Source organism: Salinarchaeum sp. IM2453 (assembly GCF_019693215.1).
Lineage (GTDB): Archaea > Halobacteriota > Halobacteria > Halobacteriales > Salinarchaeaceae > IM2453.
In genome coordinates, this window is the sequence record NZ_CP081183.1 from 1,268,775 (window position 1) to 1,326,445 (window position 57,671).

Consider the following 57,671-nt stretch of genomic DNA (forward strand, 5'->3'; position numbering starts at 1 on the left):
CGCTTCAATTATTCTCCGGTGTTACAAAACATCTACCTGACGAATCTCGTATTCGCGGTGACCTACATATTCTCTTGATTGGAGACCCCGGGACTGGAAAGTCACAGTTACTCCAGTATATTCGGAACATTGCTCCGAGATCAGTATACACCTCTGGTAAAGGTAGCTCATCTGCTGGCCTTACCGCTGCTGCAGTTCGCGACGACTTTGGTGAGGGCCAGCAGTGGACGCTTGAGGCCGGTGCCCTTGTTCTCGCCGATCAGGGTGTTGCGGCAGTCGATGAGCTTGATAAGATGCGCTGTGTGACTGGAGATTCCTTAGTCCGACTCGGCGATAATAGTTTGTCTCGGATTCGAGATTTATCGCTTGACGCGGCACAACACGGCCAAATTGAGGCGCTCCCGAATGGGCGTACCATCAGAGACGTTGACCTTACTGTCTGGACGTTGACTGACAATGGGTCTCTTGTAAAACGCCCTGTTACGGCCATCCACGAGTATGATGCACCTCAAGAACTTACTCAAGTGACTTTAGAATCTGGAGAAACTGTTGTTACAACAGATGATCACCCATTCTTTGTGATTGACTCCGGGAAACGTACTACTTGTCCTGCCTCAGAACTACAATCAGGTGAGTGGGCATTAGTCCCACAGAATATTCCAACCCACGTCACCGATGGTGGTGTAGCTACTTGTAGCCCTGCCTCACAATCCGATGAATTTGATACATCGGTCTCACATGGGAAACTCCTTGGCTACCTTCTGGCGGGTGGCAATGTATCATATAATGGCCAATTAGACGAGTATACACTCACATTCTCTGGTAGCAAGACGGAACTTTCTGATGCCTTCAGGCAAGCCAGTCAGGATGTATTTGGTATCTCTCAGATTGAAAGTTCACAGGCAAATGAATTAATCGTTCGCGTTCCTGCGTCACAATATGTTGATACTGTGTTTGACACGGTATTGACGCTGAACGCTAATTCAATTGAGTTGCTCCCACCGGACATTACCAGCCTGTCTCGCGACACACAAGCAGCATTTGTTCGTGCGCTTGCTGATGTCAACGGCTATGTCAATACGTCCACTCCGTCTGTTAATATTTCTTCTGAGAGCCGCGATCTTCTGCAGGGTATTAAATCGGTGCTACTTGATTTTGATATAACGAGCCAACTTCGCTCTTCATTCAACAATTCTGATTCGTATACACTCTATATTCCTTCTACAGAAATCCATCAATACCGACAGCAGATTGGATTTAGCTGCCCACAGAAGCAGTCTGCCCTTGATGTAGCTTGTAACGAGACTGATTCTCACACCAATACTGAGCTAATTCCTGACATCGGTGACCTACTCTCTGAGTATCGACAGTCACTGCGCCTACGAAGTAATGAATGTGGTGTCCCAGAATCAGTCTATCAAGAAGCTGAATGCGATGACATAGCAATCTCTCTCTATGACGCCAGACAAATACTAAATGCATTCAAACAGCGGACACAAGAAGCAGCCGCTGACCTTACCAGCATACAGAATGAGTGCACTTGGGATCAAATCAATGCATACATTGAAAAATACGATATCGCGTGGTCTGACGTCATTGACGAGAGCCAGATCTCAACTGACCAATTGTCAACGCTGTGGGATACAGATGAAATGTTCCGCCAGACAGTACGAAATCAGGTAGCTGATATTATCTCTTCTGTTGCTGAGACCGATCTTTCTGCATTCTATTCGCTGGTCCATGGGGATGTTACTTGGCGTCGTGTTCGTACCGTTGAAGCTGTTACTCAATCTGGTGCCACCAACCGATCTGGTACTCTTCGACGTGAGCTTGCAGATCTCGTTGATTATGACGGTGACAACGTGGTTGATTACTGTTATCGTCTACTTACGCGTGAGATCAAGATCGAATCGTGGAGAGACTTTCGTGCTGAACTTGATAGATATAATATTTCTGTCTGGGAAATCGCAGACGACCTTGAGGTCACAGAACCAGTCCTCCAACAGTGGGTATCGGAGAATGCACAATCTAAGCGATTTGAACGTGCTCGTGAATCTATAACATCACATATCCGCTCTACACAGCAACAAATCAAGGATCTCATCGGCCAGATACGGCAATCAGAACGATCAAAGGTCTATGATCTCACTGTTGAACAGACACACAACTTCGTTGCGAATGGGATGGTTGTGCATAATTCAGAAGACCGATCTGCAATGCACGAAGCCCTCGAACAGCAATCGATCAGTGTCTCAAAAGCGGGTATTAATGCCACGTTGAAGAGTCGATGTTCTTTGCTCGGGGCTGCTAATCCGAAGTATGGTCGATTCGATCAGTATGAACCAATTGGGGAGCAGATTGATCTTGAACCAGCGCTTGTCTCCCGATTTGATCTGATATTTACTGTGACTGATCAGCCAGATCCAGACGAAGACAGAGAACTCGCAGAACACATCCTCGATGCTAACTATGCTGGTCAGCTTAACACTCAACGACAGGAGCTACCAGCACCTGATATATCAAAGGCTGATGTGGAAAATGTCCAAGAGACTGTTGAGCCAGAAATTGATGCTGAATTACTACGGAAATACGTTGCGTATGCACAGCAAAGCTGTTATCCTAGATTAACCGACGACGCCAAAAAAGAGATTGAAGACTTCTATGTTGACCTGCGATCAAAGGGTGCAAGTGAAGATGCTCCTGTCCCAGTTACCGCCAGAAAACTCGAGGCACTCGTTCGACTCACGGAGGCAAGTGCTCGTGTCCGACTGTCTGATAAGGCAACAAAAGAAGACGCTCAGAAAGTAATTAATATTGTTCGAACATCATTGCAGGATATCAGCGTTGATCCCGAGACTGGAGAATTTGACGCTGATGTCGTTGAAACTGGCCATTCAAAGAGCCAGCGAGACCGGAAGAAGAACATCACCGACATCATTGAAGACATGCAGGAGGAATACGAGAACGGCGCACCGGTTGAGGCAATCCTTGACCGAGCTGAAGAAGTCGGGCTGGAACGGTCAAAGGCAGAGAGCGAGATTGAGAAGCTCAAACGTAACGGCAGCCTCTACGAGCCTCAAAATGGGCATATCCGTGTTCCTTAGTTTTGCCCGACTTTTGAGGAGACATCGCTTTTGTCAGCCCCCGAATAATAGACAGATACACAAGCATTGTATCTGATATTGACAGCTAAACTGCTCTCAAATCATTTTAGAAGACGGAAACTAAATCATCAATAAGCTCATAACAAATGGACCGGATCTCTACACTTCGTAACATCGAAGACGCTCTTACCGAATTTGAAAACGGTAATATCTCCTTTGAGGAGTTAACTCAGCGAGTTTCAACAATATTACAGACATTTGCGACTGATTTTGAAGATGAACTACAAGCCGTATATCAGGTTGACTCTGTAATTGTGGTTGCTGAGTCCCCGAGCGCAGCAAGAGATCAGGCTGCTGAAATAGCTGACATTAACCCAGAGAGTGCATCTGTTCACCGCTTGTCTGATAACTAATGACAATACATACGCCGTACGTTATTTTTCGTAGCGTTTATTGGCGAAATAATATCTAACTATACACATTGTGCTATTGGTCGTCACCTACTCACAGGAGGCGCGACAGACACTTCGAAATATCTGTAACGCACATGAAGACGCCATCGTTCGCCGTTTTGGACGTGCGGCACTGCTTGAAAGTACACAACGGGGCGCACTTCTTGGCTTACGACTAACTGAAAAACACGGAGCAGATGTTCAAATTGAACGAACTGAGCCTTTCAACAAATACAGGGATACTCCAGAACGCGTACGTAAGGCAGCAACTGCCTACGAAAACCAGGCACATGCAAATACTCCGTATCATCAGTTTGTAGCGGGAACTGAATATCCGTCCCTCGATGAACTTCAAGATAAAGAGATATAGATGGTCTCTATTATCATAGAAGACACAACGTTTTATGGGCCAACAATTGATCTCACGGCCTATAATATAACGCCAAATGACGTTCTTACAGCTTTGCATACCAATTCTCCCGAGATTAGTATATCGACCACTCCCCCCGGACCTGTTCATAACCGACTGGGTTGTGTACACGAGGAGAAGTCGTATCAAATTCGCAGTGCTTTAGCGGCTGTTGCTCGTCAACGTGGATATACAACTGCGTATGATTCACAACTTGAGCGCGTTCAAGAACGATTATCCTCTATAGATCTCCCAGAAGTGACATTTGACCATGAACACCAGCGACTAGCTCAGAAGGATAACATCGAACAACTTCAAGAGGAAATATCTGCCCTCCGTGGCCGGATTCAGGAACTTCGACAGCAAAACAAGGATCCTGAAGGAAAAATCCAGCAATTACAACAGCAAGCCGGGGAATTATCCGCCAAGCAGACCGAATATACTGCAGCAAAACAGGCATTAGAGCAAAAACAAAAACAACTCCGCGATATGCGTGATAAGCGCGAAAAAAGACTCAAGCTGCAGGATAAACAGCAAAATCTTCGTAGGAAATCTCGAAGGATCCTTACAAGAAAAATACGGCCTCAGTTCATCCGTTCACTTGACTCTATCCCGGGAGAATATGAGCTGTCTGATACCCCCGGTACCGTCGAAACTGGTGAAACAACGGCTGCATTAGCAATCTATCGGCTTTCCCGATCTTCTGCGCCTGTCGTTCTGGCCAGCTCCCGGTTTCCTAATTTGACTGCCGCAACTGCTGCTCTTGATGCCCCGGTTATCCGATGCTCTCCCTAATATTCAAGGGCGAATACGGAGCTATTCCCGCCATGGTTTCACTTAATTGGCGTACAACAGTTCAGGACGATGCTACCTTCATTACAGCCATCTTAGATAACCGGCGACAGATCTCTGGTGTTGAAGCACACCTTGCCACGATCTCTGTTGATTTTAGTGGCAAACTCCACCGCCCACAATCTGGTTCAATTCAACAGTGGGATCACGAACAGGACACGTTTCAAGTCCGTATCCCAGTGAACGAACGTACTGGCGTTGGCATTGTTGGAACTGGAGCGGATCCGTCTCCAACGCTCTCTGTAACTTCCGTTGCTCCGGAATCTGATGATTTTGATGATACTTCACCCACCAGATCAGAGCTTATTCACCGGCTTGCCGATCCTCGTCCGACTAGAGATGCTGTTGACGATTCATCTCTTCTAGCTGTAGAATGCCAGTTTAATCATGCCGATGGTGATCCTAGCGCCTGTGACGTACAGAAAGTTCCCAGAGAACTCCAACAATGGGCTACTGATATTGAATCTCGTGCCGGGGATGGCCCTCAAGCGCAGCAAGTAGCTGATGAAATACAAGTCAATGCGGTTCGACAGCGTTCTAAAACGCTTCTTGAACAAATCGAAGCAAGCAATCCTTGATTCTTCAACAATACAATGATTCTCGCAATTGTCAGTGGTAAGGGAGGTGTCGGCAAATCAACTATCGCCTACAACCTTGGAGCTCTTGTTAATGGTGTCGTCGTTGATGCCGATATTGGTGCACCTGATCTACCGTATGGAACTGGACCGACGATACATGATGTGTTGGGTGATAGAACCTCTGTTTCTGATGCCGTTATCAGACGGTCGTCTGTAAGACTATTACCTTGTGGCCGATCGTTACACGGAGCTCGGGCCTGTGACATTACACAACTTCCAGATGTTCTTGATCAATTGGAAGCAGCGCATGAAACAGTGATTGTTGATTGTCCAGCAGGTATCTCTGCTGTTACTGGACTCGTATTACAGGCTGCTGATCGATGTCTGATTGTTACAACTGGAACTGACCGAGCCCTTAGCCAAACTCTTCGAATCCGAGAGCTCGTGCGATCACTCAACGTTGGTATTGACCGTGTAGCTGTAAACAACATCTCTGGCGATAGCACGCCTGGCGATGCTCGCCGACAAACCGGTGTCCCTGTGACAACTATCGACCACAGTGAGAAACTCAAGACTGCACAACAATCCGAGACGCCTATAACAGATTCAGCTCCTGGGTGTTCTGCGGCAAACCAGCTTAAACAACTCAAAACAGAACTTTCAATTTGATACTTCGATCCAATCGCTATTTGAGATCATAATATGTCTTCCGCAGTGTTACGGGTGAGACATCAGCAACATCTGCAACTTCCTCCTGTGTGATTGTATGTCCCTCCTTTTTTGCAGTCGTATATATGCACCCGGCGGCAACTCCTGTTGGGTCCCGTCCAATTGAAATTTGCTCTTCTTCTGCCTCTTTCGCAAGCTGTAGTGCCTTTGCCTCAATGGCATCTGAAACCGATAGTTCGGATATGAATCGCGGAATATATTCCTGTGGTGCAATTGGCCCAACTGGAAGTCCCAGCTCGCTGTTGAGCGCACTGTATGCAGCCTCCAGTTCATTTTGACTTGCACGAGCATGTTCGACAATTTCATCAATTGTTCGAGAGATGGATCGAACACGGCAGGATGCATACACACATGCCGCAGCAAATCCTTCCAGTGAGCGACCGCGCAGCAAATCCTCTGACTGTGCTGAATCAAAGAGCGTACAGGCTGACTCTCGAATATCTCGAGGTAAATCAAGTGTGCTGATGATTCGCCGGATCTCGGTAAATCCGTACACCTGGTTACGCTCGGCCTTTGAACTAATTTGTGCTCGATTGTGTTCTCTGCGCATCCGTGCAAACTGACGGCGTTTTCGACCGGTCATTCGAACATTACGGTCACTACCAATCTCTGTAGAAAGCCCTCTGTCGTGTCGGGACCGAGTTAGTGGCGCACCTGTTCGTTCACGGTTTACTTCGTCATCTTCAAATGATCGCCATTCTGGCCCACGGTCAATCCGGTCTTCAGAAACGACAAGACCGCACTTTGAGCAAATAGTTTCATTTCCTTCCTGTGCTAATGAGCCGTTACATTCTGGACATCCAGTTTGTTTCTGTGTTGTCGCCATCACATTTGGAACTTGGTGCTGGATGAGTATTTAAAGGCCGGTCAAACCCCGGGTTTTCCCGGCCATTTTGCAATTGTTACCTACCGATAAACGGTAGGTGGATATCGCAAACCCGTTAACACTTTATCTGATTAGCTGGTTATCTCGATTGACTCTCTTCAATCTCTATGTCAAAACTATCTCGACTTTATGCAGTGCTTCTTGTTGCAGGTGGCGGATTCCTCGGTGCTAGCACCCGGTACGCTGTTGATCTGTTATTTGGATCCACGCTGATGTCTACACTTTTTACAAATGTCCTTGGAAGCTTTGCGCTTGGATTGCTATTGTATGAGTCTCTTAACATCGGTCACACACCAGAATACGTCCGCCTTGCTGCTGCCACTGGTTTTCTGTCCTCGTTTACAACATTTAGTACGTTTATTACCGACTTAGTCGTCGTTTCTCCGCTTTCAGCACTTGGTTATCTTATCGCGAGCTATGTACTTGGATTTACTGCAGTAATCGTTAGCAAGACAATTATCGACCAGCTTTTAGTTCAAACATGAACTTCGAAAACACACTTCTTGTCGGTGCTGGTGGAGCTGTTGGGGCATTGGCCCGATATAGCGTGGGAGAAATCATTCAACGAGAGAGATTTCCACTCTCAATTTTGGTTGTGAATCTCCTCGGGAGTTTTATTGCTGGTCTTCTTCTTTTTGTCAGCCCGCGTGACTCTATTCTGTTGTTCGTTTCTGTTGGATTCTGTGGAGCATTCACGACATTTTCATCATTTTCGTTCCAGACTGTTTACCTCTGGTCTAATGATAACAAGCAAGGGGCGATTATTCACGCTGGCAGCAACCTGATTCTGTGTCTTATCGCCCTTGCCTTGGCGTGGCTGATTGTTGGCGTACTCGTATAAATATGGAAAATTACAGCTCGTTTGTCTTATTCACTCTGCACTCGAATTGTGTGTATAGTTGTCAGTTGTTCTACGACTCACAGCAAACTCGAGGAATACCAGATAAACTGTATGGTCTGTCTCGCAAGTTTGGCTGGTATCAATCCGTAGGACACTGATTTACTCGAATCGTCCGGTGACAAGTGTCGTCACCGGAAGAGACCTCTAGCCCCGTCCCTGGTTTTCGTCGTTGCTTGTCGTTTGCTAGAACATACTTACAACTAACCGTACTACACTAGCATAACCGCACTAACATGATCTAGTTACTTCCGTGAGAGATTAACCCTTCTCAGGGGTGGAATTTGCCCCGGGGACATCTCTATCCGGTGACGACACTTGTCCCCGGGCCAGACTGATTGTCTGTCGGAGATGATTCACCGGGAATCTCTGCATCATCCGGGATAATGATCCGTCGCTCTTTGTAGGTCAACCCATCCGTTCGACGCGTCTTTTTCTTCACCTGAATTCGATTTCGGGTCAGCATGTGCATCACGTCAATAATCCGTGACACTAACTTCTTCGCGTATTCCTGCGATACATCTGATCGCTCCCGGATGATCCACATCTTGAGATCAGATGCAGACACATACTCACGAACGTTTTTACACCCACGTTTCCACGGACTATGTCGCTCTCCACGGGAAGCCCACAGTTCCGCTGCCAGTTCTTCAGCGTCCGAGTTTGTCGTGCGATTAAACGTATCCTCGTCCATTCGATTTAATTTCTGAATTGGTAGTAGATCCTCGTATGGAAGGGCATCAGGGCCATTCGCTTCGATATCATCTGGAAGGTCTTTGGCTTTATAGAAGACTTCACCGTCTCGCTTGATTGTTTTTAATTGGTCAGGTCCATCTGGCAGCAGATCCGGCATAACGTGGTCTTTCCGGAGTTTACTGCCCTTCTGGAGTTCTTTACTGTGCAGTTCACAGAGCATGTCTCGGTATTGGTCGATCCAATCTGTGACCCAACCTTCTTGCTTGGATTCAAGATCAATGATTGTCGAATTGAGCTCATCAACTTCTTCATTCGTTTCCTCAAGTTCATCGCGTAACTCGTCGTTTTCTTCGCGTAATTCCTCGTTGGCCTCTTTGAGTTCTGCAATCTCGTCTTTCAGCGAGTCAATTTGAGCGTCTTTGGCTTCAAGTTGATCAGATAGCTTGATCACTTGCGATTCAAGGGAATCAACTCGTGAAACAAGATCACTCATCACAACCACCTCGAATTCCCGAAAAATTTGGCTGCTGTGCTGGGTTGATGGCGATGGTATATGCTAGCGATACACCTGTTCGTGCGAGACTTTGATAGTCTCGTAGTGTATTTCTCTGCATGGCTTCCGTACTTGCCTACGGGAGCCGCCGCAGGTCGGTGCGACGACACCGGCCTGCAACTTCTCACTGATTCTGATCTACTATCAGAAGCAAGTGTCTCCCGATAGCTTAATTTCTATTTTCCGACAGTATAAAACTACCTGAAGCCGCCGGGAAGGTCACATATTATACTGACTGCGTAAGTGTCATTACGGAAGATTCGAGACAAAAGCCTCGCTTCAGGGCGATAAGGGGGTCAAAGGTCAACACTAAACGACGTGTCACTATCTGTACTTGCAACTGCTTCGACAAGCACCTCTACGGCAGCATCCAGATCTTCCGTATCGATAACTTCGACTGGGGTGTGCATGTATCGGTTTGGGATCCCCAAGTTTAGTGAGGGAATACCTCCAGCCTGTGTGAAAAATGCATCTGCATCTGTTCCCGTTCGAATCCCGGCAGCCGAAAGCTGAATGTCAATTTCAGTTTCGTCTGCGGCAGTGCGTACGGTATCAACGACTTTTGGATGGTTTGCACTTCCCCGTCCGACAACCGGTCCTTCTCCTAATGCAACATCACTTGCTTTGTCACCCGGTGCGGATGGATAGTCAGTCGCGTGGGTAACATCAACTGCGACTGCAGCATCCGGTGCGAGTTCTTCGCCAATCATCTGTGCACCTTTCAGGCCTACCTCTTCTTGTACTGTTGAAACAGCGTATACTGTTGCGTCAACATCACGCTCTGCAGCGCGGCGAAGTGTCTCTGCAGCAACCCATGTCCCAACTCTGTTGTCAAGACCTCTTGCTGCGATTCGTGTTGATTGCAATTTGTTGACTGTTGTTGCTATTGTTACAGGGTCCCCGACTTCGACAAGCTCTTTTGCTTCTTCTTCATCTGCAGCGCCAATATCGACTTGCTGCTCTGCGATTGAGTCGTAGGTTTCGTCGTCCTTGTCTCGGAGATGAATCGCTGTCTGACCAATTACGCCGTGTATTGAGTTGTCCCCGTTATGTATCTTGACGTGTTGACCACGTGAGACCGTTTTATCTGACCCTCCAATTCGACCGAGATGGATGTATCCCTCATCATCGATCTTCCGAACAATATATCCAATCTCGTCTGTATGCCCGCCAATTGCAATTGCTGGTCCTTCACCGTTTAGCACACCTACTGCATTTCCATACTCGTCTGTCCGAACTTCATCGGCAAACGTCTCAACATAGTCAATCCACCGCCGCTGTGCTTGAGTTTCATATCCAGATGGACTCGGTGTTTCAAGCAGGTCATACAGGAACTCTTGTTGTGAATCCTCCATACCTTCATATTATTCCACGCAGGTAAAGAGACCACCGCTTGGACGAGGTGCCGAACTATATATGTGTGTATGTGAGGAAAATTTGTGTGGTTATCTTTTCTTGAATCACAGTGACAGTGAGGCGAAACTCTATGACTTCAGCCGTGGGAGGTGGTTAATTGTGCGTCAACTGTCTGTTTCCTTATCCATCCGTCCGTGCCTCTGATCAATTTCGTCCAACAAATCGAGATTCTTGCGGATGGATGCCCGGATTGCCTCACTTCGATTGACATACTTTGCATCATTTCCAACGTGGTTGTCTAAATCCTCAAGCAATTCCTCTGGAATCTCAACGCTAATTTTTGGCATATCTGTTACTTATTTTTCGGCCTACTTTATTCAACCTGCTATGTAATGTCTCAGTTTATGTTCTGATTGTTCGTAATATGCTTACTATTTCTCGAAGCAATTGATGAGCCAAACAATAGCTTTGATTATCTCTGTGTGTATGATAGTCATTCATGGAGTATACAACTCTTGGCTCAACTGGGATGAGTGTCAGCCGTATTTGTCTTGGGTGTATGAGCTTTGGCGATCAATCTTGGCGTGACTGGGTCCTTGAGGAAGAAGAGAGCCACGAAATCATCAACCGAGCAATTGACCTTGGCATTAACTTCTTTGACACAGCCAATATGTACTCGCTAGGTGAAAGCGAGCGTATCTTAGGCAAGGCACTTGAGGGATACCGTGATCGAGCTGTCATTGCCAGTAAGTGCTACTTTGAAATGGATGAATCAAATCCTAATTCTCAGGGTCTCTCCCGAAAGGCAATTGAGCAGGAACTAGCTGCCAGCAAGGAACGCCTTGGGGTTGATACGATTGACCTATATCAAACCCACCGATGGGATTACAACACACCAATTGAAGAAACACTGAAGACTCTTGATGATGCGGTTCAACGTGGTGATATTCGATATCCTGGAGCATCCTCAATGTGGGCTTATCAGTTTGCCCAGTCTCTCTCCAAAGCAGACTCAGTTGATGTTCAGCCGTTTGTCTCCATGCAGAATCACTATAACCTCGTCTATCGTGAGGAAGAACGTGAAATGCTGCCACTGTGTGAGGAGGAAGGCATTGGTGTGCTACCGTGGAGCCCACTTGCCCGAGGATATTTGACACGTCCGTATGAACAAATCGACGCTACATCTCGTGGGGAAGCAGAAGAATATCTTTACGAACATCCTTACAGAGAGGGAGGTGGTGACACTATCAACGAGCGTGTCGAAGAGCTTGCTGCTGAGAAAGGCGTCTCAATGGCACAGATTGCACTCTCATGGCTGTTGCACCAAGATGTAGTTGACGCTCCAATTATTGGCGTCACAAGTGTTGAGCATCTTGAACAGGCAGTAGAAGCACTTGATATCGATCTTACAAGCAGCGAACAAGAATACTTAGAAGAACCGTATGAGCCCGTCCCGGTCTCTGGCCATGAGTAGTTATTCTTCGATAATACAGTTTTGCGCTTAGCTGGATTATAGTATTCTATAACTCTCTCAGGTTGGTGCCTCCCCTGCTAACTACTGCTATAGTTTTTTGTTCCACTGATCGGTTCGGAACTTCTCCTCAGCTAGCTCCTCTGCCCTATCAACAGTCTCTTTGTCGACCGCAGCCGTATCTCCACCATACTTTTCCTTGAATTTGGCTATCATTTCATCGATTACTGTTGCTCGGTCATGATCAATGTAATCTTGCATAATAACAACACGCTTTTCTGCTGATTTAACGGCTTTATCTGATACTTTCTTTTCTCCAATTCGCAATGCACGGAGCATTTCTTCGATATTTAGACTGTAACTCAATGTAGCGTGATGTAATACTGCGTTCTTTTTACGGAGTTGTGCTGCACCTCCGATTTTTCCATCTGCATGTGAAACATCATTTAGTGGTTCATGATGTGCATCTAATCCAACATTGTCCAGTGCATCAATTACCCACTGATTTAGCATCCGATAGTTCTCTCGGACATCCTCCGGTACTTCTTCCCGAGGTAAATACATTGAGAACGTGATGACGGCCCCCGGCTCAACAAACATTGCACCACCACCAGTTACCCTCCGTATCACTGGAATATCATTTTGCTCAACGTAGTCTGTGGCTACTTCGTCTTTGTATGCCTGAAACCGTCCTAGGGGGACTGCTGGCGTTTTTCGATACCAGAACCGAAGTGTCGGTTCCCCATCACCTTGATCCATATTGTCAAGTAATGTTTGGTCGAGAGCGTGGTGTACTGCTTCCGGCCGCCTCTCTCTGGTGTTGATAATATTCCAAGTCATGCTGTTGCCTCTTCGATCGCATCAGCCAGGTCAGCTGCATCGAATCCAATCAAATCGGCATCTACGCTGTTTATTTGCCTAATCAGTATATCCCTTTCAACATCTGTCCGATATCCACTGAGTACTGATTCAAGTTGCTCTCTAGCTTCTGGTGGCTCCAAAAAGAAGTCTCCAGTGATCCTCACGTCTTTGATTTCTTCATCATATTTCACTGCAACTTCCAATAGTTTGCCTTCTGGTGGTTTTACTGAGGCCGTTGATTCCATATCACTCTATATATGCTTGAGAGATCCTTTTGCTTTCTGGTTATTTATTCCCATCAAGTATACTATAAATAACTATCCGATCAGCGGTTGCATACTCTGTTCATTTGTCAGTCCCCGTAATCAGGCAACTGGTGTGCACACTTTGGACAGTATTTTGGACTGTCAAATGAACTTAGATCTGTAGAACAATTCGGACAATTCATGATTTCTGCGTCTGTCATCACTTCATCTTCCTCGATCTCCTCGTTCTCTTTGCTCTCACTAAGGTCCTGATCCGTTCCAATCGCTTCTAGATGCCGCTTAATCGTCCGATACACTTTAGCTGGATCTGTTGCTGTGCGAACGCTGTGATGACCAAGTGCAGCCAGTAATACTCGTGTATCTCGACTTGACTTGGAGTGACCAGTGTCTAATGCATGTAGGTCCTTCGACTCTGATGCGACATACAGTGTTCCATTCACTACTATCGGAGATGTTAGAACTTTTCCTGTGACACGATATCTCCAGTCTGTGTTCCCCGTCCCAGTATCAATTGCATATATCTGACTATCTGAGCTCCCAACATACAGTGTGTCTCCAGCTACCGTTGGGGAGCTTCGAATCTGTCCTGACGCTTTGTGTGTCCACTTTTCTGCACCTGAGTTCACATCATACGCACTTAGCTTATTGTACCCCGACGCGAAGACTGTCCTATCAACAACAGTTGGGGAACTGTGGCTTGGTCCCGCTAGCTTCGCTGACCATTCTTCGCTTCCTGTCTTCGCATTTACTGCGTACAAATTACTGTCCCAACTCCCGACGAACAACAATCCATTACTCACTGTCGGTGAAGATGTAACACTCCTCCCTGTCTCAAATTTCCACTGTTTTCGCCCTTCGTCAATATTGATCGCATATAATCCGCCATCGTTACTCCCAACATACAACATATTATCCACAATTACTGGTGAAGATTTCACATCACGGCCCGTTTTTACTGCCCATTGTTCTCCACCGCTATCGATGTCTAATGCTCGCAAATAACCATCAGAGTCGCCAATATAGACCGTTTCATCAAGAACTGAAGGTGAACTTCGAATTTGATCACTGACCGAATTGCTCCAGAGTTCTTCTCCATCCTTAACATCAATGGCATACACTGTCCCATTCTCACTCCCAATGTATGCTACCTGATTAAGTACTGCTGGAGATGTTTCTACACCTCCAGCAATCTGTGTTCGCCACTTTTGCTCGCCTGTCTCCGCATCAATAGCATAGAGCCCGGATCCACTACCGATATAAACCGTCCCATCAACGACCGTTGGAGAAGATTCTCCCCAGTTATGTGCACCAAACTTCCATGTTGCCGACCCGGAGGATTTGCCTTCACTCATATCCTTCTTTTAGTGGTGTCTTTCCTTAACTCTTGTAGCCTTGGATTGCGTCTGTCATACAAGTGTAAAATATACAATATTTATCACTAGTAGAATCGCCACAACGCAGTCAAAACAACTCACACCAGTTGTCGATAATAGTGCTAATCTCTGGAGCTGTGCTATTGTTGCTGCGCTGTCTACCGGTCTATTACGTGAATCGGTCGGCCCAATGCCTTTTCACAGGCTTCCATTACTGACTCTGCAAGAGTTGGATGGGTATGGATCGTCTCTGCTACCTCGTCCAGTGTCGCTTCCATCTCAACGGCGAGCGTGAGCTCAGCGATTAATTCTGAAGCTTCTGGCCCAACGACCTGGCCGCCGATCACACGTTCGTTTTCGTCGGCTACTACACGGACAAATCCGTCTGTTTCATCCTGCGCCATTGCCCGACCTGAAGCCCGGAATGGGAATTTCCCGACAATCGGATCGATACCAGCTTCCTTTGCTTCATCTTCAGTCATCCCGGTAACAGCAATTTCAGGGTCCGTGAAGCATGCTGCTGGAACTGTTTTATGATCTAGCTCTGAATCCATCCCTGCAATCACTTCTGCTGCGACAACTCCCTGATGGGAGGCACGATGCGCTAGCATTGGCTCTCCAAGCACATCCCCAATCGCATAAATTCCATCAACCTCTGTCCGCAGCTGGTCATCTACATTGATGCGTCCCCAGTCATCTGTTTCGACCCCCGCTGCTTCGAGATTTGCAGTATCTGTGCGGGGTGACCGGCCAATGGCAACCATAATTTCTTCGCCGGTGTATTCACGGAATTCGTTATCGTCTTCGTCTTCAACTGGCATTGCAGCGACGGTCACGGTTCCATCGTCATTTTCCCACCATTCTCGCGCTTCCATACCGAAGTGGAAGTCAATACCAATCTTTTCTCCCCGCCGCATTACCGGCTTCACAAGATCATCTTCATAGCCTCGCAACGCTGTTGGTGGACGACCGATCAGTGTTACATCACATCCAACCTTTGCAAGCACGTCTGCGGTTTCCAGGCTGATGTATCCTCCACCGATAATAATCATCGAATCTGGCAGTTCGGTTTTGTTGAGCACATCACGAGAATCAAGAATTGGATCAGCATCAAATGAGAAGCCCGGGATCTCAGTAGGAACTGATCCTGTCGCAATGATTGCATCATCAAACTCAATTCGTTCTGTTACGTTTCCGTCTTCGTCAAAAATTTCTACTGAACTGTCGTCGATAAATTCTGCCCGTCCGTTTACTTCCCGGACACCGTTTGCCTTGAATAATTTCCCAATACCGCCTGTAAGACGTCGAACAACGCGATCTTTCCATCGCGAAAGTTTCGCATAATCAAACTCTGGATCTGCGTGGATTCCCATATGCTCAGCATTGCCAACTCGATGGGCCATTGTTGTTGCTTTAATTAGTGCCTTTGATGGGATACATCCTCTATTTAGACACGTTCCTCCGACGTCTTCCATCTCTACAACTGTAGTATCAAGACCTAGCTGTCCCGCCCGAATAGCCGCAACATAACCGCCTGGGCCAGCACCGATGACGAGCACCTCTGTTGAGTTCGTCTCAACCATGCACTGTTGGTTGTAATCCTACTACTTAAAATCGGATGAATCGGAATTTTTTAATTTTCACGGGCAACATCGTATCCCGCATCTTGAATTGCTGAAATTATCTGCTCTGCGTGTGATTCACCACTTGCAACTACACGGAAGATCAGATATGCCTCTCCAACGCCGAGATCTTCCACAGCTCGCTCGTGACGAACTGTCCTGATATTTGCATCTTGCTCGGCCATAATTTCCGAGATTTCTGCCATTTTTCCTGGTCTGTCATCAATGTGAATCTTGAGCTGTAGCAACTGATACATATCAGCCATTGCATGCTGTAGTACTGTCTCTAACATTGACATATCGATATTGCCTCCACATAACAGCGGCACAACTGTCTCATCTGTTACGTTGAGGTCATCGGATAACATCCCAGCAACGGAAGCAGCTCCCGCTCCTTCGACCAACTGCTTGGCACGTTGCAGTAGTACCAAAATCGCTTCAGCAATCTCATCATCGCCTACGGTAACTACTTTATCAACATTTTCTTCTATCAAACTGAGTGTTAGTTCTGAGATTCCACCTGTTGCAATCCCATCAGCAATTGTGTCTGGGTTTTCATGATCAACTGGAATCCCTTTGTCAAGGCTTTGGGGGACAGTTGCTGCATCTTCTGCTTGTACTCCAACAACTCGTATATCTGGAGCGACCGCTTTCAGTGCAGTTGAAATTCCCCCGATCAGTCCACCACCTCCAATAGGAACGATTACAGTATCAACCTCTGGCACCTGCTCATAGATCTCAAGACCAAGTGTCCCCTGTCCAGCAACAATATCTTCATCATCGTATGCATGCACAAATACCGAGTCTTCGTCAGCCATTTCTTGTGCGTGATCCATCGCCGCCTGGAAATTTCGTCCGTGTAAAATGACTTCTGCTCCGTATTCACTTGTCGCATCCACCTTCGCTTGTGGCGCGTCGTTTGGCATTACGATTGTCGAGTCGAGTCCTGATTTTGTTGCGGCAAGTGCCACACCCTGTGCATGATTGCCAGCACTGGCCGCAACTGCATGAGTTGGCCCTCCTTCTTCGACTACCCGCTGCATTTTGTTGTATGCACCTCGTGTCTTGAACGAGCCAGTCCGCTGCAAATGTTCCATTTTTAGTCGAACTGTCCCATCACACATCGAACTTAAAGAACGACTGATCTCAATTGGTGTCCGAGTAACAACTGACTCGTCATCAATCCGAGACCGAGCAGCTCGTATGTCTTCTATTGTCACGTCAGCCATAACAACCGGATTTGAGATAATAATGTAAAATAGTTTCCCCGAATGGCAAACACATGATATATTTTACAGCAACAAATTCCGCTAAGGCAAGCAGAAGCCCTCATAGAATTTTGCATGAGTTAGTATAGAAATGAATCCCTCCGCTAATTATCAAATGAACAAAAGAATTATTATTCTCAAGAATGTAATCAATCTTATGAGTATTGTTAGTAAAGTACTCGCTGCCTTCTCTTTGAAGTCGGTCAATACTTCATCTTCAGAGTCTGGCGGCTACTGGTGTCACGACTGTGACTGTCGTATCCCAGCAAGTGATGTGCCTGACGATGAGAGCCCATTTTGTCCTTCTTGTGGAGAACAAATGAAGTTCGAACGTTCCTCTCTTCCTAGCTGTGCGTGCTGAATTACAGCGGTCGCAGACAAAATTCTCAGGTTAACTATGGAAAGAGATCAAACTCTGTCTGTGACCGGTATATAAGAGCATCTCTATATTCGTGATTAGCGGACAATTACACTTGTTAATGCCACCAAAATAATGACGACTAGTACGTATCGGGTCAGGGTAAACTCAAGCATATCAATAAAGTCCATCCCCCAAAGTGCAATATACCCAATGATGGCTGATCCAATCACGTTGATAATGAAGTGAACCCGTGGATCACCTTTTGACTCCATCTCATTCTTAACTTTGGCATGTATCCGTATAAGTACTTAGTTAACTACCGACCAATACCACGCTATTTAGGTTACAAGGCTTCTTAAATTCAACAATGGATGATCCGTCTGAATCTGAATTCCCTGAGTGGGGACGAGACTATCTTAACCGATTAGCTGGGAGAATTGTTCACAGCTATGATCTTGAGAAAAACAAACACATTCGTGGATTCGATTTTACATTGTATGCATCATTCGAAGCTCAGCGGCACAAGCAGCTATTTCACCCCGCTATTTCATATGCAGAACACAACCTATACGAATATCTGTTCGTTAACGAATATGACACTGTCACAATCGAAACTGTTGATCAGCTAATTGATCTTGGACACGAACTAGCTGATGATTGGATTGATGCAGATGATGATCACTATGCGACAGAATTCTCTTTTGGGCTCATCGTACCCTCAATCCCTGATGATATACGACAATACGTTTCTCGTATAGACGAACGGACGATGCTTCGGTATGGATTTGATGGTCACTATGATATTCACATCATTGTTGTTGCCCCAGAAGAACAATCTATTGTTGCGACTGACCGTGCTGAAATTCAGGCAGCATTTATTGAATGGGATACTCAGTCACGGTCAACTGGGATATTTTCATCGCTTCTTGATCAACTTCGATAGCGTCCCGCTTTGCACACCCAGAAATAAGTAAAATACTCAAACGTCGTTAGTCGTCGTCTGCTCCGCCATCCGTGACTGTCGTTCCTGACTCTTGTCTAATATCCTTAATGTGGTTGTAACCGATCCACACAAGGCTTAGTGCCAATGTAATCAGTGTTAGCGCCACACCGATCTGGACAACAGCTGCAAGTTGTTCTACTATTTCCGTTTCAGCGTCAGCTGTAATTCCAAGTAGTCGTCCTCCAAGGATTGTGTATCCTGCTGTCCAGATCAAGCTCGCTATAGTAATGAACAACATAATGACCATTGGAATTGTCATCGAGTACGTTTGTTTTGTTTTGTCCCAGTTTGTAATCCAAACTGTGACAGCCAAGAACGCAAGCGCAGCGAGTAACTGATTTGCACTTCCGAACAGTGTCCAGAGGTCCTCCCAGCGTCCCGTTCCAAGGAGGAAGAATGCGAGTACAACAATAATTGGCGTATTGATGAACCGGTTGACACTATATTCTTGAACGGTTGTCTCAGGTGTTTCTACAATCTCTTCGACCATATACCGGCTAAGCCGGGTTGCTGTATCCAAACTTGTTAGAAGGAATGCAACGAGCACGAGTGCCATAATTGCTTGCGCTTCAGTAAACCCAATCCCTAAGGCTGTTAGGATGGCACCTCCGCCCTCAGCAAAGTTCGGCAGCGCATTTGCAATGCCTCCGCCCGGATCCGCTGGAATTGCAACGATAACCACCGCACTAATCGCGACGATGGAGAGCATCCCCTCCAGTAGCATCGTTCCGTATCCAATCAATCTTGCGTCACTTTCCTTGTTTAGCTGCTTTGCGGTTGTTCCGGACGAAACAAGAGAGTGGAATCCACTGATAGCTCCACACGATATTGTCACAAAGAGCAGCGGGAAGAGAGGCATCAGCGGCAGTTCATCGTATGGGCTGTCTCCACCAAAGAACCCATACCATGCATCGGCTTCAAATGAGTACGTGATGCCTTCCCCGGTGTCCATCCCTGTAATGAACGTACCAACAATGACGGCTAGTACTGCACCCCCAACCCCTGCATACAGAAGGAATGATGAGAGGTAATCTCGCGGCTGTAGAAGTGTCCACACGGGAAGCACGCTTGCGATGGCCGAATACACCAGTAATACGAGGACCCATGCCCCTATATTAGGATCCCCCAGTAGTTCTGGAACAAATCCGGGTGCCTCAGCAAACAGTGTGTATACTCCATTTGAAATTCCCTCTGTTTCTACCATCGCGATTGGGTATTCAATCCCAAGCCAGACCGAAGCGAATACACCTCCAACAAAAATGACTGTCCCGACTGAGAATGGGAGATTCAACTGATATAACCAAACACCAAACACCAGTGCTAACCCGATGTATAGAATGCTGGCAGTCGCTGTTTCTGGATACGCATTGAATACGACTGCGGTTACCAGTGCAAACGCAGCTACAACTAGAATTAGCGTTAAGAATGCGAACCAGAGAAGCATGTGTTTTCCACGCGTGCCGACGTACTCACCAATCACATAGCCAATCGACTTACCCTTATGCCGTACGCTGCTTGTTAGTGACGTAATATCATGAACAGCACCAATCAATGGGTTACCAATGATAATCCAAAGTAATGCCGGTAACCAACCCCAAATAAGCGTTGCAGTAATTGGTCCAATTATGGGTGCCCCTCCAGCAATGCTCGAAAAGTGATGCCCAAGTAAGACTGGTTTCTTTGCCGGTACGTACTCTTGCCCATCCTGATACTTGTGTGCTGGTGTTTCTCGACTATCATCCAACTCAAGATATCGTCCCATATAACGCCCGTAGACCAAGTATGCGGACGTGAAAACCACTACACCAATCAACACTAGCCATATAATATGGTCCATACGTTACGACAAAGGATATTCTTATGATCTTAATAAAGTTAACTTTATGTTCATCTTTATTAATTCGATTATTAGTTAAAAATATATTATACTATTATAAATAGTAGCTGAAATATTCTATCATACTACTGTTTATCCTAAATATATCATATCTTTAGTTTTCTTTCGTTCCAACTGTCGTAACTGGAACCGGGCTTTTTCTGACAACTTTTTCTGCTACACTTCCAAGCAGAATACGATCTGTCCCCGATCGTCCGTGTGTTCCAATTACAATCCCGTCAATATCATTTTCCTTAGCGTACGCGATAATTTCTTCATGTGGTTGTCCAACCCTCGTGTCTGTAATTAATTCAACGTTGTATTTCTCTGCTTTTGTACCGAGCTGGTCCAGTGCCTTCTCCGCAGTTTTTCGTTGTTCATCTACAACATCGTGATGAGCGCTTGCTGGCTCCATCCCCGCTGAAAAGCCTCCCAATCGGACTGGTTTGATCACATATAGTCCATGGATTGTTGCACCATGGTTTTTGGCTAGTTCAAGCCCAAACTCAGCGGCCTCATAGGAAGGGTCGCTCCCATCAATTGGAATGAGAATCTGGTTGAACATTTCAGAGTGTATATTCACGGAGCAAGAATTTATATTTCAGCCTCTATCCTCAAATGCTTTGTATCCGAAGTAGTTTTGTATAGTAATCACATTATCATGTAATACTATGGTCACATCCTGTTTACCTTCGAGGTGTTTGGCATGATACAAAACGTTTTAATCGGGCTCAAGGACCGACTGATATACATTGTAATTCTTGCCTTAGCGTCTGGTATTATCGCCGGCCAGTTTACTGGCGATCAGATTAATACTTATCTCGAACTTGCTGTTGTCCCTGCTCTGTTCGTGATGATTTATCCGATGATGATCAACCTTAATATTCAGAAGGTTCTTCACGTCAAACGGCATCTTCGGCCTGTTACTCTGACCCTGTTGGTTAATTTTGTATTTGCTCCGGTCATCGCTGTCAGTCTTGCGTGGCTGTTTTTCAACGGCTCTCCGACATACGCGGTCGGTTTATACCTCATTGCTCTAATTCCAACTTCTGGTATGACCGCCGCATGGACTGGCCTTGCTGGTGGTGACCTAGAAGCTGCTCTCGTTGCCATGGCCGTTAACCTGTTAGCTGCTGTTGTTATTCTTCCTCTATACCTATCTGTTCTTGCAGGGAACTCTGTCACGTTTGCTCCCATGGCATTATACGAGCAGTTGCTTATTGTTGTTGTCCTCCCAATGATTGCTGGAATGCTTACTCGACGATATCTTATTCGACGGTACGATGCTGATGGATTTAACCGTCTTAAGCCGATGTTTGGAGGAATCAGCACTATTGGCGTTATGCTAATTGTCTTTATTGCAATGACAATGCGGTCAAGCGATATTCTCGCCGATCCAGTTACCTCTGCCATTACTGTTGTCCCCCTCGTCATATTTTACGCGCTTGTGTTTCTGACAGGACTTGGGGTCGGACGTCTTCTTCTTAGTACTGAACAGTCAGTAACGCTTATTTATGCAACCAGTATGCGAAATCTTTCAGTTGCCCTCGCCATTGTAATTGCATCCGATACAATTGGAGCAGAAGCTGTACTGCCTATTGCTATTGCGTATGTCCTACAACCTCCGCTTGGTGCTGTCTATATGCACTACAGGCAGGACATTGCTAATAACAATCAAACCGTAACTGCCCTCCTTCGAGAACGTATTCTAACATAATATCTTAATATCTTTTACAGCGGTAGTGAGGGGAATTCCCTCCGGCTTTAGCCGTGTCGTGGGATGAAGCAACATGATGTGCCACGAACCACTCAACACAGAGGATCTATAATTCTAATATTTATTCTATCTGATCGGTTATAAAATAGCGGCATGCGACATACTGCTGCGGGAAACGCGCTTGCGCTCAAGATGGAGCCGAGTACGTCTTAAATTTTCTAGTTGGGCGATGGCCCCTGACGGCCGCTCACGGTCCTGGACGATCGTGAGCGTTATTCTCGGTTTGGAAGACACCACCGAGTGGATCTTCAACCTACCACACCCTCAGCGTGAGGGCTGAAGGTGATCGGATGTCCAGTAAGTTCACAGCCAAGGGAACCAACTGGCTGGATTTCCACGAAATAATCCAACGACTTCAGTCGCGTGGAGGAGATCAAAATCGGTAACTTAGTCGCCTCTAGCGGTAGCTCGTGCGTCTTCTATATCTCGTCCTTCTCTTAACAACGCCTCAACAAATAATTCTCCTGCTTTATATGAAGAGCGAACCATAGGACCAGATGCACAGTAGAGGAATCCAAGTTCTTCTTCTGCAACCTGTCGCCACGTTTCGAATACATGTGGGTGGACGTACTCTTCGACCGGCAAATTCGGTGCACTTGGGCGCAAGTACTGTCCAAAGGTAACAATATCTACATTTGCTTCACGTAAATCGGTCAGTGCCTGGTAGACTTCGTGATCATACTCTCCCAACCCAAGCATAATTGACGTTTTGGTATGGATATCAGAAACTTGATCGACATATTCGAGTACATTGATTGATTGCCAGTAGCCCGCTCGCGGATCACGAACCCACTCTTGTAATCGCTCAACTGTTTCGACGTTGTGTGCAATTACGTCTGGATTGGCGTCAATTATCTTATCGAGTAATCGTTTTTCGCCCTGAAAATCAGGAATAAGTACTTCTACCAGTGTGTCTGGCTCTCTTCGTTTGATTGCTCGAATTGTATCTGCAAAGTGGCCTGCCCCCTGATCATCCAGGTCGTCTCGATCAACTGATGTTAATACCACATAGTCAAGTCCGATTTCTGCAACTGCACTGCCAACCTTCTCTGGTTCTTTTGGGTCAAGTGGCTCTAAATCACCGGTCTGAACGTCGCAAAAGCCACAACTTCGGGAACAATTATCGCCCATGATCATGAACGTCGCTGTCCCTCCATCTTCTGTTGTTCCGTCCTCAGACCAGCACTCGCCAAGGTTTGGACAGTTTGCTTCTTCACAAACAGTGTGTAAGTCGTGTTCTTTGAGTGTCTGCTTGATCTCAACGTATTCCTGCCCACTAGGAGCCTGTGTACGTAGCCATTCTGGCTTCCGCGAGCGACTCATAACATAGTAGTGTATATCCATTCGGAAAAAACATTCCGGTCGATACACCTCTTAGTATCGTGAGCTTACCCCGCTCTACTCGCTCCCGTTGATCGCTCCTTGAGGACGGAAACGTAGCCTGTAAGAGTTAAACTGCCTGATACATAGAATCCGACGTGGAACTCAGATCCGTGAAGCCTCTCGTGACAGTCTGATTGTGAACCTTCCCGTCGTACTCCGCTCGGAACACGGCTTTGCTCCGGAGCTTGAACTTAGACTGTAAAAGCCAAACACACAATGCTTACCTCTTTACAACAGCAGTATACTAGTATGGAAGATCCAGACGATCATCGTTTTTCAGAAGGGCAAGGATTTGAAGACCCGTATGAGGGTTTTGACATTGACCCGCCTGAGATGGCTGTTGATCCTGATAAAGTCGATCCAGTTGACTCCCGCGTTATCTCTGATACTCTTGATCGCGAACATATTCCGAGTGACCAAGTCGACGCAGAATCACTTGTCGATGTTGGCCTTGAGTATATTCGTATCAATCGGTACGAACAAGCTACAGACGCACTTGAACGTGCCGCTCAATTTGCTGATGACGCTAATGTTGAGCAAGAAGCATGGATCAACAAGGGAGTTGCCCACGGTGAACTAGAGGAATGGGATCAGGCTATCGGTGCGTACCAAGAAGCTCTTGATATTGATGATGAGTCTGAACATGCAGCGACCGCGGAAACAAATCTTGCCCACGCACTATGGGAGTCTGGGCGTACTGCTCAGGCACTTGACCATGCGGAACGAGCTGTCGAAATTGATCCACGCTTTGCTCGCGGTTGGTATAACCGTGGATTCTTCCGCTTAGAACGTGGGATTGCGGAAGATGCGCTCGATTGTTTTGATAATGCTATCCGCTTGGGTATGCGAACACCTGAGTTGCTTGAAGAAAAGGCAACGGCACTTGAGGAACTTGGGCGGTATGATGAAGCCGAAGAAATGGTCGATGAGGCCGAAGAACTACGAGCAGAAATTGAGGAAGAAATTGTAGGGGAATGATTGTTCAGGAACGAGAAACTCCGGAAGGACTCTTAGTGTCGGTGTGTGACCAGGATATCCTTGGCGAGACATTTGTTGACGGAGATGTTTCGATTACTGTCACAGAAGAGTTCTATGGCGGTGAAAAAAAGAGCGAAGAAGCAGTCATTAACAGCCTACAGCGGGCAACTGTTGCGAATATCGTCGGTACCAAATCAGTGAATCTAGCCATTGAGAATGATATCATCGAAGAGACAAATGTTCTTGAGATTGATGAGACCCTTCACGCACAATTACTCCGAATGCGCTGATCTTCTTTCCACGGCTATCCCTGTGGAATTTCATCTCACAGCCGCTGTAAGATAGTGATTGACGCGGACATCTCTTCTGAACAGTGGTATTTTACTCTGATTGCCAGAAATATACTGACAGATACATCGGTGACCGAAGAAGTGTTTGTTCTCCAGCCCCATCTATACAATAATGGGAGTTCAAGACGCTGCGCCGCTTGATGTCGACAGTATTCGAGAAGACTTTCCGATCATCAACCGGCGAGTTGACGGCGATAAACAGGTCATTTATCTCGATAACGCTGCGACAAGTTACACCCCTGATCCGGTAGTTGACGCGATCGGTGAATATTATCGATCATACAATGCAAACGTCCACCGAGGTATTCATCATCTCAGTCAAGAGGCTTCAATTGCGTATGAAGAAGCACATGATCGTGTAGCTGAATTTATCGGGGCAGACGGTCGCAAAGAGATCATATTCACAAAGAACACCACTGAAGCCGAAAATCTCATTGCGTATTCGTGGGGACTTGAGAATCTCGGTCCAGAAGATACTGTTGTACTGACTGAGATGGAACACCATGCGTCGCTGGTCACTTGGCAACAGATCGCTAAACGAACTGGAGCGAATGTTCGGTATATTCGGATCACCGACACCGGCGAACTGGATATGGAACATGCAAAAGATCTGATTGGTCCAGAGACAGCAATAGTATCAGCGACTCATGTTTCCAACACTCTTGGCTCAGTCAATCCTGTTTCTGAACTCGCTACTTTAGCGCATGAGCATGATGCCTATGCGTTCATCGATGGAGCACAGGCGGTCCCGAACCGTCCAGTCGATGTCCAAGAAATTGGAACTGATTTCTATGCCTTTTCTGGACACAAAATGCTTGGACCAACTGGTATCGGCGTACTGTATGGAAAACAGGAACTACTGGAATCTCTCCAGCCATACCTTTACGGAGGAGGTATGATTGAGAAGGTTACATTTGAGGACAGTCGTTGGGGAGAATTACCGTGGAAATTTGAAGCCGGAACTCCTCCAATTGCTCAGGGTGTCGGGCTTACTGCGGCCATAGACTATCTTGAAGATATCGGAATGGAGAATGTTAGAAAACACGAAGAGTATCTCGCTAGATATGCATACGAGCAGCTTAGTACCGTTGACGGCGTTGAAATATATGGCCCACCAGCAGAAGATGATCGCCGAGCTGGATTAGTTTCGTTTAATCACGAAGCTGTCCACGCTCATGACTTAGCTGCAATTATGAATGACTACGCTGTTGCAATTCGCGCCGGTGACCACTGCACACAACCTCTACACGATAAACTTGGAGCTCCAGCGTCTGCCCGAGCTTCATTCTATATTTACAATACAACAGCCGAAGTAGATCAACTCCTCTCTGCTATTGACAGCGCAGAAGAACTCTTTGCGTAGCTCACATCTCCGGATTAGGTGGTGAAGTACCTCGGGGTCAAGCCCCGAGGCTTCCGTGTTTGGGTCTGCACCGCACTGCACCGGCAACGGAATTTAATTCCGCCCGACCTTCTCTGTGAGGAGTCGGCTGGAATTCACACCCGAACACTCGTTGTGTCCGTGGGAGTCGGCGGCTCCACCACCGCCCGACAACTCCCGTCTCACGCCCAATGGACGGTGTTGAGAGGAGTCGCAGTTCCAAACTACTCCAACGACCAGCAACGGAAATGAGGTCTTCATTTCCATACGTTGAGCAGTTTGTTTCTGGTCGTTGTCAGTGTATTATAGCTTGAAAATCTTAAATTTGTATAATATTTCGACGGCATTCACCCTCGGGGTCAAGTGGTTCGAGACGCAAAGCGTCTCGTCATCATGGAAATCTCCGATTTCCAAACGACCCCGAGGCACTCTGCCTGTTCTTCTGTAGAGGCGGATACTCCGAGACTTGCCCTGGGAAGAAGTCGATACTTGGGCATAACAGTAGTTGGCAATATGACCAAGGTTTATCTTCGAATTCGCACTAATCGGAACTGGAACGACAACTTGCACGTTCCAGCTTTGAATAAAATAAATCACCTTGCCAACAACTGATAACCCAGTAAAGAAACTAATTCAACTATTTACATAAAATCGAGGCGAATGCCACGGAGCTTGACCCCGAGGCAGTTCATAAGATGGTTAGCCTCCTGGAAAGATACTGTATGATATTTTGTCCTTCGGTTTTTGTGCTTAGGCCATATAGCCTTCTTCTCGAAGGGTTTCAGCCTCTGCTTTTTCATACCTCCACGTGATATCTGCCTTCTCGTCCTGCCAGTCCCAAGGCTCGACGAGCACGATATCATCTTCTCGAATCCAGATTCGCTTTTGCATTTTTCCTGGAATTCGAGCTGTTCGTTCCTTTCCGTCCGCGCATCGGACTTTAACTCGGTTTGCGCCAAGCATTGTTACTACCTCTGCAAACACCTCATCATCATCTGGCATCCGAAGGTCAGACACATCTGTAGCTTCCTGATTATCGCTCATGGTTGTATGTTGGTTCGGGAATGGTATAAACTCGCCGACAAGCAAAGGCAAATCGTCGGCCTTTTTCATTGTCACCTCCAGACACTAGTATATGCTTGACAAGCTAGGCGCAACCGGTATCGTCGGTATTCTCGTGGTCTTTGCTGGTGTGGGCGTTATTGCGTGGGAGAATTGGATCATCGCTGTCGGATTAGCGCTCGTCATTATCGGAACTGCATTGCTCGTCAAATCCCTGGTAAGTGCCGTCGTTAGTGCAATGGGCATGGGCGGGATGTTTTAGCAAATACTGATTATTCCCGTTCGTCGGCTCGGTACTCGCTTATAAGCTGATCTACCATCTCTGCCTTTTGTTCACGCTCGCGCTCTTTTGCTCGTTCTTTCCACTTCTCAATTACAGACTCAACTTCTGACTCCCGGGCAACCGCTAACTGATCGACCTCCTGTATCGTCACATCATCTGCTGGTCCAACTGGAATCTCTCGCTCAAAGAGAATTTGGTCTGCAATGTCTGATAGTTCACCACCATCTCGTAAAACTACTCGTGGCTCAATGTCAACAAGCATCTCTGCTGTTGATCTTCCTGCACCAGATGCATCTCGAAGGTATATAATGTCATCTTTCGCTAGCCCATATTCACGATCTGCATCACGAATTGCTGACTTTGTAAACTTATCAATTGGTTTGACCGGTACAAGTCCTTTTTTCTCCTCAGCAACGTCGCTGAAATTTGAATGATCAAGTCGCCATAGTGCTTTGAGCCGCTCAAGCTTCTCCTCAAGCTCTTCGTTTCGTTCTCGTTCGTGCTCAAGGTCGCGTTCCAATGCATCTGCACGGCGGCGAATTCGCGTTACTTCTCGTCGAGACCGAGCTTTCTGTCGTTCCTTCCGCTTGGATTCGCTTAGTTTTGATTCTAACTGGTCGATCTTATCGTCTTTTTCTTCAATTGTGTCCTCTAATTCGTCGATATACGACTTGAGCCGATCGACCTGCTGCTCAAGATCTCGAATTCGCTTTTCTTCTTCTGATAACTCTCTCGGATCGTGCGTTGTTGACTCTGATTGCTCCTTTTCTTCTTCCTCTAAGTCTGCTAACACTGCCTCGACTGATGTCTCTTCACTGAGCACTCGTCCCGTGATCTCACCTCGGTCATATTCGGGTGGTACTTTTCGCGCAATGCGGTCAAATTGGTTTTCATGATTATCGTACGCGAATAATGCAGCAGCCACAGCATCCCGCTCATGATCGTTTTCATACGCGTGATCTGGCACTCGATGTTTTTTAGTATCAACTGGCAGGTCTTTTTCTGGGTTCCAGCCAGCTGCGTCGAAGCTTCTCCGATATTGTTCAACCGTTTCTGGCATCGGAGTTACATCTGCGGCAACCAGTATTGGTCGCCCTCGTTCTACAATCCATTCTATAATTGCGGCTGTATCCGCTGTTCGCGTCGAATAAACATCTAATATCTCTCCATCCAAATCAATTATTCCAACTGCTGTTGTTGTTCCCGGATCAATGCCAACCAGCACATAGTCCCGACGTTGCGCAATTGGTTTAAATTCAATTCCGTCACGACGTTCTTGCTCAATTTCTATTCGAGTGTCCCCTGACCTTTCCTGTGATACTGGAATTTCTTCTGGTGCTGCCTTCACCTTGAACTTTGCCTGTGAATAGCCGCCGTATTTCTCTGTGACTGATTGCTCATAGTCTAATCCAGCTCCGTCAAGCTTCTTTTTAACCTCCTTTGATTTCCGCTTAACAGCACCATGTATCCGCCGAGTATATCTGTCTTCACTCCAACCTCCAGAGCCAGTTGATCGGCCTCGTGAAACTTTGACTTGTGTAGTATCTTTGAATGCAGACACAACATACCCGACATTCTTAGCAGCAAGTCTAGCAGCCGCTTCAGCTTCTCTCATCGGCTCTTTTTCATATGGAACATCATGTCTAGATGCAACTCGAGAGAGTGGTTCTGGTTGCTCATCTCCAGTGACCTGAACCAATCGCGTTTGATCTGGTATTTCCCGAAGAAACCTAACTAAGTCATCTGAGTCTGTTGCTAACTCGTAGATATTATCTGTCGCAACAATCGCAGGGGCTTCAGCGTTGATCTTTCGACGTAACTTTCGATATGTAACAACACTCCGCTCTATCGATTCTTCAGAGAGGACTACAAGTGCGAATGATGGGGCATCCCCCCGAATATCTCCACTTTGTACGTCGACACCAAAAACAACTGAATCAAGTGCCCGTGTTCGCGAACTCACTGTCTATTAATTAGCTTTGCGTGGGTAAAAATCCATGGCGAATTTCGTCATATTGCCTATCCTCACTTGTGACTAGGTTTTATGCCTATCTGTCGCTATTAGGATACGGTATCTCAATTGTTGTCCCATCATCTGGAACAACTACTTCGCCATCAAATGGCTCCTGTGCTTGTTTCTTATGATCATGTACTCTTTCGCCATACCGCGAGGAGATGTGTACAAGAGCAAGTTGCTTGACCGATGCGTCGGCCGCTATTCGACCGGCTTCACGGGCTGTCGAATGTCCGGTCGCTGCAGCACGATCTGCATGCTCATCTTGAAATGTACCGTCATGTACTAGTAACTCGGCTCCAGTAGCAACTTCTTTCGTCATTTTTGCTGGTCGAGTGTCCCCAGTATATACAAGTTTTCGCCCTGGGCGAGGTGACCCTACGACTTGCTCTGGTTTGATGATTCGTCCATCTTCAAGCTCAACTGGATTTCCATTGTGTAGCTCTGAGAACTTAGGACCAACTGGGACTCCCAACTCTTCGGCTCGTTCCCGATTAAACTTCCCTTTTCGGTCGTACTCAGTTAATATATACCCGACTGCTTCAGATCGGTGATCGACGTCGAATGTTCTAATTTCATATTCTTCTGTCTCGTATACTACTTCATCTGGCCGAACTCCTATTATTTCCACTTGGAATCCAATGTTCTTGACAGTTCGTTCAAGAAAACTCTCCAGATACGACCTCTTTCCAGCAGGTACGCATATGGTCAGCGACGCCTCCCGGTCATTAAAGTCGAGCGTCTCAAGCAATCCGGGAAGTCCATAAATATGGTCCCCATGAACATGTGTAATAAACACGTGTGAGATATCAAATCCTGTTCCAAACCGCATCATCTGCTGCTGGGTACCCTCTCCACAATCGAAGAGAAGACGGTCTCCCTCTCTGTTGATCAGTATCCCACTTGGATTTCGATCAACCGTCGGAACCGCACCACTAGTGCCTAAAAAAGTCACGCGCAACGTCATATCTATCTGTGTCGTACTCACCTATCTGCGCTTATAACGTCTGCGAGGTTCTATTCGTTTGATTGAACTATGTCTCAGGGAGTTAGTCGCTTCAGCACCCGAAAGGATACGCTATCATTCTCAACCCAAGCGTAGACCATGTCTTTTCGAACTCCGTGAGCCATTCGTACATCCAACGACAAATCACGAGGCAGTATCGCATAATCGGTTGGCACGACTCGAATTAGTCGCTCAGAATGTCCCAAGTCATTAACCGATTCTACTTGACTGTATGTCCGAAAATCAGCTCCAAATTTAAACCCAGTTTTTGGCGCTACTCCCTGTTCTCTCAGGCTTGCGTATATCTGTAGTCGTCGGTCAAATCGTTCACCTTCTACTGACCGCCCTCGATCGACAATTTGCTCATATCCCCCGGGAAGTGATAGGATTCCTTGTGCCACAAGCTGTGCTGCCTCAATTATCGACAATTGCAATCCAGCGGTTGTTTCACCACGATCTATCAATGGCTGCCCGTAAAATGCAGGATCATATAGTGACTTCGGATACTCCCAGCAAATAACTCTGTCAGACAAAAGCTGTCCAGTAGCTGTCCCATCGAAATCTGTTGTTACTGTTCCCGTAATCTCTGGAATATCTGTTTTGAAATACGTTATTTCGCCTTCCTCGTCCGCAACTGCCAGTTCATACTCCCCTAACTCGGCAATGTCTATCGTTTCTCGTTCTCCAAGAACCCGAAGTTGATACGCAACAGCATCTCTGTCTTCTGGGCCTTTTCCTCGCTTGTACACAACAAAGTCTGCTTTTGAATGGAATTCTTCAACCCACTTGTCACGGGCCGGCGAGAGGTAAAATCCTCTGGAGCGGAGATCTATGTACACCGCTAAACGAGCAGCAAACTTTGCGTTTTCGACCATTTTGATAAATGATGCTAAGTCGTGTGCGGTCCCTTCGTCGTGAATCGCTGAGATATCTCCTCGGAGTAGCAAATGTGCTGCCTCTACCGGCGTTAACTCAATAGCGTTCCCTTCAACCGGATGTCCGTATCCTCGAGCGTCATAGAACTGCTGTCTAGCATTCCCTGTTGCGATCACTGTGCCATCTTGGAGGTAGACATCCATTATTTCGAATGTCTCTATCAATCCAGAAAAGCATCGCGGTCTTCGGACCTTTTCTTCTCCTCCGTATGACACGGTTGGAGCGGAAGACCATCCCCTTCAGGGGAGGGTCTGAGCGGGAGACAGAGAGACACAATCCACCGTCCGACACTCTGGCCGTGATTCCCACGTTACGATTCTTCTGTCGGCCACCAGACGACAGCCCGACTACCAACTTTCCACCGTTCAACACGTCCTTGTTCTTCCAGTTCCTGTAACCGCCGGAGTACAGACTGTTTCGATACCTCCAGCATTTCAGCCAACAGTTTCCCAGTCGCTATTGGTTTATCAACATCGGCAAACGCTGTCAACACGTCCTCACACGTTACCTCCCTCGGTCGTCCGATCCCGTCTTTTGCCATACGCTATCGTATCCATTCCTCGAACAAAAACAACAGTATCCCACAGGAGTTATACTTTTGAAACACGAGTAACTAAACACGACGATGGCGGCCATAACCAAAGCAGAGCGAACACGAACGAACACCTTTGCACTCGCTCCGAAAGCGGAGTGGAAGAAGGTGTGCCTCATCGAGTTGCTGGACTCGGGTCAGAACGGGCCTGAGAGGGGATACCACAAGGTGTCTCACCTTGAGTGGGACGACCACTGCTGGCGACAGCGTGGTCATGCAATCAAAGAGGAGCCCACGAACCGGAGTACCACGCGTGAGCGTGAGAACCTTGCCTCAGATTCGGCCCCGGCCTGAATCACCCACCGAGGAATTCAACGGTCTTTAGCCGTGGAAGGGTGTCAAATATTTTCTATGGGCTTATGTACTTGGATTCAGTAATACTACGCATAGTTCTTACCCGACGTAAATCTCTACCCATGAATGCACGCACCTCTCTCATTCTATGCCTGTTTATTGTGCTTTTTGCTGGATTGCTGTTCTTCCCTCCGTCTGTAACAGCTAATGAGTTATCATCATTTTCTGTACAGGCAGCAGAAGAAGAGATAGATGATGCCGACTCTATTCATGTCAACATTGATTTACACGAGGATGGGTCTGCTACATGGACAATCGCATACCGATATGAGCTGGATGATGATGTAGACCAAGACGCGTTTGACAACTTGTCAGCCGACATCGAAGAAAATCCTAATGACTATTTGAATCCATTCCAAGACAGAATAAATAATACCGTTGCTCTTGCCAGCGAAGAAACCAATCGCGATATGAGCGCAACACAATTTGCGATTTCGACTAGCGTCGAAGATGATGTGCTTCGCGATATTGGTGTCGTTGAGTATACATACCAATGGAACGGGTTTGCAGCAGCGGATAATGGTGAAATTAGAGCAGGCGATGCAATTACCGGATTCATCTTAGATGACGAGATGCGAATGCTAGTACAGTGGCCGGAGCAATATAGTCTTGAATTAATTAATCCCGACGCTGATGAAGAACTTGAGAATGGCATTGTCTGGTACGGAGATGAGACTGAGTTCATTGCCGAAGAAAATCAACCACAAGTTGTTCTTAGCGAAGATAGCCTTCTGTCCACTGCTCTACTCATTCCGATTCTGATTGTCATCTTGGCAATCGTCGGTTGGATATTATACCGCCGAGAAGAGTTATCTGAAGCTAGTTCCTCTACAGAGTCTACCCCTGTATCCACTACTGAGTCCACGGAACAAGATGATGAACCTGACTGGTCGCTCCTCAGCAACGAGGAAAAAGTAATACAGCTTTTAGAGCAACACGACGGCAGAATGAAACAACAAAAAATAATTGAAGAATTTGACTGGACAGATGCAAAGACAAGTAAGGTTGTTGGGAATCTCCGAGACCAAGGAGAAATTGAAACTGTCCGAGTCGGCCGAGAAAACGTGCTCACACTTCCTGATACTGATGTTCTGTCAGGTGGTTCGTCATCGGATTCCTCACCTGAATAATCTCCTCGGGAACAAACTCTCAATGTCTCTGTCTTTGCTTAATTTCATTCTCTAAGGGCTATGATCTACAGAGAAAACAGGCAGAGTGCCTCGGAGATTGACCCCGAGGTCGTTGACGGAGAAAGTAGACGGAGATACTTCAATACAATCTTGTAGGACTTGGAACGAAGGCCTCTAGCTAAAGCTCCGGGAAGAAGCCGAAAAGTATGGAGTGTATACCATGATTTTAGTCCGCTGAATCAAAGAACGGAATTTATATTTTGAAAGAGTCCACACGTAATATGAACTTCTTTGATCGGCTTGAACGTCGTATTGAAGCGACTAACAGCATTGTTTGTATTGGTTTAGACCCTGATCAATCTCGCCTCCCTAATTCAGTGCTTGATCATGATCTCCCTCGGTGGGCTTTTAACCGACAAGTCATTGACGCGACGCATGAGTATGCAGCAGCATATAAGCCGAATGCGGCATTTTACGAAGATTCTGACGGGTGGAAAGCACTTAAAGAGACTATCGCATATGCTCAAGGAAAAAATGTTCCTGTGATTGTTGACGCTAAGCGTGCTGATATCGGAAACACTGCTCGCCAATACGCGAATCTGCTTGAAGACGCAGACGCAATCACAGTCAATCCGTATATGGGAAGAGATTCCCTTCAGCCATTCCTCTCAAATCGCAACTCTGGCGTTTTTATTCTCTGTCGAACGTCAAACTCTGGGGGTGCAGATATCCAAGAACAAGAGCTAACCGATGGTCGCCGGGTATTCGAACTTACTGCGGATCTCGCTGCATCGTGGAATAATAATGACAACGTTGGACTCGTTGTTGGCGCAACCGCTCCAGATGAATTGGAAATGATTCGAGAACGTGTGCCTGATCTTCCATTTCTTGTTCCGGGAGTTGGGGCACAAGGCGGCGACATGAAAGCGGCCGCTACCTATGGCCCTGCACATGAAGTTGGACTGGTTAATTCGACTCGTGGAATAATTTTTGCGTGGGAGGAATATGGAGAACAAGCGTTTCCTGATGCTGTAGCCAGTGCTGCCCGGTCATTAAAACAGAATCTTAATCAATATCGGTAAAACGAATCTCTTGTCCTGAGATACTTTCTGATTTTCCCCCATAACAGCCTGTCTTTTCCTTTCTTATGTTGTCGTATCAGGAGTAGTTACAACTAATAATAACATATACCATGGTAACTTGTTTACAACGTATTGTTTTGAAAAACAAAGAAAACTTTTTGTTTATAGAAAACTTCAACACAGATATGACCGATAAGAATGACCTTGGTGACCTCTTTGTTGATGTCACTGGAACGGAAGAGACGGTAACTGAGCGAGAAGAAGAACCATCCCGAGACCCAGTTGAAGCAGATGATCTTAAGATGGCAGAAGATGTTGCTTCTGTCGCAGAAGAAAATGGTCTTGATGATGCAGTTGCCGGATCCGAAGCCGATCAGTCTGCACAGGCGCCAAACTAAAATCGATGTATATCCGACTGGTTTTCGCCCTGTCCTAAGTCACGTGCGCACTCCATACAGTAACCTGTTTTTTGATCATAGTGGTCTCTGCAAACAATACTCCCACAGCGCTGGCACCGATCTGTCGCTGTTGCGGACTGACAGATTTCACAGAGACCCGTGATACTCACAATCTATGATGACCGTGCCAGCGTGTTGAAAGTAACGGCAAATTGGGGTCTTATCGACGGCAAAAGTAGGCACAAATCGGGACCGTTATGCATGTGGGAGAATAACTGTCGTACTGATGAGCCCGAATAGGGCCGTACTCGAAGATGCAATTGATCGTGGGGAAGAAGAAGGTGGCAATGTCGAGTTTAAAGAGCGACTAACGCGGGATACCCACCTCCAAGATGGGCGACGCGCCAGTCTTGCTGCACAGCTACGCCACCGTGTCCTTTCTGGTGATGGACAGGCGACATATGTTCTCGGTGTAACTGATGATGGAGGAATTGCAGGCGTGTCCCCGGAGACGTTCTCAGAAACAATGGATGTTCTCTCTCTTTTGGCAGACGAAGCTGATGTTTATATTGACGATGTTCAAACATGGGGTGTAGAAGACGGCATTGTAGGTGTAGCTCAGCTAAAAGAGGGATCTGTGTTTGACGGCGATGACAAACATATCGTCGTTGGCACCGCTGGCCATGTTGATCATGGTAAATCGACATTAGTTGGCTCACTTGTTACAGGCCAACCGGACGATGGAGAAGGTGGAACTCGCTCGTACCTTGATGTTCGGCCGCACGAAGTTGAACGGGGGCTATCTGCAGATTTATCCTACGGCGTATATGGATTTGATGACGATGGTCCAATTCGTATGAACGATCCAACTCGAAAAAGCGATCGGGCACAGGTCGTTGAGGCTGCAGACCGACTTGTGTCGTTTGTTGATACAGTCGGACATGAACCATGGCTTCGAACGACAATCCGAGGTCTTGTCGGTCAAAAGCTTGATTACGGCCTCCTAACGGTTGCTGCCGATGATGGGCCAACTCGAACAACGCGTGAACACCTTGGCGTACTGCTTGCTACTGAACTACCAACCATCGTTGCTATCACGAAAACTGACCTTGTCGATGAATCTCGGTTAGCAGAGGTAGAACGCTCTATCGAACGGCTACTTCGAGACGCGGATCGCACTCCGCTGTTAATTAGGCGACATGGCATCCAAGCAGCTATCAATGAAATTGACTCGTCTGTTGTCCCAATTGTCCGAACAAGTGCAGTTACAATGGATGGAATTGATACCCTCGATTCACTCTTCCGCCAACTCCCAAAAACTACCGATGAAACAGGCGAGTTTCGGATGTATATTGATCGTACATATTCTGTCACCGGCGTTGGCGCAGTTGCCTCAGGAACTATCAAACGGGGTGAAGTTGAGGCAGGCGATAAATTACTTGTCGGTCCCTTTTCGGACGGATCGTTTAAAGAGGTCGAAGTTCGATCAATCGAGATGCACTACCACCGCGTTGATCGCGCTAAAGCAGGTCGGATTGTAGGGATTGCTCTCAAAGGAATTAGAGAGGAAGAAATCGAACGTGGCATGGTTCTTCTTCCTCGCGATGCTGATCCGCAACCTGTTCGTGAATTCGAAGCTGATGTTATGGTACTAAACCATCCGACTAAGATTGACTCTGGATACGAACCCGTCGTACATCTTGAAACGATTAGTGAAGCTAGTGCGATTTATCCCGATGATGGACATCTTCTCCCGGGAGATACTGGTACTGCAACTCTCCGATTTAAATTTAGACCATATGTGGTTGAGGAGGGCCAAAGATTTGTGTTCAGGGAAGGGCAGTCAAAAGGTGTTGGGACAGTTACATCCCTCCACTCTAGCTAGAAATATTCCATCAGTAACAGGTACGTTTTCGCTTTATTCAATTTCAAATGGAATCTCTGTAGACACTTCCTCGTCCGCAATGTTATCTTGCAACTCAACTTGTACTGTATACTCCCCTGCTTCCCCGTCAAATTTACCAAGGTCTACATCTGATAGCACGTCAACTAACTCTCCCGACGGATTACTACTAAACTCTTCAACCGAGGACTCTTCACTGTCTATCTCTTCGTCTGATAAGACAGTATTTCCATCGTTGTCTTCAATTGTAATCTCAAAGTCTACGTCTTTATCCTCATCTTCGTCTATTTCGAAGAAAGTGTACGCAAACTGTACTTCTACTTCGTCCCCAGATCCGAACGTCGGTACGTCATCGTCTCCGTGTTCGCGGAACTCGGGCAAGACTATTTCTTCAGCAACCCTTGTATCTAGAATCTGTAACTCTTCATCGAAATTATTCTCGACAATATTGAATTGGGCTTCTTCGTTAATGATGTCTGGTTCTCCTTCAAAGTCCACATCGTGATCAATCCCTAAAAATGACGTATATTCTCCCTCTGAAAACCCAGGACGTGGTCGGATTGGCTCCCAAAGTTCTAGATCAGGCAGTCCTGTAATACTGTCCAGTGTGCCCCCATCGTCAGGCGTAGTAAATGGTCGTCTAATCATTTGCCATTCTTCTTCGAATTCCTCTTCATCTTCATTTTCACCTTCTCTCACTGCGTCTATTATCATGAATACAGGAACTCCACCAGAGTGTCCGCTAATCTGAACATAAGCATACATCTGGCTCTCTGCGTCAACTGTATAATCAGGTGTTCCGTCTGGCAATTCCCCATCTTCTTTCACAAATCCAAACTCTTCGATCTCTACATCATCCAAGAAACCACAACCTGCTAGTGATGCACTTCCAGCAACCGCACCGGCACCAATGAGCACTGATCTCCGTTTTACCATGTTCTCGGCTAATCTGTGTACCGTTATGGGCCTTTCTAAACCATTCTATAAGTTTAATCTGCTATTTTGACCCTTATACGGCTGTATTTCGGCTATTTCTAATTCATGTATAATCAGCATAAACCGAGTGATTTAATACCTATTCTGGCGGTGGTCCACACCTGCCTTCAGAATATCTGATCTTATCTGATAACTACAGTATTCTTTTTATAGGTTGAAATCTTTGGCTTGGTAGCTGTGTCTCTTAGTATAACCCACGCAAACTATGCTGCAGTCCCCTGACAAGTACCTATCTACCAACATAAAAACCAAAGAAGTAGTGGGTTCGGGCGGATTTGAACCGCCGGCCTCCTCCATGTCAAGGAGGTGTCATAACCGACCTAGACCACGAACCCAGCCTCCTGCGTACATGGTAAGATACTCTGTGACTATAATTGAAAGTTTCGAATTCAACTTTTCTGAGCGACCTCTTGACTGTCCGTTATTATTCTTTTTGAGCACCAGCGTAGTCTGTGTTGCTAATCTGTATACCCAAAGTCTTCACGCACCTTCCTAACTTTTGTCTCCTCTGCATGCCCATGGACTAGACCCCTAAGATAGAACGCCTTGGCTACCGTCACGAGATCATCTGTGTCGGCGGATTCGATAATCTCCGCTTCCTGTAAGGAGTTAATATTCTCTGTAATTTCCTGATCAGTATACTGCTCTTTAATTATCCCTTCAATTCGTGCCATAAGATAACAATACACTGTAGTCTATTGAAGACTTCCCTTTCTGTTCGTCACGTTTCAGTTTAGCCTTTTTATTGATGGCTGGCCTGCCTCTATTTGTGCACTGTACTGTTATTGGAGCTGGACTTGGCGGTCTTACTGCTGGCGCACTCTTATCTAAGGCAGGACATCAAGTACACGTTCTTGAGGCCCACGACCGTCCTGGGGGTTGTGCTTCAACATTTATGCGCCACGGTGTTACAATTGAAGCAACTCTTCATGAAATTGACGGGCTAGATCCTCATGATCCAAAAAAGAAAATCTTCCAAGCACTCGATGTCTTTCGAAATATAGATTTTCTTCAAACGGACTCTTTTTACCGCTTTGTTGACTCTACACGCGATATCGATATTGTCCTTCCTCATGGTAAGGAAAGGTACGTCAAAGCGCTTACCGATACTTTCCCAGATGAAGCCCATGGCATTCGAAAATTCGTAAATACTGTACTCACTGCTCGACAGCAAATGACACAGTGGCCACTCGTTGTGTCCCCCGCCTTATCTGACTATATTCTCAGCCCCGTTCGCCTTCGGACAGTTCTTCGATATTATCGGTCAACTGTTGGTGAGGTACTTGACAAATTTATTGATAGTGACGCATGTAAACTCGCGCTTACTGCGAATCTTGGGTATTATCATGACGATCCATATGAGCTATCGTTTCCGTTCTTTGCGGCGGCACAGGGGAGTTTTATTCAGGGTGGTAGCTACTACATTCGCGGAGGATCACAATCATTGTCTGACCATCTTGTTGATGTTATTCAGTCGACAGCTGGGTCTATTGAGTACAACCGACGAGCCGTTGATATCCTTGTAGATGCAGGATCAGTATCTGCTGTTAGGCATATTAATTCAACTCAACACAAAAATCCAATGACTACAGACACTGATGCCGTCATCGCCAATACTGCCATTCCAAATGTTGCTTCCAACTTACTTTCTGACCCATATGCATCGAAATTGTCAAGCCAAATTGCTGGATTTGACCTTGCCCCTAGTCTTTCGACGCTATATCTCATATTTGAGCCTGCTCTTGATGTGCTTGGTCATTCACAGTATTCAACAAAAATAACCAGCAATATCTCTTCTTACGGCCAGTTTGCAGATTTGATGACTGGAAGCTACGCTGATCGTCCACTTAATTTTACAGACTACAGCCAAGTTGATGCTAACCTTGCTCCTGATAACCGCTCTGTTGGATCTGTTGCCTTTATCGATTCATACCACAACTGGACAGGGCTTTCTGATACTGAATATCAGCGTAAGAAAGATCATGTGACTGATATCCTTATCCGTCGTCTTACAGAAGTCATCCCTGAGATTGATGATGCTATTCTATACAGTGAGCTGGCAACTCCATTGACAATCGAAAATTATACTCGCAATCCAAGTGGGACTACGTATGGGTTTGCGCAGTATCCAGACCAGTCTACATTTTCCCGAGAATTTGACTCTCCTGTTGATGGGTTAGAATTTGGGTCTGCTTGGACCAATCCAGGAGGTGGATTCACTGGAGCGATTCTTGGAGGGGCCTCTGCAGCATCTAATCTCTCTTCACGTGTTGATCAATTACTCATTTCACAGACTTAATCCTGCTATTCAAATTCTAATCCGCTCAACTGGTCCTTTACGGATTATTACACACGGCCGTAGTAAATCCACTATCTGTACGTTCAATTCCAGCGGCACAGACAGCATGCTCAAATGATAGTTCATAGGCCTCTGTTGCTGCTTCAGAAGCGGAGTTAGCATCAAAATCAAATGACGCTGGCTTATCCCGTTCGTACGTTGCGACAAGCATCGGCTCTTTGACTGGCTCAACAATTAATGCATCGTCCCGAACGATGCCAATCATTGCTCCAGATCCATGTAACACGCCAGCAATCCGAGGCGTGTTGTACGAATCCTTCTCATAATCGAGAGCAAGGAGAGCCTCAGCAAGTGCATCTCGCGCAGGATATCCAAGATCAATCTTCTCAACGATTGGATCAACGTGGGATCCATTGCCCAGAACAATTGCTGATGAATCTTCACTATGCCGTACACAGTTGTACTCTATATATGGATTGTCTGTTTCAGATGCGTCTTCGGTTGGCACGACAGTGAGCGTTTCATCGCGCTTCACGATTTTACGGTTTGGAAATGAACGGGAAGACACTCGGTATGCAGCTGTGTCTGGACCAACGATGATGAAACGACCAATGTACATATATAGACATGTAACAGGCGGCCGGAAATATATGCTGATTACTCTTTCATTGACTCAACTACCATTCCAATGCCTCTGTAACTTGTATGCCATAGAATTACCGACCGACCAGGTAGTTTAAAAAATCAAAGAATCATATGGTACTGCGTGCGTCGGATTACGACACGCATATATATTTGTATAGCTTTATGATGAAATGCAGTCCCGTGGGGTAGTGGCCAATCCTGCGAGCTTCTGGGGCTCGCGACGGAAGTTCGAATCTTCCCGGGACTATCCGCTGTTTTGACAGTGTTCACATGAGGAAACTATGAACTGCTAAGATGTCCGTCAAGAGGTATCAGACCATGGTACTTTTCCGGACCCGACGCACAGTGTATATTAGATGGAAGATGGCTACGGACTTTTAGACCAGTCACAGGCAGAAGAACCTGGTGACGAGTGGGAAGAAATTGATGTTTCGGATACCGAAGCTGATCAGATTGCACGAAAACGGGATCGTGAATTTAACGAATTCCGTAAGCGTATCAAGGATGCTGATCAGTTTAAGGTAGCTGAGTCTGTTTTTGATGAAGCAACCTTTGCTGCGCTCTATCGACTTGTCCAAGGTGGCATTATCGATGCTTTTGGCGGTCCAGTCTCAACAGGGAAGGAAGCAAATGTTTACACTGCTCGTGCCGGTAAGCACGCACAAGAAGAACTTGAGACAGATGATACAGAAATCGCTGTGAAGATCTACCGGATTTCAGCATCTGACTTTACTGACATGCGTGATTATCTTGTTGGTGATCCTCGATTTGAGGAGCTTGGCGATAAAAAACGTATTGTGCTTGCTTGGACACGCAAAGAATTTGCAAATCTTAAGCGTGCACGCAAAGCAGGTGTCCGAGTTCCGCAACCGCTTGCAGTTGAACGGAATGTCCTTGCGATGGAATTTATTGGAAAAGGCACCTCTCGGGCTAAACGACTGGACGAAGTAAATGTTGAGAATCCCCAAACAGCATATGAAGTCGTTCGGGAGTATATCCGTCGCCTCTATGATGCTGGCCTTGTCCATGGTGACTTGTCGGAGTATAATCTTCTTTTTCACCGTGGACAAATCGTCGTAATTGATGTAGGTCAAGCCGTTACAATTCACCATCCGAATGCTGAAGAATTTCTAAAACGCGATTGTGAGAACATTGCCTCTTTCTTCTCTCGACAAGGATATTCTGTTACTGGGAATGAGCTTGTTTCATACCTTCGGGAACATGCCGATCCATATCCCTGATCACCGGAATCATCCAATAGCAATGTTCATATGAATCACTACCATACCAAAATCCACCGACAGAAGCTTAACACTTCTCTATGCCAGCTTATTTATTTCTAGTAAACAAGTTGTGATTTCGATGTCAGGCGACCCCTCTTCGGACACGGATAACGGGCTCACAGGTTGGGATACTAGTGCCTTTTGGGTACCTTCACTTGATTTTCAGGGAGCTCTGCTCTTGGTTACTATTCTGCTTGTCATATTACACATGGACGAAATATTCGGCTTGCACTCATCTGCCTCTCTGATATTTGGATGGCTCCCAGTCAATTTCGGATACCATTTTATTATAAGCTTACTCCACGTCCTGTTTCTTCTCTTGCTGTATCACCAGTGGCCAGTATTTAACCGTGAATCTGACCAGCAGATATCTGCCGCAAATACGGTGACAAAAGATGATGAATCTTGATCAAACGACGATAATTGTTCTTGTCACGACAGTACTTTATCTCGCATTTGTCATTGGGATTGGCGAGTATGCCAGACGCAAAACAACAGGAACACGCGAGGATTTTCTCATGGCATCCCGATCGTTTGGAACAATTGTACTGCTTTTTGCACTACTGGCAACGAATATGACCTCTTTTGTCCTCCTCGGTGCCCCTGGGTTAGCATATGAGGCTGGTATTGGTGCATATGGATATATTATTGGCCTATCGACGCTGATCTTGCCCCTTTTGCTTGCTACTGTTGGATATCGATTCTGGCTTGCTGGACAGAAATTTGGCCACCTAACCCCCGGCCAACTATTTGCTCATCGGCTTGACTCACGGCCTCTTGGTGTTTTTATTATGTCACTGATGACGTTTTGGACAATTCCATATCTATTGTTAGCAGCCATTGGCAGTGGTATTGCGTTTGATGTCCTTACTGACGGAACTGTCCCATATTGGTTCGGAGCTTTCCTCCCACTTGCTGTTGTATTTGTTTATCTCCTTGTTGGTGGTATGCGCGCTACTGGATGGACAAATGTGTTTCAGGGACTCATATTTATTGTCTTTCTCTGGGGGTTATTGGTTATTCTTGGAACCCAGCTTGGCGGATTTCGAGCTGCAACAGAAGCAACTGCTTCTGCTGCTCCAGAGCATCTCACACGTGATGGTCCGCCTCAGTTTTCAGCACGAATGTGGTTCAGCTTTGCTCTGATGATCTCAATTAATGCGATAATGTACCCGCATATGTTCCGTCGGTTGATGGTTGCACTCAATGAGGCAACGATCCGGCGTCTACTTGTTTTGTATCCAATAGGATTGCTTTTGACATGGACTCCTGCTGTCCTGATTGGATTCTGGGGTGCTGGACAAATTGAAGGACTTACCGGCCCAGAAATCGATAACATACTACCCCTTCTCGTGCTTGAGTTTACACCACCTATCTTAATTGGGCTTGCACTTGCTGGTATTCTGGCAGCAATTATGTCAAGTCTCGACGCTCAGACTCTGTCCATTAGCACGATGCTATCTCAAGACGTATTTCGTGAATATACTTCTATTTCTGATCAACGTGAAGTTTGGGCAACCCGTGTTTCAATAGCTCTTATTCTTGGTATTACGTATATCCTTGCTCTCATTCAACCAAATACTATCGTAGGTATTGCTGAGTTTGCCTTTTCAGGATACGCACTTCTTTTCTTTCCTCTCGTTGTGAGTCTCTACTGGAGACGAGCAACAAGTATTGCGGCTTGGGTTGGGCTCACTTGGGGATTTATTGGATTGTTACTGTTTGAGGTTGGCATCCTTCCACAGTGGCTGACGTTCGGGTTCATGCCGTTTATTCCGTTGTTCGTCTCACAAGCAGTTGTAACTATTCTTGTTTGCTTTATGACTGACCCTCCTTCGCAGAAGCGTATTCAAGAATACTTCCAACTTTATAAACAATCTTGGTAATTTCATGCACCGGTCTTGATCTACTGTGGTAATTATTTGCTTTTGTTTTCTGTAAGAGTTATACGATTTGGCCGATTAATACGTATATATGCAACACGTGAAGATTCCGCAGGATCGTATCGGTGTGCTGATTGGAGAGGGTGGAGAAACCCTCCGAGAGATTGAAGAGCAAGCTGGAATTCGGCTCAATGTTGATTCTGAGAATGGGGCAGTCAGTATCGACGAACAAGCTGATGCCGATCCTGTCCGAACACTCAAAGGCCCTGATATTGTTCGCGCCATCGGCCGTGGCTTTGCGCCAGAAGAAGCGCTCTCACTTCTTGATGACGAGATGATGATGTTTGATCTACTTGATATTGATGCCGTAGCCCGGAACAAAAACGATCTTCGACGGAAGAAAGGGCGCCTTATCGGTGAAGACGGTCGGACAAGAGAACTCATGGAAGAACTTACTGGCGCAAGTGTAGTCATCTATGGCTCAACGCTCGGTATGATTGGACAGCCAGAGCAGGTACAAGCTGTTCGTGATGCTGCTGAGATGCTTCTTGACGGCGCACCTCATGGTGCCGTGTATTCGTTCCTTGAGGAGCGACATAACGAAATTAAGCGAAACGAACTCGACTATCATCGATTTCCTGGTAGTTCCTGATCTTCGCCACTCTCTCCTATTTGATCCCGTCAATGTCGGCGTTCGGTCATAAAAGCTAATGCTAATGCCTACTTGATTGTAAATAAGTCCCGTGGCGAACGATACAGATCACCCTTCCGGCCAAGACGAAATGAAAATCAACGACATCGTTGAGCGGCTTGAGGAGGTTCGGTCGGACGCAGAAGACAGAACGGTTGACACAGAGGAGGGTATCCTTGTCGATCAAATCGAGGAGGTTGAGAAGCGTCTCATTGAGTTTGGAAATGCTCTTGGTGGTGATGTCTCTGATGTTACTGATCTCCCATTTACTGAAGAAGCAACTAAAGACAAGATGCCAGAGCCGCTGTATGTTCGCCACGACCAAGAGATGTTAAATCAGATCACAAGTTGGCTTCTACAAGGACAACATATCGGTCTTGTTAGTCCATATGGCACAGGTAAAAGCTCTTTTCGGGAGATTGTACTACGCGATCTGAGTACACATGATGACTTTATAATCACTGCTGTCCGAAACGCAAGTGAAACTACCCCGCGTCAATTATATCAGACAATACTTCGTGCTGCCTTCGACGCCGGATACGAACTTAACACCGATGACTACTGGCAAACCCGAGATGGAATCCCATGGGCAACTGAGGAAGCCCGGCGAGCTGTCGAAGAAATCGCGGAGAAAGTCCTTGAAGATGATGCACTCCTGTACCTGCTTATTGATGAAATCGAGGTTCTTCCTGAAGAGCTTTTGTCTCCCATTCAGGTTGCCGGAGATTCGGGAATCCGACTTTTTTTGATGGGAACGCTCGAAGGAAAAGAGCGAGTTGGCGACCTCCGCAACACGCTTAATTCTCGTCTCCGCTACTATGAGGGTATTGAGCCATTTTCTCCTACTGATGTCGATGAATATGTCGCCAGATCACTTGCGTATTTCCGTGGCGAGTCATATGAGGGGCAATCCCAGCAGCTTTTCACTAAAGCCGCTATCAAAGATATTCACGAAGAGACTGAAGGCGTTCCCCGTGAAGTCCGTATTGAATGTCGAGAATTATTTACCCGGGCTGCATTTGTGTGGTATCGTACTGGACAGCCAATTGATCGTATCCAAGTTACCCCACAACTTCGCCACAAACGCTTTGGAATGGAATACTAGTTTTCATTGCTACTCGGTATATTCTGGCTAATAAACCCTAACTGTACACCTGTTATCTTTTTAGCTTTTGAGTGCCTTCTACCGAATCTGCCTCCATGAACAAAATCCTTTTATAGAAGGACAAACAATTATCATATCGACTATGTCACAGCAGATGGGTAATCAACCTCTTATTGTTCTTTCTGATGATAGCCAGCGTACCTCCGGTGATGATGCACACTCAATGAATATTTCGGCTGGAGAAGCCGTAAGTGAGTCAGTACGAACGACACTTGGTCCAAAAGGAATGGACAAAATGCTTGTCGATTCGACAGGCAATGTCGTTGTTACCAACGATGGTGTTACAATTCTTCAGGAAATGGAGATTGAGCATCCAGCAGCAAATATGATCGTCGAGGTCGCCGAAACACAAGAAACCGAAGTAGGTGATGGGACGACAACCTCTGTTGTTATCGCCGGTGAACTCCTCAAGAAAGCTGAAGATCAACTTGATCAGGACATTCACGCAACAACGCTTGCGCAAGGTTATCGGCGTGCTGCCGCGCGAGCAAAAGAAGCGCTTGAGGACATTGCAATTGATGTAGATCAAGACGATGATGAACTTCTTAGTTCAATTGCAGCAACCGCGATGACTGGCAAGGGTGCTGAAAGTGCTCGTGACACCCTTTCCGAACTTGTTGTCCGTGCTGTTCAGAGCGTTGCGGATGAAGAAGGCATCGACACTGACAACGTCAAAGTTGAGAACGTTGTTGGCGGTTCTATCCAAGAGTCTGAACTTGTTGAGGGAGTCATCGTAGATAAAGAACGTGTCCACGATGACATGCCTTACTTCGCTGAAGATGCTAACGTTGCTGTTCTCGACGACGGTATTGAAGTCCCTGAAACTGAAATCGACGCTGAGGTCAACGTTACTGATCCAGATCAACTTCAGGAATTCCTTGACCGAGAAGAAGAGCAACTTCGCGAAATGGTTGATCATCTTGTCGATATCGGTGCTGATGTCGTCTTTGCTCAAGATGGAATCGATGACATGGCACAGCACTTCCTAGCTCAGGAAGGCATCCTCGCCGCTCGCCGTGTCAAATCAAGCGACGCGGATCGTATTGCTCGCGCAACCGGCGCCCGTGTTGTGTCTAACGTAGATGACGTCACCGAAGACGACCTTGGATACGCTGGATCTGTTACTCAGAAAGACATTGCTGGCGACCAGCGTCTTTTCGTCGAAGATGTTGACAAAGCAAAGTCTGTCACCCTTATCCTTCGTGGAGGAACCGAGCACGTTGTTGATGAGGTCGAACGTGCAATTGAAGACGCAATGGGCGTTGTTCGTGTCACACTCGAAGATGGCAAAGTTCTGCCCGGTGGCGGTGCTCCAGAAATTGAGGTTGCCCAAGAACTTGCCAACTTCGCAGACTCTGTTGGCGGTCGTGAACAGATTGCTGTCGAAACCTTCGCTGAGGCACTCGACGTAATCCCACGAACTCTTGCTGAGAATGCAGGTCACGACCCAATCGACTCTATTGTTGAGCTCCGAAGCCAGCACGATGCTGGTGAGAGTGCCGCTGGTCTTGATGCGTACTCTGGTGAGGTTATCAATATGGCTGATGACGGCGTTGTTGAGCCACTTCGTGTCAAGACACAAGCAATCGAATCAGCTACCGAAGCAGCTGTTATGATCCTCCGCATTGATGATGTGATTGCTGCTGGTGAGCTCGCTGGTGGCCAAACCGGCGACGACGATGACGATGAGATGCCTGGTGGTCCAGGCGGCCCAGGCGGTGCTGGCATGGGCGGCATGGGCGGAGGCATGGGAGGCGGTATGGGCGGCATGATGTAACGCCCTTTCCGGATCCACAATTACAACTATATATCATCGCACATCAGAAAACTAGCGCATAACAACTATTCTGTTGCTTCTCTTTTATTGAATCTGTATCTGTTTTTGAATCCTGAAGCGTTCTACCTATAGTTCAAGTATATCGCACCTGTTATGACAGACATGTCTGGTGACAATAAACAATCAGATGATTTTGAAAATGTTCCGGTCGTTTCATGTACTCGTTGTGGTCGAGAGTGGGAACTTACGTATGAGTTAGATGAATTACAGGCTGGAAACCGTGCTGTCGAGCAATTTGCACTTGATCATGAACGACACACTGGACACTTACCCGATGACATCTCGCCGTGGATTGCTGACTGTGAAAACTGTCCCGCCGGTGAACAATTTCTATCGAAGCGACCAGCAAAACGGTGGGCAGTCACGCATGCGCGACACACTTATCACTCGATCGACCTCATTAGTCCCGACGGTGATGAAAAGACTATCACTTCAGATGACTCAAGATACGAAAATTCTAATTAAACAGTATTAACCTTGATTTATTCACAGAACAATCAAATCGGTAACGATGGCTTGTCTTTGGAGGTTGCTTGACTTATCAGGTATTGGAAATGCAAGCATGTTATTCACTACCAATATGTAGTTACACATTGAGAGGACTTGTTGCGCGTTCTGAACTGAATATCAAAATCGTATTACCAAAACAGTTATTCAACAGAGAGCACTTCAATTTCAAACATCAGGGTTTCGCCGGCTAACTCGTGATTGAAATCAACATGAACAACATCTTCTTCGACAGACGCTATCTGTGCCCGTCCTCCATTCTGTGTTCGGAGGTATGCACCCTCCTCCGGCGTTTTACTTCCAATCATCTGCTCAAAATCATCACGACCGTATTCCCGCACATTCTCTTCTGACCATTCTCCATATGCTTTCTCTGGTGGAATTGTGACTGTCTCAGTTACACCTGGCTCAAGATCGTACAGGGCATTTTCAAATCCTTCGATCAATTGACCTTCTCCGACATTAACAGTCAGCGGCTCATATTCCCTATCTGCTTGAGCGATCCCTGCTTCTTCGGCAACCTCTTTCCGCGATGTATCAAATACTTCTCCGTCTTGAAGCTCTCCTACATACTCTATCTCGACCGTGTCTCCATTTTCAATTGCCATATATATACAATGGTCGACAGTCAGATAAGACCTCGCAATGAGAACATGCTTCGTGAACTTGCCCCGCCCTACTCCGCTCGGGCTGTGCCCTTCCTTCGTTGAGGGCGGTGCTTCCTGCCTTTCGGACATGTGCTCTGGTTCCACGACGGCACTTGCAAGCTCTGTCCCGTGCTGGGACAGGCTCACAGCGGTGCCAGTCCCCGCAGGCGTTGATTCGGATTGTCCCAACCCTACTTGCTGGTGACGGGGCGATGGAGTCTGACCATGGGTATGATCCCACTCGAAGCCAGCCTCATGAATAAAGTCCATCACAATTTAGTGTTTGCTAGCAATTGAGTTGACTGTTTTCGCTGTGGCTAAGTGACGGCTGTATCCCGGTCCTACTCGCTCCCGTTGGTCGCTCCTTGAAGACGGGGACGTAGCCTGCAAAAGTTAAATATATCTCCAGAAATCTCAAACAGACAACCGTCTCTGTCGCTACTCTGATGCTTCCTTTTTCTCTTTGACTTTTTTGAGCGTGAATGTTTCTTCTCGCTCTCTTTCTTCAAGTTTCTGCTCGATGTACTCCTTGTTTTCTCGTAGTTCAGGAAGTAGCTTAAATTCTAATGCATTTACTCGTCGTTTAGTCTTCTCAATTTCTTCAAGCATCTTTTTCATTGCCGTTTCCACCTCTGCAGCCAAGATAATCGTTTCAAGTAATTCTTCATATGCTTCGGCTGCTTCATCAATCCGAGCACTTGTCCCCATTACTCCGTATCCTCGCTCATCGAGGTCCTTTTTAACCCTCGTCGACTCAATCTCTGGAACAACAACCCCCATGATATTCTTTGACTGTGTAGTGATCTCCGGATGATTTTCAAGTGCTGCGGCAGCCCCTCGTACAGCCATGTCGCCTTCCATTGACCGGGCCATATTGATTTTCCGCTGCGCTTCTTCGTAATTTTGTTGTAGATCAGACCGAATTTCCTTTGACTCGTCAAGAATATCCATAAACTCCATGATCAGTCCATCCCGCTTCTTTTCAAGTGTGTCGTGACCCCGCTCTGAGAACTCGATCCGATCTTCGATCTCCATCAAGTTCTTACGGGTTGGTTTGACGTCTTCAGCCATTGTCGATGTATATCAATCCGAGCGTGTTAATACTGTCGAGAAGGGCCGAATTCTTCTTGTTCTATGTTTTCTCCCGTAGGTTTCATGTATTTTATACTAACCCTGACTCATCTTCCTGTGTCTTTTTCAACTCCGATTAAACCATCTTCATTCGTAAAGAAGTTGATGGCAATTCCAATCGCCATCGGACCAATGATTGTCCATTCTGCAAATGGGTTCTGCCCTAACACTGTCCATACTGCCCCTGCTATTCCACTTCCCAGCAGTAGTACTCCAGCAAAAATCTCTATCGCGGAATTTCGAGCTATTAATTCATCAATTCCGAGAATTCCAGCCCCAAGCATTATCAGAGCAATTGCTCCTTCTCCTGCCCATGAAACACCGAAAAGTGTTGCAATTGCAAACACAGCTAGTAGCAGAATTAATAGTAATCCTGCCCGCTGTATAACCGTGTTATCACTCACGTCAAAGAATACACAAAGAAAGAATATACGCTCTCTGGTTAGTCTGCGGAAATGTGTGCCGCTCCTTCTTCGCGGTAGTGTTCCTCAATCAGCTCCTCATCAATTCGGATAAGCTCATCCTTTGGTAGAATTGAAAGTAGATCCCATCCGAGCTCGAGTGTCTCGTCAATATCCCGATCTGTGTTAAATCCTTGCTCGACAAACTCTTCTTCGAACTGGTCTGCGAAATCGAGATACTTGTTGTCTCGTTCAGATAGTGCTTCTCGACCGACAATATTCACCAGATCACGAAGGTCTTCACCTTCTGCGTATGCCGCGTACAGTTGATCAGCTACATCTCCGTGATCCTCACGGGTGAGGCCTTCACCAATTCCGTCATCCATCAGTCGTGAGAGTGACGGAAGGACATAAATTGGGGGTTCAACTCCCTGAGATTCTAAGTCACGATCAATGTAAATCTGACCTTCTGTAATGTATCCTGTTAGGTCAGGAATAGGGTGGGTATCGTCGTCACCTGGCATCGTGAGGATCGGAATCTGTGTGACCGATCCATCCGAGCCGTCAATCCGACCGGCGCGTTCATACAATTCTGCCAGGTCAGTATACATGTATCCTGGATAACCACGACGACCCGGAACCTCCTCACGAGCTGCACCAATCTCTCGCAGTGCCTCACAGTAGTTTGTCATGTCTGTGAGGATAACGAGTACGTGATAGTCCTTCTCGAAAGCAAGATACTCTGCGGTGGTCAACGCCAGTCGAGGTGTAACCGTTCGCTCAACTGCTGGGTCGTCTGCCAGGTTCATGAACACGACAGCGCGTTCCAGTGCGCCCGTTCGTTCGAAGTCATCCATGAATTCGTTTGCTTCTTCGGCAGTAATACCCATTGCAGCGAATACGACTGCGAACTCGCTGCCCTCACCGCCGTCTTCCTCTTCTTCTGGCACTGTTGCTTGCCGCGCAATCTGTAGCGCCAGCTCATTGTGAGGTAGTCCTGAGGCTGAAAACAGCGGTAGCTTCTGTCCACGAACCAGTGTGTTCATCCCATCAATTGCGGATACACCGGTCTGAATAAATTCCTCAGGGTATTCTCGAGCATAAGGATTGATTGCTTCTCCAACGATATCGACTCGGTCGTCTGGAACAATGTCTGGTCCTCCATCAATTGGATTACCAGACCCGTCAAGGACGCGACCAAGCAGGTCCTCTGTAACTGGCATCTTCATGGTTTCACCGAGGAACCGCACTGACGCGTCGAGTCCAATTCCTTCGGTTCCTTCGAAAACTTGGATTGCAACCAAATCATCACTCGTTTCGAGAATCTGCCCTCGTCGTGTCTCTCCGCGTGGCGTCTCAATCTCAACAATTTCGTCGTATCCGATTGGCTCATCGACCTCGGCGAAAACCAGCGGTCCACTGATCTCGTTAATTGTTTGGTATTCTTTCATTGTCAGTAGAGGTCCCGTAGTTGTTCAGTAATCTCTTCTTGGACTTCATTGACGAACGCTTCTGCTTCGTCATCTGGCGTTGTCCCGATCCGACCAAGCCGTGCAGTAGCGTCAATCGATGTAATCTCTTCGACTGGCACACCGGCATCAAGTGCCTCGAATGCCTCGTCATTCAACGTCTTGATTGCCTGCATGATGAGGTAGGTCTTCTCCGGTGGGCAATATGTATCTACATCATGCAGTGCGTTCTGCTGTAGGAACGATTCCCGAATATGTCGGGCAACTTCAAGCGTTAGCTGCTGATCTTCCGGAAGTGCGTCCTTACCAACCAGCTGAACAATCTCTTGAAGCTCATCCTCTTCGTCCAGCGTATCGACAATCCACTGCCGAATTTCTGGCCAGTCTTCGTCTACTTCGTCCTCAAACCACGGGTCAAGCTGCTGTCGATACAGTGAGTACGATTCATTCCAATTAATCGCTGGGAAGTGTCGCCGTTCAGCAAGGTCAGCATCCAATGCCCAGAATGTCTTTACAATTCGAAGAGTATTCTGAGTTACTGGCTCTGAGAAGTCTCCACCTGGCGGTGAAACAGCTCCAATTACTGAAATTGAGCCCTCAGACCCGTTGAGATTCTCGAATTTCCCAGCCCGCTCATAAAACTCGGCGAGACGAGCGGCCAGATATGCCGGATAACCCTCTTCTCCTGGCATTTCCTCAAGCCGGGACGAAATCTCTCGCATTGCTTCTGCCCACCGTGATGTCGAATCTGCCATCAATGCGACATCATAGCCCATGTCACGGTAGTACTCTGCAATAGTAATCCCAGTGTAAATACAGGACTCTCTGGCTGCGACCGGCATGTTTGACGTATTAGCGATCAAACATGTACGGGCCATCAGTGGATTTCCTGACTTTGGATCTTCGAGCTCTGGGAAATCCTCGATGACCTCCGTCATCTCATTACCTCGCTCACCACAGCCAATGTAAACAACAATATCTGCGTCCGCCCACTTAGCCAGCTGCTGCTGTGTCACTGTCTTTCCTGACCCGAATGGTCCAGGAATTGCTGCTGTTCCTCCTTTAGCAATCGGGAACAGCCCATCAAGGATACGCTGACCACTGACAAGTGGCTCTCGTGGAGTGGACTTATCAACCGTTGGCCGTGGCTGTCGAACTGGCCACTCTTGATGCATTGTCACTTCTTCACCGTTGTCCAGCTCGACAACAGTTTCAGTGACAGAGTAGGTTCCACTCTTCGCCTCAACGACTTCGCCTCCTTCGTAATCTGGTGGTACCAGTACTTTGTGCTCGATACTCTCTGTCTCTGGAACAGTCCCAACTACATCGCCCGGTTCAACAGTGTCTCCTTCGCTGACTGCTGGTTCGAAGTCCCACGTTGAATCGAGGTCAATCCCTGGTGCGTCAACTCCTCGGTCAAGGAATGCGCCCATCTTATGTTCAAGAACATCAAGTGGGCGCTGAGTACCGTCATAAATTGTGTCCAGTACGCCTGGTCCTAGGTCAACACTCAGTGGTTCACCTGTATTTTTAACCGGTTCACCAGGTCCGACGCCAGAGGTTTCCTCATACACCTGAATCGTTGTGATGTCGCCTTCAATTTCAATAACCTCTCCCATCAATCCTTCTTCACCAACGTAGACAACATCGTTCATCCGGGCATTGAGGCCAGCTGCTGTAACAACTGGACCACTGACGCTTTTGATAACGCCGTCTTCGTCTGTGCTTACGTCTGTTGCTTGACTCATAGTTTATTGATCTTCATCCATCAGGTCAATTCCAATTGCCCGCTTGATCTGCTCTCTGAGGCCACCACTACCGGCTCCGCCACCAAGTGTCACCACAACTGGCTCAACACTTGTTTCAACCTCTTCTTTGACACCTCGAGAGAGGTGTTTAAGATCGTCATCATGCATAACAACGATTCCAACCTTCTCATCATTTAGTACATTGTTAATGGCCTCGTCCAACTCAGCCTCTTTTTGATCATCCGATACGTTCTCAAATCGCCGTACACCGGCAAGTCGGAAACCCGTTGTGAATTCCGGACTGCCAACGACGGCTATTTCCTGGCTTCCACTCATAGGATCACCAGTTCTTCTTCTATTTCTTCTTCACTCAGACCGACTTCGCGTCCTCGTGCAATTGCACGAATATTCTCCACCTCACGTTCTTTCGCGAGGATGTAACTCATAATTGTCGTGATCGACATTGGGTATACGCTCGCGAGACGGTCAGAGTATTTCAGCAATGCTGCATCCAACGCATGCTCGAACTGAATCAGGCTTTCCGCCTGCTCTAATTGGTTTAGAGCGTCTGAGAGCTCTTCTCCATACCTACTCTCTCGAATATGACCAACCAACTCGTCGGTGTTGTTAACAAGTTGTCGAAGTTGCTCTGGGGTAAACAGACGCCCACCATCAATGAAGTACTCCGCTGGGTCCATGTCTGCACCACTTCGAGCAAGACGCAACGCGTTTCGAGTATTCCGGAAGTCAATTTCGGCTTGCAGGAACTCTACGTATTGTCGAGTCGCTCCGTCATCTCCACCAATCGCTGACATTCCTTCCATCATCAATGTGTAAAACTCCCGATCAAGTGCATTTTCCAATGGAACCAATGCATTTGTGTCCTGATATTCCGACATTGCTTCGACAAGTGGATTATGATATACTGTTCCATCCAACAGATTTACTGCATTGTCAATTGACTCAGACTCTGCCATCTGATCAAGCACTCGATCGCTTAATTCACCGGCGCGAATGAAATCCGTCTTAATTTCCTCTGGGTCTGAATCTGTGTATATCCCACGTAGAACTGTTTTGATGTTCCACACATCGTACTTCCGGAGATACTTTGCAATTTGATCGTGAACCCGTCCATCGGACCAGCGGAGTAAGTCTCTAAAATGTGAAGCAATATTGCGGTTTAACGCATACTCTATTAGATCAACACCGCTGTATCGAGCGCCAAGCGTGTTAATTTCGTCTTCGTACTCGCTTTCTTCTAAAAAGCGAGCGATCCCACTCGTTCCCATCCGGATCAACTTTCGATAGTCATCGTCATCGAACAGCTTTTTCCGCCGTGTCCGGACACGTGAATTCACATATTCCGGATTTGCTGACCCGGTTATCTCTCTTGGCAGGCGCCCTGGTGTCATTGTTCAAATAGTGTGTTGCTGATGTTTTGCAAGTTATCCTCCCATACGTCCTCGAGGATCGAGTCAAACGTATTATTGACCCGAACATTTGAGGAAGCACTTTCAACGACAACCCCGCCAAGACAACTGTATTCGCCACCATAGGTATATCCATCAGACTCTTCGCAAATATCTTGGAGTAGTTCTTTGTCGTCTGCTCGTCCATATACTTCGAGTTCGCCGTTGTTAAACTCCTTGCCAGCAGCTTTAAGCAGTGCTTCAGTCAACGATCTCCGACGATCTTCCTCTGCTCAGCAAGTTCTGTCTCTACGGCTGCGTATGCTTCTTCTAGCAACTCGCGACGGCTCCGATCCGATCCTGCTTTGCTTCGAGTTTTGCACTCGATTTTGCCTGCTCACGCTCCCGGGTGATTTTCTGCTCGACTTCTTCCTCGGCAGATTCACGAATCTCTTCCGCATCTGATTCGGCTTCTGCGATGATTTCTTCTGCTGCTTCTTCACCCTCTTGGCGAATCTCTTCAGCGCGTTCTTGTGCTTCCTCTCGTATGTCCTCAACTACTGTATCAAGGCTCATTGTTTGAAAGAAAAGGTGGCGTTAAAGCAGCAGAATGAAGACGACAATGGCGAAAATGACCAGCGTCTCCGGCAGGACTGTGAAGATAATACCCGTACCGAACATGTCTCGATCTTCAGCAACTGCGCCAACTGCTGCTGATCCAATCCGGGCTTCTGCGATACCTGCTCCGAGTGCTGATAGTCCGACACCAAGCGCACCGGCGGCGAGCGCATATCCGTATGGGTCGTCTGCTTCTGCGAGCACTTCTGCTGCTCCTTCGGTTAGTCCACTGTTCAGTAGAACCTGTGTCGTGTCTGTCGTTAGTTCAAGTACCATAGATTTACTCAGTCCTCAGTAATGTTGCTATTGTTACGTCCGAACGGTTTATACTTCTCACCACCGCCTTCATAAAACTTCTGAAAGAACTCAACGTACTCTAGACGCAACATCTGGATTCCTGCTGCGGTAATACCGAGTACCAGGACAAGAATATGTCCGATAACGAATATAAGTATTGCTAGGGGTATCAACAGGAGCCCTTCAAGTCCTAACCCGGTAAACATCCCTGCAAGTTCACCTGGCTCACCAAGGACCGATGATGGGGTGTCACCTGGCTCAGCAGTTAATATGTTTTCCACACCAAGAATTTGCTCGGTTAGGATCAGCACAACGAGTGCCATTCCACCCTTTGCAAGAAGAACTGCTGGAATACGGAGGTAGGACAGTGTTTGTCCAAGAATCTGGGATGGAATCTCGATAACCCCGATGATTCCTTCACCGTATCCAATTCGATCACCCCAATCACGAACAGGCCGATACCAATCCAGCCAGCGACTTCAGGCAGTGATCCTTCGAGTACCGGCACAAACGACCAGACTGCCTCTTCTCCAGCAATGAACGCCGGAATTGCTTCGAGTCCGGCTGCTACTTCGCTGAACAAGAACATGTAGAGCCCAACTGCCGCTGCAATCCAGGTAAATGATCCAAAGACGGCGTGTGACAGGCTATGTTCCCGCTCGTTAATGAAGTTCATCGTCCATCCAACTGACATGTGGATGACACCGAACACAATGGCCACTAGAATCCACAATTGTGCCCATTCAACAGCACCTAGGCCGAACACACCGGACTCGATGTCTGCTGCGTACGGCTCATATCCTTTGTATAAGAGTCCTACGCCTGGTGTTTCAAGTCCAGTCGGCAATCCAAGGAAATCATCATAAAAGTATCCGAAGATGGCGGTAAACGCACCGCACCAGACGGCAACCCATCCAAGTGCATTCAGCATCTCAGAACGGAACTGCCAAAGTGCGTATCCGATTCCCATGTACAGGAACCCGTACGCGATATCGGCAATCATAAACCCGAATGCGAATGGGAACGTCAGAAAGACAATAAACGTAGGATCAAGTTCAGAGTATTTTGGATGGTTGACTACTTGGACCAGCTTTTCGAACGGTTTCGCTGGTCCTGGATTGTTCATTTTTGTTGGAGGCGTTTCATCCATTGTAACAGTTTGGCCTCCATCTGTTACAGCCTTCTCTGTAGACTGGCTCGCTGCTTGACCACTAGCCTTATTATTGTCATCCTCTTCTTCGTGCTCTCCGTGCTCTACGGCGTTGTAGTTTGCCCGTTCAATCTCTTCGACTTCGACGTGGTCACCGACAGCATCTTGTAGTGTCTGTTTTAGCTCTTCAACTTGTCGAGTTGGGACCCACCCTTCTGCGATGAACGTTCGCTTTGTTGTTGCAAACTGCAG

At 46.9% G+C, this 57,671-nt stretch carries 57 protein-coding genes, 2 tRNA genes and 2 pseudogenes (2 of these 61 cut by a window edge); 28 read left to right on the top strand and 33 right to left on the bottom strand.

Translation table 11 applies throughout. From position 1 onward, the window contains the following. The 6 genes from K0C01_RS05915 to K0C01_RS05940 all read left to right on the top strand — a co-directional run. Positions 1-3,104 carry the 3' portion of an LAGLIDADG family homing endonuclease gene (locus K0C01_RS05915; RefSeq protein WP_397541150.1) on the top strand. The gene continues 883 nt to the left of window position 1, outside the view, so 3,104 of the gene's 3,987 nt are visible here — the last part of the coding sequence; the start codon falls outside the window, past its left edge; it ends in the stop codon at positions 3,102-3,104. 146 nt (positions 3,105-3,250) lie between these two features. Continuing rightward, entirely contained in the window at positions 3,251-3,517 is a 267-nt protein-coding gene (locus tag K0C01_RS05920; RefSeq protein ID WP_221171093.1) for a DUF7854 family protein, read from the top strand. A 70-nt stretch (positions 3,518-3,587) separates the two neighbouring features. Next, complete coding sequence (locus tag K0C01_RS05925) at positions 3,588-3,926, top strand: DUF7855 family protein (protein WP_221171094.1); 339 nt, start codon at positions 3,588-3,590, stop codon at positions 3,924-3,926. Beyond that, complete coding sequence (locus tag K0C01_RS05930) at positions 3,927-4,760, top strand: DUF7856 family protein (protein WP_221171095.1); 834 nt, start codon at positions 3,927-3,929, stop codon at positions 4,758-4,760. It begins immediately after the preceding gene. Positions 4,761-4,792: 32 nt separating this feature from the next. Next, the gene (locus K0C01_RS05935) at positions 4,793-5,395 is read left to right on the top strand and encodes a hypothetical protein (RefSeq protein ID WP_221171096.1); all 603 of its coding nucleotides are present in this window, start codon (positions 4,793-4,795) and stop codon (positions 5,393-5,395) included. A gap of 15 nt (positions 5,396-5,410) precedes the next feature. After that, entirely contained in the window at positions 5,411-6,064 is a 654-nt protein-coding gene (locus tag K0C01_RS05940; protein WP_221171097.1) for a MinD/ParA family ATP-binding protein, read from the top strand. A 16-nt stretch (positions 6,065-6,080) separates the two neighbouring features. Here K0C01_RS05940 and K0C01_RS05945 read toward each other — a convergent pair whose 3' ends face one another. Beyond that, positions 6,081-6,950: a transcription initiation factor IIB gene (locus K0C01_RS05945; protein ID WP_221171098.1), complete on the bottom strand. Its 870-nt coding sequence runs from the start codon at positions 6,948-6,950 to the stop codon at positions 6,081-6,083. A gap of 167 nt (positions 6,951-7,117) precedes the next feature. Here K0C01_RS05945 and K0C01_RS05950 point away from each other — a divergent pair, with 167 nt between their 5' ends. Further along, the gene (locus tag K0C01_RS05950; protein WP_221171099.1) at positions 7,118-7,495 is read left to right on the top strand and encodes a fluoride efflux transporter FluC; all 378 of its coding nucleotides are present in this window, start codon (positions 7,118-7,120) and stop codon (positions 7,493-7,495) included. Then, entirely contained in the window at positions 7,492-7,851 is a 360-nt protein-coding gene (crcB, locus tag K0C01_RS05955; RefSeq protein WP_221171100.1) for a fluoride efflux transporter CrcB, read from the top strand. Before K0C01_RS05950 ends, crcB begins: the two co-directional genes overlap by 4 nt. Positions 7,852-8,209: 358 nt before the next feature. On the opposite strand, the gene K0C01_RS05960 is transcribed toward crcB, so the two are convergent. Next, positions 8,210-9,097, bottom strand: a complete 888-nt coding sequence (locus tag K0C01_RS05960; protein ID WP_221171101.1) for a coiled-coil domain-containing protein — start codon at positions 9,095-9,097, stop codon at positions 8,210-8,212. Between the two features lie 60 nt (positions 9,098-9,157). On the opposite strand from K0C01_RS05960, the gene K0C01_RS05965 reads away from it, so the two are divergent. Continuing rightward, complete coding sequence (locus tag K0C01_RS05965; protein WP_221171102.1) at positions 9,158-9,325, top strand: hypothetical protein; 168 nt, start codon at positions 9,158-9,160, stop codon at positions 9,323-9,325. A 128-nt stretch (positions 9,326-9,453) separates the two neighbouring features. Here K0C01_RS05965 and K0C01_RS05970 read toward each other — a convergent pair whose 3' ends face one another. Together K0C01_RS05970 and K0C01_RS05975 are read right to left on the bottom strand one after the other, a co-directional pair. Next, the gene (locus K0C01_RS05970) at positions 9,454-10,512 is read right to left on the bottom strand and encodes a M20/M25/M40 family metallo-hydrolase (protein WP_221171103.1); all 1,059 of its coding nucleotides are present in this window, start codon (positions 10,510-10,512) and stop codon (positions 9,454-9,456) included. 165 nt (positions 10,513-10,677) lie between these two features. After that, complete coding sequence (locus K0C01_RS05975) at positions 10,678-10,860, bottom strand: ribbon-helix-helix domain-containing protein (protein ID WP_221171104.1); 183 nt, start codon at positions 10,858-10,860, stop codon at positions 10,678-10,680. Between the two features lie 152 nt (positions 10,861-11,012). On the opposite strand from K0C01_RS05975, the gene K0C01_RS05980 reads away from it, so the two are divergent. Further along, the gene (locus tag K0C01_RS05980; protein ID WP_221171105.1) at positions 11,013-11,987 is read left to right on the top strand and encodes an aldo/keto reductase; all 975 of its coding nucleotides are present in this window, start codon (positions 11,013-11,015) and stop codon (positions 11,985-11,987) included. A gap of 87 nt (positions 11,988-12,074) precedes the next feature. Here K0C01_RS05980 and K0C01_RS05985 read toward each other — a convergent pair whose 3' ends face one another. The 6 genes from K0C01_RS05985 to K0C01_RS06010 form a co-directional block, all read right to left on the bottom strand. Beyond that, the gene (locus tag K0C01_RS05985; protein WP_221171106.1) at positions 12,075-12,824 is read right to left on the bottom strand and encodes a lipoate--protein ligase family protein; all 750 of its coding nucleotides are present in this window, start codon (positions 12,822-12,824) and stop codon (positions 12,075-12,077) included. Then, entirely contained in the window at positions 12,821-13,090 is a 270-nt protein-coding gene (locus tag K0C01_RS05990; RefSeq protein WP_221171107.1) for a hypothetical protein, read from the bottom strand. Before K0C01_RS05990 ends, K0C01_RS05985 begins: the two co-directional genes overlap by 4 nt. Positions 13,091-13,197: 107 nt before the next feature. Next, positions 13,198-14,463 carry an outer membrane protein assembly factor BamB family protein gene (locus tag K0C01_RS05995; protein ID WP_221171108.1) on the bottom strand — a complete coding sequence of 422 codons (1,266 nt, stop codon included), beginning with the start codon at positions 14,461-14,463 and terminating at the stop codon, positions 13,198-13,200. Positions 14,464-14,642: 179 nt separating this feature from the next. Next, the gene (lpdA, locus tag K0C01_RS06000) at positions 14,643-16,067 is read right to left on the bottom strand and encodes a dihydrolipoyl dehydrogenase (protein WP_221171109.1); all 1,425 of its coding nucleotides are present in this window, start codon (positions 16,065-16,067) and stop codon (positions 14,643-14,645) included. 50 nt (positions 16,068-16,117) lie between these two features. Continuing rightward, positions 16,118-17,335, bottom strand: a complete 1,218-nt coding sequence (gene ilvA / locus K0C01_RS06005) for a threonine ammonia-lyase (protein ID WP_221171110.1) — start codon at positions 17,333-17,335, stop codon at positions 16,118-16,120. A gap of 495 nt (positions 17,336-17,830) precedes the next feature. Beyond that, positions 17,831-18,007, bottom strand: coding sequence for a DUF8107 family protein (locus K0C01_RS06010; protein ID WP_221171111.1), 177 nt, complete (start codon positions 18,005-18,007; stop codon positions 17,831-17,833). Between the two features lie 95 nt (positions 18,008-18,102). Between K0C01_RS06010 and K0C01_RS06015 the strand changes: the two genes are divergently transcribed. Continuing rightward, entirely contained in the window at positions 18,103-18,678 is a 576-nt protein-coding gene (locus tag K0C01_RS06015) for a DUF8052 family protein (RefSeq protein WP_221171112.1), read from the top strand. Between the two features lie 46 nt (positions 18,679-18,724). Here the strand turns inward: K0C01_RS06015 and K0C01_RS06020 are convergent, their stop codons facing one another. Beyond that, positions 18,725-20,575 carry a carbon starvation CstA family protein gene (locus K0C01_RS06020; protein ID WP_221171113.1) on the bottom strand — a complete coding sequence of 617 codons (1,851 nt, stop codon included), beginning with the start codon at positions 20,573-20,575 and terminating at the stop codon, positions 18,725-18,727. 154 nt (positions 20,576-20,729) lie between these two features. After that, positions 20,730-21,179 carry a universal stress protein gene (locus K0C01_RS06025; RefSeq protein ID WP_221171114.1) on the bottom strand — a complete coding sequence of 150 codons (450 nt, stop codon included), beginning with the start codon at positions 21,177-21,179 and terminating at the stop codon, positions 20,730-20,732. 141 nt (positions 21,180-21,320) lie between these two features. On the opposite strand from K0C01_RS06025, the gene K0C01_RS06030 reads away from it, so the two are divergent. Beyond that, positions 21,321-22,331: an arsenic resistance protein gene (locus K0C01_RS06030; protein ID WP_221171115.1), complete on the top strand. Its 1,011-nt coding sequence runs from the start codon at positions 21,321-21,323 to the stop codon at positions 22,329-22,331. A gap of 447 nt (positions 22,332-22,778) precedes the next feature. Here the strand turns inward: K0C01_RS06030 and lipA are convergent, their stop codons facing one another. Next, a complete protein-coding gene (lipA, locus tag K0C01_RS06035; RefSeq protein ID WP_221171116.1) occupies positions 22,779-23,714 on the bottom strand; it encodes a lipoyl synthase in 936 nt (311 codons plus the stop codon). A 309-nt stretch (positions 23,715-24,023) separates the two neighbouring features. On the opposite strand from lipA, the gene K0C01_RS06040 reads away from it, so the two are divergent. From K0C01_RS06040 to K0C01_RS06050, 3 genes are all read left to right on the top strand, one after another. Continuing rightward, on the top strand, positions 24,024-24,752 hold the full coding sequence (locus K0C01_RS06040) for a tetratricopeptide repeat protein (protein WP_221171117.1): 729 nt from the start codon (positions 24,024-24,026) through the stop codon (positions 24,750-24,752). After that, on the top strand, positions 24,749-25,042 hold the full coding sequence (locus K0C01_RS06045) for a DUF424 domain-containing protein (protein ID WP_221171118.1): 294 nt from the start codon (positions 24,749-24,751) through the stop codon (positions 25,040-25,042). The genes K0C01_RS06040 and K0C01_RS06045 overlap by 4 nt, the downstream gene beginning before the upstream one ends. A gap of 172 nt (positions 25,043-25,214) precedes the next feature. Beyond that, complete coding sequence (locus K0C01_RS06050) at positions 25,215-26,465, top strand: aminotransferase class V-fold PLP-dependent enzyme (RefSeq protein WP_221171119.1); 1,251 nt, start codon at positions 25,215-25,217, stop codon at positions 26,463-26,465. Positions 26,466-27,233: 768 nt separating this feature from the next. Here the strand turns inward: K0C01_RS06050 and eif1A are convergent. Then, complete coding sequence (eif1A, locus tag K0C01_RS06055) at positions 27,234-27,527, bottom strand: translation initiation factor eIF-1A (protein WP_221171120.1); 294 nt, start codon at positions 27,525-27,527, stop codon at positions 27,234-27,236. 91 nt (positions 27,528-27,618) lie between these two features. On the opposite strand from eif1A, the gene K0C01_RS06060 reads away from it, so the two are divergent. Beyond that, positions 27,619-27,807 carry a DUF7470 family protein gene (locus tag K0C01_RS06060; protein ID WP_221171121.1) on the top strand — a complete coding sequence of 63 codons (189 nt, stop codon included), beginning with the start codon at positions 27,619-27,621 and terminating at the stop codon, positions 27,805-27,807. A 10-nt stretch (positions 27,808-27,817) separates the two neighbouring features. Here K0C01_RS06060 and K0C01_RS06065 read toward each other — a convergent pair whose 3' ends face one another. The 4 genes from K0C01_RS06065 to K0C01_RS06080 form a co-directional block, all read right to left on the bottom strand. Next, complete coding sequence (locus tag K0C01_RS06065; RefSeq protein WP_221171122.1) at positions 27,818-29,791, bottom strand: DUF460 domain-containing protein; 1,974 nt, start codon at positions 29,789-29,791, stop codon at positions 27,818-27,820. A gap of 85 nt (positions 29,792-29,876) precedes the next feature. Continuing rightward, positions 29,877-30,809, bottom strand: coding sequence for a ribonuclease Z (gene rnz / locus K0C01_RS06070; protein ID WP_221171211.1), 933 nt, complete (start codon positions 30,807-30,809; stop codon positions 29,877-29,879). 74 nt (positions 30,810-30,883) lie between these two features. After that, positions 30,884-31,927, bottom strand: coding sequence for a tRNA-intron lyase (gene endA, locus K0C01_RS06075; RefSeq protein ID WP_221171123.1), 1,044 nt, complete (start codon positions 31,925-31,927; stop codon positions 30,884-30,886). Between the two features lie 167 nt (positions 31,928-32,094). Beyond that, a complete protein-coding gene (locus K0C01_RS06080; protein WP_221171124.1) occupies positions 32,095-32,325 on the bottom strand; it encodes an HTH domain-containing protein in 231 nt (76 codons plus the stop codon). 467 nt (positions 32,326-32,792) lie between these two features. Between K0C01_RS06080 and K0C01_RS06085 the strand changes: the two genes are divergently transcribed. From K0C01_RS06085 to K0C01_RS06100, 4 genes are all read left to right on the top strand, one after another. Then, positions 32,793-33,860, top strand: coding sequence for a helix-turn-helix transcriptional regulator (locus tag K0C01_RS06085; RefSeq protein WP_221171125.1), 1,068 nt, complete (start codon positions 32,793-32,795; stop codon positions 33,858-33,860). A gap of 281 nt (positions 33,861-34,141) precedes the next feature. Then, on the top strand, positions 34,142-34,942 hold the full coding sequence (pyrF, locus tag K0C01_RS06090; RefSeq protein WP_221171126.1) for an orotidine-5'-phosphate decarboxylase: 801 nt from the start codon (positions 34,142-34,144) through the stop codon (positions 34,940-34,942). A 185-nt stretch (positions 34,943-35,127) separates the two neighbouring features. Then, positions 35,128-35,340 (top strand): hypothetical protein, encoded by a 213-nt coding sequence (locus K0C01_RS06095; protein WP_221171127.1) that lies wholly within the window; start codon positions 35,128-35,130, stop codon positions 35,338-35,340. Between the two features lie 286 nt (positions 35,341-35,626). Then, the gene (locus K0C01_RS06100; RefSeq protein ID WP_221171128.1) at positions 35,627-37,225 is read left to right on the top strand and encodes a GTPBP1 family GTP-binding protein; all 1,599 of its coding nucleotides are present in this window, start codon (positions 35,627-35,629) and stop codon (positions 37,223-37,225) included. Positions 37,226-37,258: 33 nt separating this feature from the next. Here the strand turns inward: K0C01_RS06100 and K0C01_RS06105 are convergent, their stop codons facing one another. From K0C01_RS06105 to K0C01_RS06115, 3 genes are all read right to left on the bottom strand, one after another. Continuing rightward, entirely contained in the window at positions 37,259-38,179 is a 921-nt protein-coding gene (locus tag K0C01_RS06105; RefSeq protein WP_221171129.1) for a hypothetical protein, read from the bottom strand. 320 nt (positions 38,180-38,499) lie between these two features. Further along, positions 38,500-38,574 (bottom strand) — tRNA-Val (locus K0C01_RS06110). A 123-nt stretch (positions 38,575-38,697) separates the two neighbouring features. Then, positions 38,698-38,913 (bottom strand): hypothetical protein, encoded by a 216-nt coding sequence (locus K0C01_RS06115; protein ID WP_221171130.1) that lies wholly within the window; start codon positions 38,911-38,913, stop codon positions 38,698-38,700. Positions 38,914-38,987: 74 nt separating this feature from the next. On the opposite strand from K0C01_RS06115, the gene K0C01_RS06120 reads away from it, so the two are divergent. After that, positions 38,988-40,538, top strand: coding sequence for a phytoene desaturase family protein (locus K0C01_RS06120; RefSeq protein ID WP_221171131.1), 1,551 nt, complete (start codon positions 38,988-38,990; stop codon positions 40,536-40,538). A 37-nt stretch (positions 40,539-40,575) separates the two neighbouring features. On the opposite strand, the gene K0C01_RS06125 is transcribed toward K0C01_RS06120, so the two are convergent. Beyond that, a complete protein-coding gene (locus tag K0C01_RS06125) occupies positions 40,576-41,157 on the bottom strand; it encodes an IMP cyclohydrolase (RefSeq protein WP_221171132.1) in 582 nt (193 codons plus the stop codon). Positions 41,158-41,357: 200 nt separating this feature from the next. Here K0C01_RS06125 and K0C01_RS06130 point away from each other — a divergent pair. The 7 genes from K0C01_RS06130 (at position 41,358) to K0C01_RS06160 (ending at position 48,507) form a co-directional block, all read left to right on the top strand. Next, positions 41,358-41,430, top strand: a tRNA-Gln gene (locus K0C01_RS06130). A 109-nt stretch (positions 41,431-41,539) separates the two neighbouring features. Beyond that, positions 41,540-42,424, top strand: coding sequence for a serine/threonine-protein kinase Rio1 (gene rio1, locus K0C01_RS06135; protein WP_221171133.1), 885 nt, complete (start codon positions 41,540-41,542; stop codon positions 42,422-42,424). A gap of 437 nt (positions 42,425-42,861) precedes the next feature. Continuing rightward, complete coding sequence (locus K0C01_RS06140) at positions 42,862-44,352, top strand: sodium:solute symporter family protein (RefSeq protein WP_221171134.1); 1,491 nt, start codon at positions 42,862-42,864, stop codon at positions 44,350-44,352. An 88-nt stretch (positions 44,353-44,440) separates the two neighbouring features. Continuing rightward, entirely contained in the window at positions 44,441-45,001 is a 561-nt protein-coding gene (locus tag K0C01_RS06145; RefSeq protein WP_221171135.1) for a KH domain-containing protein, read from the top strand. Positions 45,002-45,131: 130 nt separating this feature from the next. Next, positions 45,132-46,145, top strand: coding sequence for an AAA family ATPase (locus tag K0C01_RS06150; RefSeq protein ID WP_397541156.1), 1,014 nt, complete (start codon positions 45,132-45,134; stop codon positions 46,143-46,145). A 154-nt stretch (positions 46,146-46,299) separates the two neighbouring features. Beyond that, complete coding sequence (gene thsA / locus K0C01_RS06155) at positions 46,300-47,982, top strand: thermosome subunit alpha (RefSeq protein ID WP_221171137.1); 1,683 nt, start codon at positions 46,300-46,302, stop codon at positions 47,980-47,982. Positions 47,983-48,135: 153 nt separating this feature from the next. Beyond that, positions 48,136-48,507: a DUF8062 family protein gene (locus K0C01_RS06160; RefSeq protein ID WP_397541151.1), complete on the top strand. Its 372-nt coding sequence runs from the start codon at positions 48,136-48,138 to the stop codon at positions 48,505-48,507. Positions 48,508-48,692: 185 nt separating this feature from the next. Here the strand turns inward: K0C01_RS06160 and K0C01_RS06165 are convergent, their stop codons facing one another. The 11 genes and pseudogenes from K0C01_RS06165 to K0C01_RS06210 all read right to left on the bottom strand — a co-directional run. Next, complete coding sequence (locus K0C01_RS06165) at positions 48,693-49,157, bottom strand: FKBP-type peptidyl-prolyl cis-trans isomerase (protein ID WP_221171139.1); 465 nt, start codon at positions 49,155-49,157, stop codon at positions 48,693-48,695. Between the two features lie 480 nt (positions 49,158-49,637). Beyond that, positions 49,638-50,267, bottom strand: a pseudogene (locus K0C01_RS06170) (V-type ATP synthase subunit D); the annotation flags it as partial. Positions 50,268-50,374: 107 nt separating this feature from the next. After that, on the bottom strand, positions 50,375-50,731 hold the full coding sequence (locus K0C01_RS06175) for a hypothetical protein (RefSeq protein WP_221171141.1): 357 nt from the start codon (positions 50,729-50,731) through the stop codon (positions 50,375-50,377). 38 nt (positions 50,732-50,769) lie between these two features. Beyond that, on the bottom strand, positions 50,770-52,179 hold the full coding sequence (locus K0C01_RS06180) for an ATP synthase subunit B (RefSeq protein WP_221171142.1): 1,410 nt from the start codon (positions 52,177-52,179) through the stop codon (positions 50,770-50,772). 2 nt (positions 52,180-52,181) lie between these two features. Further along, positions 52,182-53,945: an ATP synthase subunit A gene (locus K0C01_RS06185; protein ID WP_221171143.1), complete on the bottom strand. Its 1,764-nt coding sequence runs from the start codon at positions 53,943-53,945 to the stop codon at positions 52,182-52,184. 3 nt (positions 53,946-53,948) lie between these two features. Continuing rightward, positions 53,949-54,281: a V-type ATP synthase subunit F gene (locus K0C01_RS06190; RefSeq protein ID WP_221171144.1), complete on the bottom strand. Its 333-nt coding sequence runs from the start codon at positions 54,279-54,281 to the stop codon at positions 53,949-53,951. Continuing rightward, positions 54,278-55,357, bottom strand: coding sequence for a V-type ATP synthase subunit C (locus K0C01_RS06195; RefSeq protein WP_221171145.1), 1,080 nt, complete (start codon positions 55,355-55,357; stop codon positions 54,278-54,280). Before K0C01_RS06195 ends, K0C01_RS06190 begins: the two co-directional genes overlap by 4 nt. Next, positions 55,354-55,930 (bottom strand): annotated as a pseudogene (locus K0C01_RS06200) (V-type ATP synthase subunit E). The gene K0C01_RS06195 and the pseudogene K0C01_RS06200 overlap by 4 nt, the downstream one beginning before the upstream one ends. Positions 55,931-55,951: 21 nt before the next feature. After that, the gene (locus tag K0C01_RS06205) at positions 55,952-56,248 is read right to left on the bottom strand and encodes an ATP synthase subunit C-like protein (protein WP_221171146.1); all 297 of its coding nucleotides are present in this window, start codon (positions 56,246-56,248) and stop codon (positions 55,952-55,954) included. An 8-nt stretch (positions 56,249-56,256) separates the two neighbouring features. Then, a complete protein-coding gene (locus K0C01_RS12755) occupies positions 56,257-56,592 on the bottom strand; it encodes a hypothetical protein (protein ID WP_310736336.1) in 336 nt (111 codons plus the stop codon). Then, positions 56,574-57,671 carry the 3' portion of a V-type ATP synthase subunit I gene (locus K0C01_RS06210; protein WP_255568419.1) on the bottom strand. The gene runs 387 nt beyond the window's last position, so the window shows 1,098 of its 1,485 coding nt (coding positions 388-1,485); the start codon falls outside the window, past its right edge; it ends in the stop codon at positions 56,574-56,576. Before K0C01_RS06210 ends, K0C01_RS12755 begins: the two co-directional genes overlap by 19 nt.

Excerpts from the sequence above, each read along its gene's own strand:
- K0C01_RS05920 (WP_221171093.1), top strand. The coding sequence starts at position 3,251 with ATGGACCGGATCTCTACACTTCGTAACATCGAAGACGCTCTTACCGAA.
- K0C01_RS05930 (WP_221171095.1), top strand. The coding sequence starts at position 3,927 with ATGGTCTCTATTATCATAGAAGACACAACGTTTTATGGGCCAACAATT.
- K0C01_RS05935 (WP_221171096.1), top strand. The coding sequence starts at position 4,793 with ATGGTTTCACTTAATTGGCGTACAACAGTTCAGGACGATGCTACCTTC.
- K0C01_RS05940 (WP_221171097.1), top strand. The coding sequence starts at position 5,411 with ATGATTCTCGCAATTGTCAGTGGTAAGGGAGGTGTCGGCAAATCAACT.
- K0C01_RS05945 (WP_221171098.1), bottom strand. The coding sequence starts at position 6,950 with ATGGCGACAACACAGAAACAAACTGGATGTCCAGAATGTAACGGCTCA.
- K0C01_RS05950 (WP_221171099.1), top strand. The coding sequence starts at position 7,118 with ATGTCAAAACTATCTCGACTTTATGCAGTGCTTCTTGTTGCAGGTGGC.
- crcB (WP_221171100.1), top strand. The coding sequence starts at position 7,492 with ATGAACTTCGAAAACACACTTCTTGTCGGTGCTGGTGGAGCTGTTGGG.
- K0C01_RS05960 (WP_221171101.1), bottom strand. The coding sequence starts at position 9,097 with ATGAGTGATCTTGTTTCACGAGTTGATTCCCTTGAATCGCAAGTGATC.
- K0C01_RS05965 (WP_221171102.1), top strand. The coding sequence starts at position 9,158 with ATGCTAGCGATACACCTGTTCGTGCGAGACTTTGATAGTCTCGTAGTG.
- K0C01_RS05970 (WP_221171103.1), bottom strand. The coding sequence starts at position 10,512 with ATGGAGGATTCACAACAAGAGTTCCTGTATGACCTGCTTGAAACACCG.
- K0C01_RS05975 (WP_221171104.1), bottom strand. The coding sequence starts at position 10,860 with ATGCCAAAAATTAGCGTTGAGATTCCAGAGGAATTGCTTGAGGATTTA.
- K0C01_RS05980 (WP_221171105.1), top strand. The coding sequence starts at position 11,013 with ATGGAGTATACAACTCTTGGCTCAACTGGGATGAGTGTCAGCCGTATT.
- K0C01_RS05985 (WP_221171106.1), bottom strand. The coding sequence starts at position 12,824 with ATGACTTGGAATATTATCAACACCAGAGAGAGGCGGCCGGAAGCAGTA.
- K0C01_RS05990 (WP_221171107.1), bottom strand. The coding sequence starts at position 13,090 with ATGGAATCAACGGCCTCAGTAAAACCACCAGAAGGCAAACTATTGGAA.
- K0C01_RS05995 (WP_221171108.1), bottom strand. The coding sequence starts at position 14,463 with ATGAGTGAAGGCAAATCCTCCGGGTCGGCAACATGGAAGTTTGGTGCA.
- lpdA (WP_221171109.1), bottom strand. The coding sequence starts at position 16,067 with ATGGTTGAGACGAACTCAACAGAGGTGCTCGTCATCGGTGCTGGCCCA.
- ilvA (WP_221171110.1), bottom strand. The coding sequence starts at position 17,335 with ATGGCTGACGTGACAATAGAAGACATACGAGCTGCTCGGTCTCGGATT.
- K0C01_RS06010 (WP_221171111.1), bottom strand. The coding sequence starts at position 18,007 with ATGGAGTCAAAAGGTGATCCACGGGTTCACTTCATTATCAACGTGATT.
- K0C01_RS06015 (WP_221171112.1), top strand. The coding sequence starts at position 18,103 with ATGGATGATCCGTCTGAATCTGAATTCCCTGAGTGGGGACGAGACTAT.
- K0C01_RS06020 (WP_221171113.1), bottom strand. The coding sequence starts at position 20,575 with ATGGACCATATTATATGGCTAGTGTTGATTGGTGTAGTGGTTTTCACG.
- K0C01_RS06025 (WP_221171114.1), bottom strand. The coding sequence starts at position 21,179 with ATGTTCAACCAGATTCTCATTCCAATTGATGGGAGCGACCCTTCCTAT.
- K0C01_RS06030 (WP_221171115.1), top strand. The coding sequence starts at position 21,321 with ATGATACAAAACGTTTTAATCGGGCTCAAGGACCGACTGATATACATT.
- lipA (WP_221171116.1), bottom strand. The coding sequence starts at position 23,714 with ATGAGTCGCTCGCGGAAGCCAGAATGGCTACGTACACAGGCTCCTAGT.
- K0C01_RS06040 (WP_221171117.1), top strand. The coding sequence starts at position 24,024 with ATGGAAGATCCAGACGATCATCGTTTTTCAGAAGGGCAAGGATTTGAA.
- K0C01_RS06045 (WP_221171118.1), top strand. The coding sequence starts at position 24,749 with ATGATTGTTCAGGAACGAGAAACTCCGGAAGGACTCTTAGTGTCGGTG.
- K0C01_RS06050 (WP_221171119.1), top strand. The coding sequence starts at position 25,215 with ATGGGAGTTCAAGACGCTGCGCCGCTTGATGTCGACAGTATTCGAGAA.
- eif1A (WP_221171120.1), bottom strand. The coding sequence starts at position 27,527 with ATGAGCGATAATCAGGAAGCTACAGATGTGTCTGACCTTCGGATGCCA.
- K0C01_RS06060 (WP_221171121.1), top strand. The coding sequence starts at position 27,619 with ATGCTTGACAAGCTAGGCGCAACCGGTATCGTCGGTATTCTCGTGGTC.
- rnz (WP_221171211.1), bottom strand. The coding sequence starts at position 30,809 with ATGACGTTGCGCGTGACTTTTTTAGGCACTAGTGGTGCGGTTCCGACG.
- endA (WP_221171123.1), bottom strand. The coding sequence starts at position 31,927 with ATGGATGTCTACCTCCAAGATGGCACAGTGATCGCAACAGGGAATGCT.
- K0C01_RS06080 (WP_221171124.1), bottom strand. The coding sequence starts at position 32,325 with ATGGCAAAAGACGGGATCGGACGACCGAGGGAGGTAACGTGTGAGGAC.
- K0C01_RS06085 (WP_221171125.1), top strand. The coding sequence starts at position 32,793 with ATGAATGCACGCACCTCTCTCATTCTATGCCTGTTTATTGTGCTTTTT.
- pyrF (WP_221171126.1), top strand. The coding sequence starts at position 34,142 with ATGAACTTCTTTGATCGGCTTGAACGTCGTATTGAAGCGACTAACAGC.
- K0C01_RS06095 (WP_221171127.1), top strand. The coding sequence starts at position 35,128 with ATGACCGATAAGAATGACCTTGGTGACCTCTTTGTTGATGTCACTGGA.
- K0C01_RS06100 (WP_221171128.1), top strand. The coding sequence starts at position 35,627 with ATGAGCCCGAATAGGGCCGTACTCGAAGATGCAATTGATCGTGGGGAA.
- K0C01_RS06105 (WP_221171129.1), bottom strand. The coding sequence starts at position 38,179 with ATGGTAAAACGGAGATCAGTGCTCATTGGTGCCGGTGCGGTTGCTGGA.
- K0C01_RS06115 (WP_221171130.1), bottom strand. The coding sequence starts at position 38,913 with ATGGCACGAATTGAAGGGATAATTAAAGAGCAGTATACTGATCAGGAA.
- K0C01_RS06120 (WP_221171131.1), top strand. The coding sequence starts at position 38,988 with ATGGCTGGCCTGCCTCTATTTGTGCACTGTACTGTTATTGGAGCTGGA.
- K0C01_RS06125 (WP_221171132.1), bottom strand. The coding sequence starts at position 41,157 with ATGTACATTGGTCGTTTCATCATCGTTGGTCCAGACACAGCTGCATAC.
- rio1 (WP_221171133.1), top strand. The coding sequence starts at position 41,540 with ATGGAAGATGGCTACGGACTTTTAGACCAGTCACAGGCAGAAGAACCT.
- K0C01_RS06140 (WP_221171134.1), top strand. The coding sequence starts at position 42,862 with ATGATGAATCTTGATCAAACGACGATAATTGTTCTTGTCACGACAGTA.
- K0C01_RS06145 (WP_221171135.1), top strand. The coding sequence starts at position 44,441 with ATGCAACACGTGAAGATTCCGCAGGATCGTATCGGTGTGCTGATTGGA.
- K0C01_RS06150 (WP_397541156.1), top strand. The coding sequence starts at position 45,132 with ATGAAAATCAACGACATCGTTGAGCGGCTTGAGGAGGTTCGGTCGGAC.
- thsA (WP_221171137.1), top strand. The coding sequence starts at position 46,300 with ATGGGTAATCAACCTCTTATTGTTCTTTCTGATGATAGCCAGCGTACC.
- K0C01_RS06160 (WP_397541151.1), top strand. The coding sequence starts at position 48,136 with ATGACAGACATGTCTGGTGACAATAAACAATCAGATGATTTTGAAAAT.
- K0C01_RS06165 (WP_221171139.1), bottom strand. The coding sequence starts at position 49,157 with ATGGCAATTGAAAATGGAGACACGGTCGAGATAGAGTATGTAGGAGAG.
- K0C01_RS06180 (WP_221171142.1), bottom strand. The coding sequence starts at position 52,179 with ATGAAAGAATACCAAACAATTAACGAGATCAGTGGACCGCTGGTTTTC.
- K0C01_RS06185 (WP_221171143.1), bottom strand. The coding sequence starts at position 53,945 with ATGAGTCAAGCAACAGACGTAAGCACAGACGAAGACGGCGTTATCAAA.
- K0C01_RS06190 (WP_221171144.1), bottom strand. The coding sequence starts at position 54,281 with ATGAGTGGAAGCCAGGAAATAGCCGTCGTTGGCAGTCCGGAATTCACA.
- K0C01_RS06195 (WP_221171145.1), bottom strand. The coding sequence starts at position 55,357 with ATGACACCAGGGCGCCTGCCAAGAGAGATAACCGGGTCAGCAAATCCG.
- K0C01_RS06205 (WP_221171146.1), bottom strand. The coding sequence starts at position 56,248 with ATGGTACTTGAACTAACGACAGACACGACACAGGTTCTACTGAACAGT.
- K0C01_RS12755 (WP_310736336.1), bottom strand. The coding sequence starts at position 56,592 with ATGGCACTCGTTGTGCTGATCCTAACCGAGCAAATTCTTGGTGTGGAA.